The sequence below is a fragment of the Photorhabdus namnaonensis genome, from assembly GCF_001684335.1.
GTDB lineage: Bacteria > Pseudomonadota > Gammaproteobacteria > Enterobacterales > Enterobacteriaceae > Photorhabdus > Photorhabdus namnaonensis.
Window position 1 is genome coordinate 1 of sequence record NZ_LOIC01000020.1, and the last position, 57,671, is coordinate 57,671.

Genomic DNA, 57,671 nt, shown 5'->3' on the forward strand with positions numbered 1-57,671 from the left:
TTGTCTTTATCCGCATCCACCGTCACGCTGGCGACATAATAGCTGGCGCTGAACTCCGTAAAACTGACTTTTCCATTCGCGTTCACCGCCGTCTGCTGGGTAGCCGTTTTCGCCGATACCAGCACATCTTTCACCACCGCCGTGCTGGTTAAGGTCGCCGTCACCTGCCCCTGCGCGTTACTCACCGGATTGCTCTGTTTCGTCAGTTTTAATCCGTCAGTCTTTGGATTGGTCTGCCAGTCAATGTCGACCGGTTTATCCGCTACCGGCTTGCCATGCGCATCCACCACCGTCGCCGTGAAGGTATAAGTGTCAGCGCCGTTGTTGTAGTGCGCCTTGTCTTTATCCACATCCACCGTCACGCTAGAAACTCGATAGCTGCTGCTGGACTCAGTAAAGCTGACTTTTTTATCCGTCGTAACACGTTCACCATTAATACTGACGCTGACTTGTATATCGGATAATGGCGTTGTACTGGTTAATGTTGCAGTCTGTTGCCCATTTTTATCTGTTGCCTCTGAATCAGGCTTTAATTTCAATCCAGGATCTTTTTTATCTGTATCCCAAATCAATTTAGCATTTTCGATCGGTGTTTTTTTGTCAGCGCCAAGTAAAGTAGCGGTGTAGACATATTTCGCATTTCCATCAGCAATTAAAGGGTCGGTGGTATTAACATTCAAAGAAATATTACGTTGTAATACATGAGCTTGTATCTGCACTCCCCACTGCTCATCTTTACTTGTACCTGTTATGGTATAGTCATTTTTTCCATCAGGCTGATATTCCGGTAACTTAATGGTATAACCATGAGTACTTGCTATATTTACAATTCCGCCATTTTTCTGGAATAATTCAGGCATTTCCCAGGCAATATCTTTTAATGAAGTATCAGATTGAATTTGTATTGGTTTAATTTCACCACCGTAACCACTGATTTCTAATACAGGGACCAGTAACCTAAAACGTTGCGGTTTTTTCAGATAATTCAAAATAATATTATTATTTCTCTCAACTAAATCGTAACGATTTCCAGCTAAACTTCGTAGTGAAGAAACATTTTCTGGTGAAAGCTGTTCTGATAACGGAACACCAAATCGGTAGTTCACATTAAACGAAAATATGCCATCACTCTTTCCCTCTTTTCCTAATTTATAGTCAACTCCCGCTGTGATCAGTGGAATCGGGGTATAATTTACCCCAATAGTTGCTGCATAGGGATCTTTTTGCCTATTGTCCTTGCCGAATAACGCAACATTATCACCAAAATATTGTTCATATTTTATTTTGGCGCCAATTGACGGCATTGCAGGTAAATACATGTCGGCGATAAGGTCATAGCCATTGGCAGGGCGTTCATAATAATTGGCTAAATCACGAGAATTATGCCAATCGCTCAGGCGAAAATATGCGTTAGCAGACATTTTTAGGTAGTTAGTCCACAGTTCACCACCCAGACTGAATCGGCTGTTATTGCCGGTTAAATCATTATCGTAAAAAGTGTTCGCCCCATACATCCAGTTATTTACGAATAAACGGGTTCCAACACCTAAATTCACAGTGTCACGACTATCTTTATGACGATATCCATATTGGCTATAAACAAGCCAGTGGTCTTTATCATCATAGAAAGGCACGAGTAAGTCTACGGAACTTTCGTCCAAGCGCCCATGATGATCAACATTTAAATTAATTTTCGCTGTACCAAACTGTGATAACCATTTCTGGGTGCTATTGGTTATCTGACTATTTAACTTGTTGACAACATAATCTTGCGCTAATTTTTTCGGATCTTTCTTTAGTAATCCAAGGAATTCAGGGCCACGAGAGAGGATTAAAGGCGGGAGATTTTGATTATCATCTTTAGGATCACTTTCATGTAACTGGGGTATTTTTGGTTTTTCACCGCTATCGTTTTTTCCTATTACGCTTCTCTTTGATAAAAAACCACTACATCGCCTCTGCTCCAATCGCTTTTTCTCTTTCTGAGTAACGTTTTCGTGTAGTTTCTTATTAGCCTGATTATGTTTCACGGCGGATTCCGGGTAATCCTGACAATTTTCAACACCAATCAAAGAATTTCCTGATTCAGGTAACGCAGTATAACTTTTCAGTGGCATAAACGCGGCAAATAGAAAACAGGCTATTAGCACACGTTTATTTATCTTATAACTTAAACTTATTGCGTTACGAAAAATACGATTGATGTTCATCAGTAATACCATAAAGTTCCCACCGTTATATTCATTTATAGCCACTGACCACATTAAATGACTTTTTATGGCCTTGTATAATGAAAATAAATTATCAGCCGATAACTATTAGTAATCACTTGGCAAAACTATCGTAAATTCTTGTCCAATCCGGTATTAAGTCTCTATACAATTTTCATCAAAACATAAGAAAGAACCCGTTGCATAAGTCGTTCAACGGGTTTTATGTTTATTTGTGATTATGAGTTAGCTCTCAATTATTATGATTTTCCCGGCAGTTGAACTCGAACATTAATCACTCGTCCATCGGGAATATCGCATAGCTCACCCTCATTGTAATAAACGACCTCCCCGCCATCGTTAATACTCTTAACACGTCTATTTTGAGCAAATATCGGCGCGTCTCTATTTTGACGATGATAACACTCAATGGTTATATCTCCACTAGGCATATCTACTGATTCATTAACCCAAATCAGATTTAACCCGTTACTGTCTGCCGGAACAATGGTACCACCATGAATTCCCCATGCTCCATCTTTAGCAAAACCGTTGCAGCCGCTGATGCGATATTTCCCTGTCTCTATCCGCTCGACAGTCATACCCTCCGCTTCACGCGTTAGTTCGTAAGTTCCGTCTGGATGAATACTTACTATGGGGCTGGATACTTTAAGATTGCCGTTAGTGTCAGCGATACAGTTATTATTAAGAATGGCAATAGGATTACCGTTATATTGCAATTTATCGCCGCCAATTGTCAGTCTGCCGTATCTTTTTTCATTGCAAATATCAAAATCCGATGAGCCGTCACCTGGAACTCCAATGTAGGCGGTTCTTTTTCCTCCCTCAATAAACTGAAAATATGCGTGTCTACCCGCGTCATATGTTATATTAAAAACACCGCCGGCCCCCTTTAAATTTGCCGACACTGCTTCAATCTGACCTACCGGAGAAACAGAAAAAACCCGATTGTTATTGATATATGCGGCTAGCTCTCCACCAATTGTTAATTTGCTAGATTTCTTTTCATTACAAATATCAAAGTCCGATGAGCCGTCACCCGGAAATCCAACGTAGGCCGTTCTTTTTGCTTCCTCAATAAACTGAAAATAAGCATGTCTACCGGTGTCATGTATTACATTAAAAACACCCGCGTTCCCCCTTATATTCGCTGACGCGGCTTCAATCTGACCCGCAGGAGAAACAGAGAAAACCCGTCTACCATTAATATCTATAGAATATCCATAGGTATCTACACTACCACCACGCACAATACCGGCTTTAGCATAATTGTCATACCAATTGTAAAGTGTATACGAGACTATTGTACCCGCCGGTCTTCCACCAGATTCAGAAGCTAACACAACCGCATTACGTTCGTTTGGAATTGTCTCGACTTGTTTAAACCTAGCATTCCCATTTATATTCGCTGACGCGGCTTCAATCTGACCCGCGGGAGAAACAGAAAAAACCCGTCTGCCATTAATATCTATCGTATATCCGTAGGTATCAACGCTACCGCCACGCACAATCCCTGTTTTAATATAATTGTCATACCAGTTGTAAAGTGTAAAACCGACTATCTCATTTGCCGGTTTAGCGCCCTGTAAAGAAACTAACATCGTCGCGTTACGTTCAGTAGGCAGCGTTTCAACCTGTTTAAACCTAAAATATTGTGGATAATTCCCCCCATTAGCCGATACCGCGTTTTTCGCCAATTCCACGGTTTCCGATAAGCCGAGGTTTTTCACAAACGCGTTTTTATCAGGAATATCTGCGCCATTTTGATTTTTTGCCAATCGGTTATTCGCATTATCATTTACATCAGAAACTAGCTTCTGAGTGACGGCGAGAGTATTACTATTACCTATTTTATCTGTGAGCTGAGTAACACCTTTTTGTGTTAATGAAGCATTTGGTACTTGTATCGCGATTTTTTGTTCTAACGCGCTATTTAACTGGACAATAAGTTTAGCTACATCCCCATCATCCAGAACATCATTGTCGGAATATGTCGCAATAAAATTAGCCACAACAGATGTTATTGTCGACGACTGACGTAATACTTTGTTTAATAAATGAGTGGTAATATTTTCCGGGGGAAATCCTGTCTTTAAACTCGTGCTCTCTTCGTATCCTGCTTGACTCACTACATTGGCATTATTACTAATGGAAAAAGCTTTAAAATCATTCTTGAGTTTCATATATTTTCCTCAAATTAAATAATATCAATTTATAATCAATCAGTTATTTCAATTATATTCTAGCTTAGAAGAAGAATAATGAAACATTCTTAAAACTTAGGCTGACAACTATTTTTTATAATTACTGCTTACAATTTCATATCCTAAAAATAATTTATTGTTCGATAACCATCAGTAATCACTTAAAGGAAAGAGTCATCAAACTGAACTTTGTACTCGTCGCACCCGACAGGTAAACTAGCCCTCTTTTTGTTTTAGGCCAAAAGTGAAGAAAAATAGTGAGTAACATAAAATTAATCGTCGGTCTGGCTAATCCCGGTGCTGAATATGCCCAAACCAGACACAATGCCGGAGCCTGGTATGTTGACCTGCTCGCTCAAAGCCACAATCAATCACTGAAAGAAGAGAGTAAATTTTTCGGTTACACCGCCCGGATCAATATCTGCGGTCATGATGTTCGTCTGTTAGTTCCGACGACATTTATGAATCTTAGCGGTAAATCTGTCACCGCCCTCGCCTCTTTCTACCGCATTCAACCGGATGAAATTCTGGTGGCCCATGATGAACTCGATTTACCGCCAGGAGTGGCAAAAATGAAACTGGGCGGCAGTCATGGCGGCCATAATGGCTTGAAAGATATTCAGAATAAATTTGGCAATAATCCTAACTTTCACCGCTTACGTATCGGTATCGGCCATCCCGGCGACAAAAATAAAGTGATTGGCTTTGTGCTAGGCAAACCACCAGCCAGTGAACAAAAGCTAATCGATGATGCCATTGATGAGGCGCTGCGTTGTACGGATATCCTGATGAAACAAGATATGAATAAGGCAATCAATCGTTTACATAGCTTCAAAGCCAGCGCTTAATGACATGAAGTCGATAAATCTTGTCTGTAAGATCGTGATAACCCGCCATTCCGTGTATAATGGCGCCAATTTTTTTGACTCATCGAACAGGCTAACACAGCCTTTTGATTTATAAGTAATTTAAGGTGAAAATCATGGGATTCAAATGCGGTATCGTTGGCCTGCCTAACGTCGGAAAATCAACCTTATTCAACGCGCTGACTAAAGCAGGTATCGAAGCGGCAAACTTCCCGTTCTGCACCATTGAACCCAATACCGGTGTCGTTCCTATGCCAGATCCACGGCTTGAACAACTGGCGGAAATTGTGAAACCTCAGCGAATCCTACCGACCACAATGGAATTCGTCGATATTGCGGGTCTGGTAAAAGGCGCGTCAAAAGGTGAAGGTTTGGGCAACCAGTTTCTGACCAACATTCGTGAAACGGAAGCTATCGGCCATGTTGTGCGCTGCTTTGTCAACGACAATATCATTCACGTTTCCGGTCAAGTTGATCCTGCTTCTGATATTGAGATCATCAATACCGAACTGGCCCTTTCCGATCTGGACACCTGCGAACGAGCCATTCATCGTGTCCAGAAAAGAGCCAAAGGCGGCGATAAAGATGCCAAAGCAGAATTGGCAGTACTGGAAAAATGTCTGCCTCATCTGGAACAAGCGGGTATGTTGCGGGCGTTGGATCTCAGCACCGAAGAGAAAGCAGCTATCCGCTATCTGAGTTTTCTGACGCTGAAACCCACCATGTACATCGCTAACGTCAACGAAGAAGGTTTTGAAAATAACCCACATTTGGATGCGGTTCGTGCGATCGCAGAAAAAGAGGGCTCGGTGGTCGTTCCGGTTTGTGCCGCGGTAGAATCGGATATCGCGGAGCTGGAAGATGATGAACGCGAAGAGTTTATGGCTGAACTTGGCCTGGAAGAACCCGGTTTAAATCGCGTTATCCGCGCGGGTTATCAGTTACTGAGTCTGCAAACTTACTTCACTGCCGGAGTGAAAGAGGTTCGGGCATGGACCATCCCGGTTGGCGCCACCGCACCACAAGCAGCCGGTAAGATCCATACTGATTTCGAAAAAGGTTTTATCCGCGCACAAACCATCTCTTTTGAAGATTTCATCACTTATAAAGGTGAACAAGGTGCAAAAGAGGCCGGTAAAATGCGTTCAGAAGGTAAGGATTATGTCGTTAAAGATGGCGATGTGATGAACTTCTTGTTTAATGTCTAATTGACTTTTCATCTCTCACTGCATCGCAAGATATCTCTGAGACTGATTAAAACTCTTAAAATCCACGCAATTGCGTGGATTTTTGTTTTCATATAGAAGCTGGTTTTGGTGTAAAAACGGCTAATCCGAGCCAGTTGATTTTTTATAAAAATAATTACTTTATGTGACTATTTACAGGCTTTTCTATTAGGCGTAGTATCTGATTCCTGATGTCTTTCTATACGATAGTTATCCGGTGTAAGTCCGTTTCCTTATTAAACTACGTTGTTTCGGGTGGTTCTTCTCTATCTAGTCAAAATTCAAACAAGCCGATGAACAATCATTTTTAATTTATCTAATTAAGGAGCCCATCAATACTTAAATCTTTATAAAACAATCTTTTAGTTCCTTTAGTACTCACAAAGAGGAAAGACCATGAAAAGTCACAAGAGGTTATCGTTATTCACGCTTTTACTGCTTACTGCCAGCCCGGTAGCACTTGCGGTGCAAAACAATTGGCCCGGCACGAAAGCAGAGCAACCAACCCCCAAAATCAAAGGGATGCCCGAAGCCCTGGCAAAAAATTTGGCTAACTTTGATGATCTTGATTTCCGTGTCTATACACACCAAAGATGGTGGGATCTACATAAGAGCCATGCCATGAACATTATTGTTCACTACCCTGATGGTCATACTACGAAGGGTATTCGACAGCATCTTGACGATCTGAAGTATATGTGGACATTTGCCCCTGATAACCGAATCACGGAGCACCCGGTACGGTTTGGTACTGCTGATGCGGAATGGACCGCTGTGACGGGATTTACAGATGGAACATTTACGAAACCTATGGTTCTCCCGGACGGTAAGGTTATTAAACCTACAGGTAAGGCGTATCACCTCCCTATGGCGACAATCGGACACTGGAACAAACAAGGGGTTATGGATGAAGAGTATCTATTCTGGGACGATTCTGTGCTGATGAAACAGGTAGGTATTAGTAATTGATCCAACAATTTCGTACGGACTTGCTTAAGAGCGAGTCCGTAAATGTTGCAATGTTATTTCCCTGCCGTCAGATCAATAAAACTACCTGTAATATACGAAGCTTCATCCAATAATAACTAAGTACTAAATAATCACTAATATTCAACAATATAAATAAAAAATCACGATTCAACATCTAATTTATTCTTCATATCTCATAAACTAATTAAAACTCTTAACTCACTTATTTTGAAAAAAAATATCGGCGCATCTCTATTTTGACGATACTTTAAATTACTTTTATAATTGATAAAAATAAAAAATTTCTCACACAACAAATCCACATTACATTCTTTAGACAGTGCTACTCACTTAGCAATAGAATAAATAAGACAAACTATACAACAAAAAATTCAACAAAAAATTTAATATAATTGATCGTAATTTTCACTTGTAATTATTTTCACCTAATAAATATGAATCAAAACAAATTGAAAAATAACTAATAATAAAATGCATTATTATAAAATAAAAAATAAATAGCAGAATAGTATAATGTAAGATTATTCAATAAAAACCGCACAAATTTTATTGAAATAGACTTTACATATTGCATTTTTATACTATTATTAAAAGATTGTTATTGATATAAAATAAATTATCGTTTCTGAATCTGGAAATTATGTTGAGTAAGAAATAAAAATCAATTACTTATCTAATAAATCCATATAAGGAAAACAACTATGAGAGATATATTCACAAATTTTGATCATAAATTTAAAGATGTTCAAGAGTGGATAGAATACATTAAATACAGAGGAGAAAAATATTCTAAAACACAGCCATATTCAGATAATATCTTTACTCACTTCTCAGAAATTGAGAATCTTTCTGATATACAAAGTCCAGCCAGTGTAGCAACGACAAATGCATACACACTCTTCGCAAAGAAATCAGCTACATCAAATAAATATCCAGTCAGTGTCACTGAGGGGCTGCAAACTATCATCAACTTATGTCGAGTCGCATCAGGCTATGATCCATTGGAACCAGAAGGTGATGGCAATGCGCAGAAATTCATAGCATTCACCGAAGAAATAGAAAAGGTTCCTTTTCTCTCTTTACTATGGGCAGACAAAAGTACGGTCACTCAACAAAGCCATGACACAGATGTCTTGATCGATTCTTTTATTAAAGTCTTTCAAGGATTATCTCCTCAAGATAAAATTACCCTCAAGATTTATTTGAAAAAGTTGATTGATACCGCTTTATCATATGCCGATCAGAAGGAAAAAGAATCCAACCTGGTACAATATGTTCTGGCTAAAACCCCAAATGGAGTGTCACTCTTACTCTATTCTTCTGTATTGACAATAAAGAAAGTAGATAACAAAGGTACGATTAAATTTACATCTCATTATAATCTTTGCCAGGCAGAATATAATCTCAGCCAGAAAATATGGGAAATGACAAGATCAGTATTGGAGAAAGAAGATAAGATAACCATAGAATATTTAATCAATTGTATGACAACCAAAACGAAAGCATAAACTGAAAACTTTCTATAAGTAGATTAATTGATTTATATCAATGACATCATTACCAATATGTTCTGAGATTATTCTCATTATAGTTATTCAATAAAACTATTAAGCTCAATAAAAATACAATATATGAAAATATCACATAAATAACCATTTATCCGTGCGGAATAAGTTAAATTACATACCCTTAATATTTGATAGTGAAAAATATCCATTTATGGATATACTTAGTTTGCGAAAAATATATTTAACATTCGTTAACAAAAATTTAAAACAAAAATTACCAAGCTAAAAAAGTAGTAATATTAAGTACATGATTATCGATTTATCTCACTGTTAATAATAGGGTTAAATATTGTTCCCTATTTTCAACAGTACCCTAACATTCAATCCCTAACTTAATAAATCTATTAAGGATAAAAATCATGGAACATATCTTAAATAATCCTGATTATGCAGTTAAAAAAGCCCAAGAATGGATAGAACATATTGAAAAAGGAGGAACAAGGCTCCTTAACGATTGGGAACGCTCAGGCAATATTATTATGGATTCTCCTGATGCTGGCGATTATTCCGATGTACAGAGTCCGGCTAATGGCGCAGCTACAGGAGATTATACACAGCTTGCAAAAGACTCTTCCACATCATCTAAAAATCCGTTAAGCATTACCGAAGGCTTGCAAACTGTTATTAATATGTGCCGTGCGGTCTCAGGCTATAATCCTTTAGATCCTCAAGGCCAGGGTAATAAAAAGAATTTCTTCTCATTCACAGAAGAGTTATCTGGCGTTCCATTCCTTTCTTTGCTGTCAACAAGCGTACAAAATGTTATTCAAAAAAGTCATGACGCAGATGTTTTGATCAACTCTTTCCTGGAAAACTTCTTAGGATTATCCAGTCAAGAGAAAGAGCAGATGAAAACCCCTCTGAGACAATTAGCTATCGCAGCATTATCCTATGCGGGCAGGAGACAAACTCAATCCAATTTCGTACAAAGTGTTCTTGCCACATCACCAAGAGGTGGCGTGTCATTCTTCTTATATTGGTCTGAGTTTTCAATCGTCGCTTACGAAGATGATAAAGGTCTTATCGAATTCAAATCTCATTACTTCCTGCCACAAGCAGAATATAACCTAAGATACGAATCATGGGTAAATGTAAGACCCGCGTTCGAGAAAGCACAGAAGGTATCATTAGAAGATTGGATTGACAGTATGACCACTCGGAGAAAGAAAGGAAGTAATGTAAGAGCGTTTTGTATAGAATAATACGGTGAAATAATCCCAAAATGGTGTCTGCAAAAAAGGTCGTGGACACCATAAAGTTCATTGAAGCAGCGATAAACCACAGAGTAATTATTCCCGGTATCAAGCATAGTGTCTCAGTATCAGAATCCCTCACGTTCTTGTACTGACGACTGTTCGCGTTCTGTCATAAAATCGGCTGTAACACCAGAACCATCAAACCAGCTATTCCAAGATTCACCAACCACATCTACCTGTCTCACACCTTCGGGAAAACCACAACTTTGAATGGTCGGACCGCTTACTTGAGAATGGTTATTTTTAAACGCCGTTGTTTTCTCCATAAAATTCTCCTCCTTAATAGAGATTAATACAGCCTGAAATCAGGCTATTTCAGCCAATAATGTATGACAAATATTACCTAAAGTCTGCATAGCACGTTCCATTTCCTGATCCCAATCAAAAGAGGCATTCAGACGAAAAGCATGATTAAACTGTTCGCTAGTGCAAAACATACTGCCCGGTGCAATGCTGATCCCTTCTGCCAATGCCAGTTGATAAAGCCGCTGTGCATTGAACAGAGGCTCAAATTCCAACCAGAGAAAATAGCCACCTTTAGGGCGATTCACTTTTACCGACGTCGGCATATAGTCACTAATCGCTCGTAGCATCAGGTGTTGACGTTGCTCCAATATGCGACGAAGGCGGCGTAAGTGGTTGTCATATCCCCCCTCCGCAAGATAATCAGCAATTGCCAATTGCGTCGGCATGCTGGCAGAAACGGTACTCATCATTTGTAGCTGTTGGATTTTCCTGGCATGTTTTCCTGCCGCAACCCAACCTACCCGAAATCCCGGCGCCAGACATTTGGAAAACGAGGAGCAATGCATAAAGTTGTTTTCACTGTCCAACCCTTTCGCAGGTACAGGCCGTTGCTGCTCGAAATAGAGTTCACCATACACATCATCTTCAATAAGCACCACCTGATTACTGTTCAGGATATTCACCAGCCGTAATTTACTGTCAGCGGACATCGTTCCCCCTAGCGGGTTCTGAAAGTGAGTCATTAACCAACAAGCTTTTATCGGGTATTTCTGAATCACCTCCTCCAGCGCATCCAAATCAATACCGTTTTGTGGATCAGTTTTGATGGCTACCGCTTTCAAACGCAAACGTTCAATGGCCTGTAAAGCACCGTAAAAAGCCGGTGATTCAATCACCACCCAATCGCCCGGTTCCGTCACCGACTGTAAACTGAAGCTCAGCGATTCCATCGCGCCAGCGGTAATGACAATTTCATCAGGAGAGACATGAATACCATGCATGGCATAACGGCGTGATATGTTACGGCGTAACTTATCATTTCCCGGCGGTAAATTGGCTAAAGCGCTATGTGGCGCTATTCGCCTGGCAGCGGCCGCTAACGCTTTGGAAAGTTTAGGCTGAATCAATAAGGATGGGTCCGGAAAGGCTGAACCAAACGGAATAATCGCAGGATCTTTACACGCCTGTAATACATCAAAAATAGAAGCGCTTATTTCCACGCTTTCACTTAAATGTAATCGCTTTCCCCCTTTTGCGGCGGCAAAGAGTTGTAAACGTTTAGCAACGTAATAACCCGATTGAGGACGAGAAACGATCCATCCCTGACTCTCTAATAATTGATAAGATTGAACAACGGTCATCAAACTCAAACCTGATAACTTCACTGATTCTCTCAGTGAAGGTAATCTATCTCCCACCAGCCAGGTGCCATCTTCGATATGTTGAAGAATTTGCCTGGCAAATTGTTCATAACGCTTCATCAATTCAGACCTCTCCGCAAACTGTTATAGTTAATATACAGAAAACTGTCACTATTATAGTTATTTTTTTCATGCTTTACTTACCCGTATACATTTCCTGCCTTTATTCAAACTAAAAATAAGAGGTCACTATGTTTGGTTTAAGCGCCTTGGAACTGGCCAGAATTCAATTCGCGTTTACCGTCTCGTTTCACATTATCTTTCCGGCGATTACCATCGGGTTGGCCAGTTTTTTAGCCGTATTGGAAGGATTATGGCTGAAAACGCGGAATACCGATTACAAAGCGCTATATCATTTTTGGTCGAAAATTTTTGCTGTTAACTTCGGCATGGGCGTGGTTTCCGGTCTGGTGATGGCTTACCAGTTCGGCACCAACTGGAGTTTTTTCTCTGATTTTGCCGGTTCGATCACCGGCCCATTACTGACTTACGAAGTATTGACCGCGTTCTTTCTTGAAGCGGGCTTTCTCGGCGTGATGTTATTTGGCTGGAATCGTGTAGGTGAAAAATTACATTTCTTCGCCACCCTTATGGTTGCGCTAGGTACTCTGATATCCACTTTTTGGATATTGGCCTCCAATAGTTGGATGCAAACCCCGCAAGGCCACGAAATTGTCAATCATCAGGTCGTCCCCGTTGACTGGTTGGCCGTGATATTTAATCCCTCCTTTCCATATCGCCTGGCTCATATGTCTACTGCGGCCTTCCTCGCCTCAGCATTCTTTGTTGCAGCTTCAGCGGCATGGCATTTATTAAAAGGCAATGACTCGACAGCAATGAAAAAAATGCTATCCATGTCGATGTGGATGATCCTGATTATTGCGCCTTTACAGGCATTGATTGGGGATGCTCACGGTCTTAACACACTCAAGCATCAACCCGCCAAAGTCGCGGCAATGGAAGGCCACTGGGAAAATCTTCCCGGCGAAGCGACTCCGCTGATCCTGTTTGGTATCCCGGATATGGAACGGGAAGAGACGCGTTATGCCGTCGAAATCCCTTATCTCGCCAGTCTGATTCTGACTCACAGTATAGATAAGCAAGTTCCAGCTCTTAAGGAGTTTCCACCGGAAGACAGACCAAACGCGCTTATGGTTTTCTGGTCATTTAGAGTGATGGTCGGCCTCGGTATGTTGATGATAATTGCCGGCTTTTGGGGGCTTTGGTTGCGCTATAAAAGACGACTTTACCAGTCAAAAGCCTTCCTGCGTTTCATATTCTTGATGGCGCCTTCCGGCCTGATCGCCATTCTTGCCGGTTGGTTTACTACCGAAATCGGCCGTCAACCGTGGGTCGTTTATGGTTTGCTACGCACCAAAGATGCGGTATCCGCACACGGTGAAATCCATATGAGCATCAGTTTGTTGCTTTTCATCGCGGTTTACAGCTCAGTATTTGGTGTGGGTTACGCCTACATGATGAAACTTATCCGCAAGGGGCCCAAAAAGGAGTTAGAAAATGGGTATTGATCTGCCGTTAATCTGGTTCATCATCATTGTGTTCAGCATCATGATGTACATTGTCATGGATGGTTTTGATCTTGGCATTGGGTTGCTCTATCCCACGATTAAAAGCGATAGGGATCGTGATTTAATGATGAACAGCGTCGCGCCGGTGTGGGATGGCAACGAAACCTGGCTGGTGCTTGGAGGCGCGGGTTTATTCGGTGCTTTCCCTTTGGCTTATGCCGTTATACTTGATGCGTTAACAATTCCCCTGACATTAATGTTATTCGGCCTGATCTTTCGTGGCGTCGCCTTTGAATTTCGTTTCAAAAGCGCGCCTGAGCATCGTCATATCTGGGACAAAGCTTTTATCGGCGGCTCTGTGATGGCGACGTTTGTTCAAGGCGTGGTGGTGGGCGCCTTTATTCAAGGATTCCCGGTGGAAAACCGAGCTTACGCCGGCGGCTATTTTGATTGGTTCTCACCCTTCCCCTTATTTTGTGGTTTTGGGCTGGTAGTTGCTTACGCCTTGTTAGGCTGCGGCTGGCTAATTATGAAAACCGAAGGTCACTTACAACAAGAGATGTACCGTATCGCCCGTCCGCTCATTTTTCTGATGCTGACAGTTATCGCCATTATCAGTTTATGGACGCCATTCATCCATCCGGCAATCGCTGAACGTTGGTTCAGTCTGCCTAACCTGTTATTCTTCCTCCCTGTGCCACTATTAGTGGTCTGGGCGGGCTGGAAACTACTACATTCAATCAAACGCCAAACTCATTACACACCGTTTCTATCAGCGCTATTATTAGTTTTCCTTGGTTACAGTGGATTAGGCATCAGTATCTGGCCTAACTTGATCCCACCGACCATCAGCTATGAAGCTGCGGCAGCGCCACAACAAAGTTTAGGTTTTATGCTGGTCGGCGCCCTACTTATCATCCCAGTGATCCTGGTTTACACCTACTGGAGCTACTACGTTTTTAGAGGGAAAGTTAATCATGAACAAGGCTACCACTAATCAAAACACGCCACGCCCTTCTGTATGGAAACGGATAGGCTGGATGGCAATGATCTGGTTATGCAGTGTGCTGGCTCTTTTTGCTGTTTCCACACTATTTCGCCTGTTAATGACAGCAGCCGGTATGAAATTGAAGTAATTATTAACACTATTTAATAAATTGAGCTAAAGTTTTCATCAGTATTGCAGAACGGAATCTTAGCCTGATGAAAACAAGTTCAAATAACACCATCTTCAAAAATCAAAAACTGTTTGTAATCAACTCTATTATAAATTTATTTTTACTTTTTATACTATTGTTGATTAATAAACCGTCGATTCCAGATTTGATTTTACCGTTATTGATAATGTTAAGTATTACAAATGTCTACTTCCTGATAAAAGTGGTACATAACTCTGTTCCTGTTAAAGAATGGCAACATGCAAGATACAAAGCAGAAATTAACGCCCTGAAACAAAAAAATGGCTATTTAGATTTTCTCTGTCAAAGCCATTTCAAACTACAAAATTGTAAGCTGCTACCTGAAAAGCTACAGGAGATTTTTTCCCACCTCAATCGCTTGATCCCTTTCTGTGAAGCCAAAATCATCTTTTATCCATCACAACAAGAATATTCCTTCCGTAATCCTCATCAATGCCCCTATTTCGATATGCCGCTTATTACGAGATGGAATTTAGATGACAATATTGATAACTATGGGACACTCTGGATAAAAACACACAGAAATAGTGATCTTACTCCCGCTGAAAAAAGTCTGGTTCAAGATGTGGTAACTTTAATGACAAATAAACTATTACGGGAAAATCAGCTCCAATGCCAACACCAGAGTGTGCTGGCCGCAGAGAGAGCCGCTATTTCCCGTGAACTCCACGATTCCATTGCTCAATCCCTCTCTTTCCTTAAGATTCAAGTTAATTGCCTATATATCGGCAGTGATAATTTACCCAAGCAAAGTTTAACCTCGCTAAATATGATTAAAGATGAGTTGAATATTGCCTATCGCCAACTAAGAGAATTACTGGCAACTTTCAGGAATGAACAACCTCAATGTAATCTACAAGAATCTTTACAGGACTTGATTAATGAATTTAACCACCGTTTAGGCTTTAACATTGAATTCAATTACCGCCTGACCCATCAGCACATTCCTGACAGTTACAGCAAACATTTGATACAAATCATTAGGGAATGTTTAAACAACTGTTATAAGCACGCCGATGCCAATTGGATCAGTGTCCGCATTTACCCTATTGATGACAAAATTATTACAGTTGTTAGTGATAACGGTCAGGGTATCAATCTGGACTCCGCTAATAAAAACAAATTTGGCATGGCTATTATGCAAGATAGAGTTTCTATCCTGGGTGGACAATTACAGATAAAGAATCGAAAACATGGCGGTACAGAGGTAGAAATTCAATTTTCACTGGATTAAAAAAGGCGGATAAATCCCATTATCGACAGCAACGCAATTTGTTGAATGATAATAATTATCATTTTCGCCAATTGCTGTTACACTAAAAGCCTATCCCAATAGGCGTAATTGTTGCAGGCAGTTTGAACACGGACAGCGCGGAAAAACCGGAGCGTACACGTAGTACGTGAGGATTTTGAGCACTGCCCAGGTTCAAAATGACAAATAAAATAGCCCTATTGAGATAGGCAGTAACTTTGGCTTTATCAGACAATAACCTTCGGTAAATTTTTCAGAGGAATTTTACGTGACTAATAGCATAATTGAAGAAAAGAATATTTACCGTCCTGCACCACCGAGGCTTGTTCAGGTAAAAAACATTTTCGATGTGACACCGAATATGCGTAGCATTACTTTTACCAGCGAGTGCCTGGATAGTTATCCCACGGAATGTGAAGGCGGGCACCTAAAGATATTCTTACCGCTTCCGGGGCAAACCAAACCGGTATTACCGGCTTTATCCCCAGAAGGCCCAATATGGCCCCCCAATGAACTGCGCCCAATTGTCCGTACTTACTCCGTTCGCGCTATCCGCACCGAACAAAAAGAGATCGATATTGAGTTCGCATTACACCACAATGGCGGCCCGGCAGTGGAATTTGCTTATGGCGCTAAAATCGGTGACTGGATCGGTATCACTAACCCCGGCGGCCCAGATCCATTACTGCCAAAAGTCAGCCACTACTATATGGCTGGCGATCCAAGTTCCCTGCCTGCTATTGCCGCGCTCTTGGAAACAGTAAAACCAGATGCGACCGGGCAGATCATTATTCGTATCGAAAGTGAGCAAGATATTCAGGAATTAAAAAAACCGGCTGGAATAGCGGTTCACTGGATCACCGGTGATGTTGAAATAGCTGACAAAATCGTATCTGAATTTAAATCCTGGTCATTACCAACGGAAGATGTCACTTTCTGGCTTGCCGGTGAAGATAAGCTGGTAAAAGAACTTCGTCGCTATGTTCGCCGAGAAAAAGGCTATGAACGCCACCAACTATATGCCATTCCTTACTGGAGACATGGCTTTGATGAGGAAGGTTATCATGACCTGCGTCATGAAGTAATGGATAGCGACGATTAAGAACCTTATATATTTATATTCGCCCCTCACTTACTGAAATTAGAAGGTGAGGGAATCAACGATACGGATATTATCCGCAACATCACTTAAAACGAAGTTTTTAAAATCGAAGAAATGCGATTGACGATAATTCAATTTCTCTTGAGTTTGTAACATTTTGTTACAAATTTATTTTTTCGTAAATTAAAAAAATGAAAATTTTCTCTTGCTATTCGCGACGGGCATGTTCACCCACGATTTCACGCAGTACCGCCAATTCAGCTTCCAGTCAAGCCACGCGGTCAACTGCTGCGGGGAATAAAATATAAAAATTCATGATGGATGCTTGATGAGATGTAACTTATAAGAGACAATAAGTATAAGTCATTGTGATGAGGGCAGCTGAATGCCTTATACAACACTACGTTATCAGGACGGTAACAAGAAAGTTCCTTATACTGAATGGATAAGAAAACTTAGAAAAAAAGATCCCCGCGCTGCCGCTAAGGTTGACACTCAAGTATCCCGCGCATGTGCCGGAAATTTCGGGGATCACAAATTTGAAAGGGATGGTGTCTGGGCATTACGAATTGATTACGGGCAAGGCTACCGCGTTTATTATTCGATGGAAGATGGACAAATAATTCTCTTACTCATCGGAGGCAACAAAGGCTCACAACAAACGGATATAGACAAAGCCGTTAATTACCTTAAAGATTTTCATGTGAGGATAAAAAATGACAGATAAAATCAAAATGAAAGTAGCCTGCGAAGCAGGTGACTCTAATATCCCAGCTTCAATCGATCACGATACTGCAATGATTGAAGAGTTGCGCGCTGATCCTGCATACGCTGAAATCTATTTACAGACGGCGTTAGAAGACATTTACGAGCCGGGCGGCGTTGGTGCGTTCCTTATTGCATTACGCCAGATCATTGAGGCTCGTGGCGGCGTTGGTGAGATAGCCAAAAAATCCGGTCTTGCCCGACAGCATATTTACCGCGCGTTATCCGCTAATGGCAACCCGACATTGAGCACTATTACTGAAATAACACGTGCAGCGGGAGTTAGATTAACCCCGGTCCACTATTCCTAATATGGTGCTGGTTTATTAGCGCCGATTTGTGGGTGTTCATTCCTCAGCCCCACAAATCGGCCTAGTACTACAGCCGTAGATGTTGTGTAATAATACGCCAAGTTTTCACGCCAACATAGCGAAAGATTCGATGCAAATACCGTTGACCCTGTGGACACAGGAGCTGCATACATTACACGCCCGTTTAGCTCCCCTATTCAAGCGCTCCGAACCACATTACTGGAAAATAAAGTAGCGCCACTAAAATCATATCACCCGTTTATCCATATCCAGAATTAAACAATAAAGGTAAAGGATTTAAAATAGGCGGAATAATCAAGGATTACGCCGTGAGGCGCTGTTACAAAAGCCCTCAACGGCGTATTTCCACAATTTATTCACAATAAGCCAATAACGTTTTCTGGCACAATTGAGAACGAACGCAATCCTCTTGATTAAAATGGATAACACTGACGATTTCATCATCTGAAAATCTTTTCAGTGCATCACGCAATCCTGATACGACTCCAACCGGCAAATCGCATTGACTTATATCACCATTTACAATCACAGTAACATTTTCCCCAAGCCGGGTCAGAAACATTTTCATTTGATTAACAGTGACATTCTGGGCTTCATCCAGAATCACAAATGCGTTTTCAAATGTTCTACCTCGCATATAGGCAAAAGGCGCAATTTCCACTTTGCCAATTTCAGGCCGTAAGCAATATTGCAGAAATGATGCTCCCATGCGTTTTAATAAAACGTCATAAACCGGCCGGAAATAAGGTGCAAATTTTTCAGCCATATCTCCGGGCAAAAAACCAAGATCTTCATCCGCCTGTAATACAGGGCGGGTGACGATGATCCTATCAATTTCCTTATTAATCAATGCATCCGCAGCCATTGCCGCACTGATAAACGTCTTACCGCAGCCCGCCTCCCCACTGGCAATAATCAATTTTTTATAGTTTATTGCGCGCATATAACGTCGTTGCGTTTCAGTCCGTGGCAAAATTTCCGAAGTATCCCGGTTATCACGTGCCATACCAATGGCTTCTACGCCACCGAGTTGTACCAGAGAGGTTACATTATCATCCTGATAACATTGATGATGACGCAAATCCCTTTTCATCATCCGTTTTGCCTCTCGACGTGATTTAATCACTGCTTTCTGTCTACTCATAGCAGTATCACCTTATCGTTGTTTTCACCCATACGGTGTCATATCACCGATATAATAACTACATTATTTCAAATAGATAGGCGCCTCTTTTTCGCTTATTTAGCTCCATAGAAAAACGGTGGTAGAATCGTCACATATATTAATGACTTTGATACTCCCACAGGTTCGCATATCATCGGAATATCAATCATTAACGTTACTCACCATTATTTCTATTTAGTGAAAACTAACGAATCATTATGACAGTATAATGACAATTCCTAAGTTATGGCAAACAAGCCAGGAACTGTTGATTAAAAATCATCGACAGTATCGCTTATTTATTTTTGCGATAAATTTAATTCATTGAATAATATGATTTAATATTTGCAGTGATAAGTATTTATTAATATAAGCTAATGACTTAACACCATAATTGATACATTCCGTTACCATCCGACAAAGAAGTCACTATCTAAAAGCGCTCTTCCCCACCAGATGGCAACAATATTATTATTGATGACAACAGAGTAAATAGTTAATTATCTGTTTTGTTAAGTACCCTTACAGTTTCCAGCCAATCGAAAACCCGCATTTTTTGCTTCAGTTTCTGTTTTAAAATAGACCGCGTTCTTCTCCTGAATCACCTTATAACCTGAACAATGAGAAAAATGATAGATTTTGCTGTTGTTATTTCCTTTAATTAATCCTGTAGAGGATGCATCAGGTAACACCCGCTGTCTCTGGCTATCTGTTTGACTATTTCTTTGCCCTGTTTTCTGCTCGTTTTTAGGAATGCCGGCAGCGAAGTTTTTATGCCACAATTGCCATTTCTGTTCACCGGTAACAAAAGGGTTATGATGCCCCATAATACCGGCAATTCGATTATCTCTCTCCCGTTCCCATTTACTCGGTGGATATTGCCGATCCCAAGCGATAAATAATTGCTGTTGTTGGCGGGACATGGAAAGATTGTAACGATCATGCATATAAAAATTAATCCGAGCGACCTGCCCTTTTACTTCATTTCTAGGCTCGAATGTGCGAGATTTAAAATCGACCTTACTGGTACAACGACCATAATCATTCGGCACATTTTTCGGTAACATTCCATAACTGAAATTACTACGATCGCCATTAACCTCGCCAATTGATGGGGCCAAATTATGCATATCGGATTCCATTGCCCTGAAAACAGGATCGGAAGAGACACAATTCTTCCTCCCCCCATTTTGCCAACATTGTCGCTGATGACCAAAAACCCAGGCAGGAACAATATGTTCCCATTCAATTCGTTCAGCACGATTCTGTTGTGATCTGACTTGATAGCCACACGAAGAAAGAATTGCACGCCCACCGCTCTTACCTGTCCATTGCCAATCGCAACCACAATAAAATGTCCCTTCCCCTGACTTAAATTGATCATGGTAGATGCGTTTACGCAATTCAACTTTAGCTTGTTCAAAGGTCGCCGGAGCGGCAAAAGAAGATAAAGGCGCAATTAAACTGAAACACCCAATATGAATTGTCCAAAAAATAACTTTACGTTTCAATGATAAACCCTACTTATGCAAAAATATCATTCTGATTCTACTCTTTTATGTTGCCTCATAATCGACCTATAAGACAAACATTGTTTCTTTGCATTTCTTCTTAGCGTTTATTTTAAAATGAAGAACTACTCAATAGACAGGTTGAAATATCACGAGATGCCCAAATAAGATACAGGGCCGATATACGGCCCCGTGTTATTACAATTTATTACCAGAAGCGCCAACACTCTCCATTTCTTCTTGTAATTTTTTTCGGTTTAAGTTCCAGAGTGAATCTTCTGGCATTTGGACCCGAATATCTAAGCGGCAAGAATTAGGAATATCACAGGGTTCCCCATCTTGATAGAAGATCTTGTCGCCATTGTCATCAATAGATTTGAGTCGCCAATTTTGAAATCTCTCCGGTAAATGCGCATGTTGGCGATGGAAAGTTTCAATGATAATAGAGCCGTCAGGTTGAACGTGATCATCAACAAAAATCAGCTCGAGATTATTGTTATCGCGAGGAATGGAAATGCCCCCATGAATACCCCAAGCACCATCAGCGTTATAGCCCAGAATATTTAATACACGATATATGCCGGTTCCCTCTTTTATTACTTCTGCACCTTCGGATTCATCATTAGTCGAGAATGTGCCATCAGGGGAGATTTCTATTATCGGGGAGGCTACCTTGAGGTTTCCGTTGGCGTCTGGTTTAGCATTAATATCGTCCCAGAATTTACGGGTAATTTTGTAATCTAAATTTATATGATCTGTACGATATGTATCTCTTCCATGAACAAAAATTAGCCTATGACTCCATACTTGATCTATCCCTTCACTTGATGAGCCATTTATATTGCTAAATCTTAGCTGAACTCCAAAACGATCAGATGGCAACCCATATTGAGTGAGGAACGGCGCATTCGGCCTAAATCCGGCACAACCGTTGTATAGATTTTCCCGACCATCCAAACGATCAAGATTCATTGAATGCATTGCATCATTAATTGATACTGCACCCACATTCCCCGCAGTCAGATTGATATCCCCAGTCAACGCCTTACCGTTTATTTTCCGGCTATCAGGTACTCTGGTATTAATATTTCCAAGTAATGAATTAACTATTTCCTTAATCAACTTTTGCGTCACTGCCAATGTATCACTATCACCAATTACATCGGTAAGTTGAACAATACCTTTTTGTGTTAATGAGGCACTGGGAATTTTTGCTGTGATTTTTTGTTCTAATGCTCGATTTAATTGTGCAGTAAGTTTAGCTATATCACCATCATCCAGAATATCATCACCAGATTGTGCCGCAATAAAATTAGCCACGACAGATGCTATAGTTGACGATTGGCGCAATACTTTATTTAACAAATGAGTGGGAACATCATTTGGTGGAAACCCACTCAATAAATCCTTACTCTCTTCATATCTCTCTTGACTCACTACATTAGCATTATTACTAATAGAAAACGCTTTAAAATCATTTTTATTCATATACTTTCCCCAAATTAAATAATGTTTATTTATAGTCAAAAACATTCAACATCTTAAAATATCCTTATTAACCTCCTCCCACTTTTAGCGAAAATAAATTTAAAATCGATAACCAAATCAATTTTACGAATCAGAGTTCATTTTTATATGGACTTTTATACGAATTTATTTAATCAAAGCACTGATTAAAAACCAGTGCTTTGTTAATATTTGAGGATTATAAAACTTTAATTATATTATTCTTTTGTCTGTTCAGGCCAATCAATATATGGCGCCGATGAAGCATCAACCCGACGCAGTAATACCAAATACTTTTTCCAATCTAACAATAGCGCTTTTTCCGCTTCCGATGCCATTTCAGTTTCAACTGCATATTGCAATACAGTGATGGCATCTTCAGCTTGCCGACGGAAAATAGCACGTTGTTGTTCTGCCTGTTCAATTTGACTCACTTTTTGAGCTTCAAAGTCTGTTACCCATTTTTCACCATCCCATTGATCAAAATCGGTGGACGGTTGCTCTAATGTTAATGTTTCTGGTAATTCGCCCAGTGCAGTCACTTCTTCCTGTGCGCCCGCTTGCGTGTTGTAAGCTATTTTTCCACGATGATCAGGGACAATTTCCCAATAACCTCCGTCCTCACTGCGACGCACAGCCATATCATCAGAATCGGGCAGGTCTGGTGCGTCTAAATAAGAGTGCGCTGACACACCTACACCTTCCGCAACATATTCGAAATCAGAACCAGAGAATTCTCTCGAATAGGGATTAACATGATAAACTTTTATCCAGCCGGCTTGAATTGCTAACCCGTCTTCACCTAATACAGCGGTTTCAGTATCTAAGATATTTTCTTGTGTCATCATTATTCTGCCTTTACGATATTATTCTGCTTTTACGATATAGTTAAATGCGATATTGCGGGGGCGGGTTTCATGGCCGCTTGTATTGTTAGCAATTGATGTAACCGTAGCGCTATCAAGTACATCACGCCCCAACGGGAACTGGTATCTATCGAAAGGTCCTTGATAACTAGAAAGAAATCTATCATCAGGAAGACCTTTCGTTAGTTGTATTCTTTTTGTGTTGTCAGCTTGTGTACTTAAAATAACGCGACCGCTATCAACACCACGCCCGTCATCCCAGCCACGAATAAACTCGCCTCTTAAATCAGGTAATCTACCGTCAGGATAAGCTTCTGCTAACTTCGGATACTGTGACCGACTAAAAGCGGAGCCATTACAAGTGAAATAACCGGCAGGTGGATGAGGCAACGGCCAGGGAATAGGCGAACCAACGGGGGTGCTGGAAATACTTGAAACTTTTTGCTCTAAAGCTTTATCTAAAGCCCTATTGAATCGCACAGTAAGTTTAGCTATATCACCATCATCCAAAACATCCTCACCAGATTGTGTCGCAATAAAATTAGCCACGACAGATGCTATTGTTGAGGATTGGCGTAATACCTTATTCAATACATGAGTAGAAACATTCTCGGGAGGAAATCCCGTCTTTAAATTCTGACTTTCTTCATATTTTTCTTGGCTGACCACATTAGCATTATCACTAACAGAAAAGGCTTTAAAATCATTTTTCTGGCTCATATACTCCTCTTAAATTCAATAATATCACTCAGTAATCAATATATTAAATAATCGTACAGATAGCCTCTATCAATTGACGATAATTATAGTCTAGTTCAGGAAAAGAATAATGAAATTTATTTTATAACTTATAGGGTTAATTATTTTTATATAATTGGCAGTAATAAATCATCCAACACATTGCAATAAAATACATCCGAATTATTTACCATTGATAACTGCAAATCTTCATGATAATGTTTCCTGCCTTTATTAAAACAGATGAAAAAATAACAATGACAAAAAAGACCACACTACAGCGTGGCCTTAAGCAAGGTAACTCACCAGTAAAAATTATTGTTTTTCAGCGAAAAATAGCCTGTAAATTCCCCCGCCAACAATCCCACCAATAATTGGCATCACCCAGAAAAACCATAACTGCTCTAAAGCCCAGGTATTCTGGAATATCGCAACAGCCGTGCTTCGTGCTGGATTGACTGATGTGTTGGTAATAGGAATGCTAATCAAATTAATTAAAACCAACGCCAAACCGATTGCTAATGGTGCAAAACCCGGAGGCGCTCGTCTATCTGTCACGCCAATAATGACAATTAAGAAAATAGCCGTTAAAACAATTTCAGCCACAATAGCGGATTGAAGTGAGAATCCACCCGGTGAATGCTCACCAAAACCATTTGATGCAAAGCCACTCGCAGTTGCATCAAAACCCACCTGCCCACTGGCAATAACATACAGCACCGCCGCAGCAAGAATACCACCGATAACTTGAGAAATAATGTAAGGAATAATTTCTACTGCCTTGAAACGACCACCAGCCCAAAGACCAATTGTTACAGCGGGGTTAAAATGCCCGCCAGAAATATGCCCAACAGCATATATCATCGTTAATACGGTTAAACCAAATGCCAAAGATACACCGACAAAACCAATCCCTAATTCAGGAAATGCAGCAGAGAATACAACACTACCACATCCCCCAAAAACCAGAACAAAAGTTCCAAGCAATTCAGCTGCTAATTTTCTTAACATGTTTTGTCCTCATCCAGTTATCAAAACGAGTCACCTTGCTGAAATTAACTATAGCCAATAAATTAAAATCATGCTTATTTTTACTATAACCGTATAAGCCACTGATTCTTGTGATATCTTTGCCTGATATTCACTTCAAACCGTGATTTAAAGCAACATCTATCCTGTACAGATCAACTTTTCGGTGAAAAATGGATAACTTAAAATCAATTATCGCCAAAATAAGTTCAATATTCTGTTTTAACAATAGAAAAATCCGATGCAAAATATCTGCACCGGATTATCACGTCAGTATTGAATAACATAATACCTATTAAGCAACGAGTACTATGTGAAAACTGTTTTTTTCACTGCTGAACAAGTCATTCATCTGACTACCAAAACTGAAATATTTGCATATCCGACAATCCCTGAAGCGTTTGAACCTAATAAATGGGTGGAAATATTAGGTCGCCGGGAACCAATAACAATTAAATCTGCTTTAATCTCATCTGCTGTCGATAATACTTTATCCCTCGGTGATCCAAAGGCTACGGAGAAAGAAACTCGCTCTTTTGGCAATCCTATTCTCTCAGCCACTTTTGCCAATTCCTCTTCTGATCTTGCAATAGACTTCTTGGCAAAAGAGTTGAGCAAGTCATATTGGTAACTATAACTAATTGAAAATCTTGATATATCAGGAACGGCATGGAAAAGATGTATATTAGCATCAGATAACTTCGCCAAATACTCTGCATGTGCAATCGCTTTATCGGTCAATTCATCTTCTGAAATATCTACCGGTACTAAAATCGTTTTGTACATATGCACTCCTATATTTATATACCAAACTTAACTACTTCAATGAGTATGTAAAATATTCCATTATTTGTTGTGAGTTGTTTAACTAAATCAAATAAATTACGGTATAGCTCTATTTTCAATCACTCAGAGTCAAGATGCCACTTATGCAATATTCGATGAATGAAAGGCGTTACAACAAGTCCCAAGGTAATAAAGAACACACTTTCCAAAAATACCCCATATATCGCAATAAAATATTTACCGGATAAACTAACAGGAGCGGGATCTAAACCCTGCGATCCCAGCATAGATAAAGCGTTAAGCAAAGATCCAGAAAAGGTATGCCCTTCTATCAGGTAAAATCCCAAGACACCTGGAATTATTCCAATAAAGAAAAACGTTGCAGCAATAAGGTAAAAACGTACCACTCGCAGTAAGAAATGGTCCAGACGAATCAGTTTATCAGTAAATTTTTCCATAATCATTGCATCCTCAACAATTCTACGAAACCTTATGCAATCTCAATGAAAAGCAAATTTAATAAAAATAGAGCAACACAGCGTTAACTAGAAAATATCTAGCAAGCCATCCGAAGATGGCTAGCCAATCTCCCCCATTACGTTTCAATTACCTTATCTGATAACCAAAACAGATGTTGTCGAATATTTAACAACACCAGATGCATTAGATCCTAGCAAATGCGTTGTAATATTGGGCCTTCTAGAGCCAATAACAATAAGATCAGCATTAATTTCTGTCGCTGCCGCTGTTATCTCATCTCTTGGCGACCCAAATGCAATGGAATAGGATAACCTGTCATCAGGAAAATCGATGGTATCAAGTAACGTTTTCAAATCATCTTCGGCTTTAATTGTCGCTTTATCCTTAATTTCATCATATCCCAACGAATATGCATTAACAATTGCTGATGAAATTGGCAGTACATGAAGAATATGGAGCCTCGCACCTGTTTTTTTCGCCAAAGACAGTGCATGCTTAACAGCTTTACTCGTTAGTTCATCTTCTGAAATATCTACCGGTACTAAAATAGTTTTGTACATACGCACGCTCCTATATTTACATACCAAACCAGACTACTACATTTAGTATACTCCATATCCTGTTAATTACTATGAGTTATTCAACCATATAGATGCAATGATAAAAATCAATAAAATCACTTATATTTCATATCGATATAAAAACATCACCAATGCCGCTCACATAAAATCAACATTTACAAAAGTCAAAACCCATCATTGTCATAATGATGAATCTATTACTGTTTGTCATCAATGACGATTACATTATTTATCTGCAAGAGAAAAAGTTAATTGATACCTTTTTTCAATATATCATTCTGTATATAACGATAAAATAATAATTATAAATTTTTCACAAATTATTCTCCTTTCCACACCTTTCTCTATAACCAGACAATTAATATCGTTTTTAATTTATTTACATTATATCTTTAGTTTCATGAATTTATACTAATTTAATGCATTATAATAATATTTTTTCCCGAAAAAATATTATGAAAAAACGTTGGTCATTTCAGCACATAGCAAAAGTGGGATTTACAGGGGCAATAACATTAACCCCTGAGACCTATCTCACTGCCGATATAACGCTTTTATTTGCTGAACCGTATTTTCAAATATCTTAGCCTGTTTTTCATCTCCCATTTCTGCAATAACACGTTCCAAATTCAGTACAACTTTCCCTGCATGAGCTTGCCCCATAGTTTTAAGAATGGAAGCCAACAGAACTTTCAAACATGTCACCTCTGTTGCCAGAGTTTCAGTATCGGATGAAGGAATTAAAACGATTTTATTCATAGTCGTTACCCATTTACGTATTAATTACGTTATGAAAATAATAATTATACCACATAATTCATCCCCTATTTTTATACATTTTCCAAATAGATCTACGCCAAAAATCGTTAAATTATTGTTAAAACCATTTATTTTATAAATATTTATTTAGTTATTAATTTCATCATAATCAGAATACGCAGAATGTTCCCATTACAAATAAACAGTATTTATCATCGTATAAAATAATTCTCTTTTGTCTTTGGAAGAGATAAGTATAATCTTCACATTCCTGATGAACTTTTAGGATAATTTATCTATTCTATTGTTTTATATAATCTTTACTAAAAGTCAAAAAATAGACAATTGAAGTTAACTCTTTTGAAACAAATTCAATACACAAGCAATGTCAATGAAGCTCATGTATGAGCATAGAGCCAGTTGGAGATACTTTTTTGATAAATGTTTTGTTAGTCGATGATCACGAGCTGATCAGGGTTGGTGTAAAGCGTATTCTTGATGACGTAAAAGGGATAACAGTAACAGGAGAAGCTAACTGTGGTGAAGAAGCGATAAAGTGGTGCCGGGCTAATAAAGTAGATATCGTGTTAATGGATATGAGCATGCCAGGCATGGGCGGCCTGGAGGCAACAAAAAGAATCCTGCGTTATTGTCCCGATGTCCGAGTCATCATGTTGACTATCTATACTGAAAATCCTTTGCCAATGAAGGTGATGCAGGCCGGCGCCAGAGGATATCTCAGTAAGGCTTCTACTCCTCAGGACATGATTAATGCAATCCGCGCGGTTAATGCCGGCCAGCGCTATATCGCTCCCGATATTGCTCAACAAATGGCCCTTAGCCAAATTAGTCCACAGAAAGACAATCCATTAAGTTGTCTGTCTGATCGTGAATTACAGATTATGCTGATGATCACGAAAGGACAAAAAGTGAGTGATATCTCCGAACAACTTAATCTTAGCCCAAAAACCGTCAATAGCTATCGCTACCGAATGTTTAGTAAACTCAATATCAGCGGCGATGTAGAATTAACACATATGGCAATACGTTATGGGCTATTCGACACAGAGAGTCTATTAAATAGTGACGGAACAATTTGATTCAAAAACATTTTTACAAACAGTAACCAGTCAGCCTGGTGTTTATCGTATGTATGACACTTCAGGCGCGGTTATTTATGTTGGTAAAGCCAAAGATTTAAAAAAACGGCTTGCCAGTTACTTTCGCGCGCAGGTCGCCAGTCGTAAAACCGAATCTCTGGTTAAAAATATTGTTCAAATAGATGTTACTGTCACGCATACCGAAACAGAAGCACTGCTATTGGAGCATAATTACATTAAGCTCTATCAGCCCAGATATAACGTTTTACTGCGAGATGACAAATCCTACCCTTACATTTTTCTCAGCGCGGATAAACACCCACGGCTGGCAATGCATCGGGGAGCTAAACATTCTAAAGGTGAATATTTCGGCCCGTTTCCAAATACTCATGCAGTACGAGAATCATTAATCTTACTGCAAAAACTTTTTCCTATCCGACAATGTGAGGATAGTGTCTACCGCAATCGCTCGCGGCCATGCCTGCAATATCAAATTGGCCGCTGCCTTGGGCCTTGCGTTAACGGGCTGGTAAGTGAAGAAGAGTATCAGCAACAAGTTGATTATATTCGTCTGTTCCTTTCAGGCAAAGATCAGCAAGTTTTAATCAAATTAATTAACCAAATGGAACAAGCCAGCCAGCAACTGAAATTTGAAGATGCTGCAAGATACCGTGATCAAATCCAGGCTGTTCGTCAGGTCACTGAAAGACAATTTGTTTCAGGAACAGACGATGACCTGGATGTTATCAGTGCCGCCTTTGAAGCGGGTATGGCTTGTCTACACGTACTGTTTATACGTCAAGGCAAAGTACTGGGCAGCCGGAGTTACTACCCTAAAGTCCCGACAGAGACAAAGCTTGATGAGATTGTACAAACATTCCTTGGCCAATTTTATTTACAGGGCAGCCAAAATCGGACTTTGCCCTCAGAAATTTTGCTGGATTTTACTCTGCCGGAAAAAGATATTTTGTCTGATTCTTTATCTGAAATATCCGGGCGGAAAATTCATATTCAAACCCGCCCTCGTGGAGACAAAGCCCGTTATCTGAAACTTGCTCGCACAAATGCAACCACCGCCCTAACTACCCGCTTATCGCAACAATCAACCATTCATCAAAGATTAGACTCTCTCGCCAAATTGGTTAAGCTGGCAAAAATTCAGAGAATGGAATGTTTTGATATTAGTCACACTATGGGGGAACAAACTGTTGCATCCTGTGTCGTTTTTGATAGCAATGGCCCACTACGTTCCGAATATCGGCGCTATAATATCAGTGGTATTACTCCCGGTGATGATTACGCTGCCATGAATCAAGTATTACGCCGTCGATATGGAAAAACATTAGATGAATCAAAAATTCCCGACATTATTTTCATCGATGGAGGTAAAGGGCAATTAGCTCAGGCAATAGCTGTCTTTCAGTCTCTTGATGTTGAATGGGATAAAACGCGCCCTCAATTGATAGGTATTGCCAAAGGCAGTGATCGCAAAGCTGGGCTTGAAACACTATTTTTCGCGACGGAGGATAAAGGTATCGCATTACCGCCGGACTCTCCCGCCCTGCATGTAATTCAGCATATTCGTGACGAATCACATAATCATGCAATAACCGGGCACCGCCAACGCAGAGCTAAAGTTAGAAACACCAGTACACTGGAATCTATTGAAGGAGTAGGCCCCAAACGCCGACAAATGTTACTGAAATATATGGGAGGTTTACAGCCTTTACGCAACGCAAGTGTCGAAGAGATCGCAAAAGTACCGACTATTTCCTATGCATTAGCAGAAAAAATTTATAATGCATTGAAACACTAAGTACATTGATGCACCATACTTATAAATTCCACTATAGCCAGATAGTTAAGAAGCACTATGCAATTAAATATACCAACATGGCTCACTCTATTTCGTATCGCCCTGATCCCATTTTTTGTCCTGGCATTCTATTTGCCATTTACATGGGCGCCGATGGTTTGTGCCATAATTTTTATTGTCGCCGCGGCGACAGACTGGTTTGACGGCTTTCTCGCCCGCCTTTGGAAACAGACAACCCGCTTTGGCGCATTTCTTGATCCTGTCGCGGACAAAATCATGGTTGCTGCCGCATTAGTCTTAGTTTCCGAGCATTATCATACGTGGTGGATAACCCTCCCCGCGGCGACCATGATAGCGCGTGAAATTATCATCTCTTCTCTCAGAGAATGGATGGCCGAATTAGGCAAACGCAGTAGTATTGCCGTTTCTTGGATGGGTAAGGTAAAAACGACAGCGCAGATGGCGGCGTTAGTTGCTTTATTATGGCGCCCTAATTTTGAATTCGAATTGGGCGGATTCATATTACTTTATATTGCCACGGTGATGACATTTTGGTCAATGTTTCAATATGTAAACGCCGCCTGGTCTGACTTGCGCGAAGCTTGATCGAAATGACGTAAAAACCATCGAACAAACACAGCGTAACAATAATTGTGTTGACTCGATACGTGAAGTAAGTAGAATGCAACGCATCGAACGGCACATGAGATTTACGAAAACAAATAAGTAAATCAGCCAGTTCAAAGCGGTGCGGGAATAGCTCAGTTGGTAGAGCACAACCTTGCCAAGGTTGGGGTCGCGAGTTCGAGTCTCGTTTCCCGCTCCAAGTTACCGGTCAGAATTATGACAAGTAACTAAAGATGGAAAGGCGCGTTGGCAGAGTGGCCATGCAGCGGATTGCAAATCCGTCAACCTCGGTTCGACTCCGGGACGCGCCTCCAGATTCAGCCCAGGTGGTGAAATCGGTAGACACAAGGGATTTAAAATCCCTCGGCTGTAAGGCTGTGCGGGTTCAAGTCCCGCCCTGGGCACCAAATAAAAACTTGCTGTAAAACAGTGAGTTAGGGAAAAGAAAAGGCCACCGCAAGGTGGCTTTTTTGTTTTGTGCGATGGCCTGAGAATGGTGAAGTGGCGGCAAAATAGCGGCACTGTAATAAATATACATTATCTATTTCAGGCAATCTCTCCCCTCTCGAAGCATCATCAGAAAAATCTTTTTCACATAAAAAAAGTTAAGTAATGATTGCTACATTACTGTGAAACCTATTTACTGGCAGAGTTAGCAGAAAATTATTATCTTTTTATGTAGTTCATCAGCTTTTGTAGGAACAATTTTTTTATTTCAGGTTGATTTGATTTAGCCCATGACGGATTTTCCAAATCGGTTGGAAGTAAGTACAAACGATCATCGTCATCAACAACTTTAGCATTAAGTTTTTCGGCTATCTGTAACATCTTACAATATAAGGCTGTATCGGGGTGTTTTGTATATATGTTCCCATCAGACCAATTCAGCCAAGGTTCTTCATAGACGCTCTTCCCTGTCCATCTAGCATGAAACTGACCATTTCTTTCATCAATGAATAATTCGTCATCCTCAGCCACTAATGCGAGCCACTCATCGCTACTAATCTGGCAATCTTCATTCATTGAGAAGCATTCAGCTCTTGTTATATGAAGCTCCCACCCCATAATTACTCCTTAATTATCTGAAAAATACGGTAGTAAAAGGCCACCGTAAGGTGGCTCAGACCGCTGACAAACTACATTTAAAATAACGAGGGTTGTTTCTTTTTTCGTGATAGAAGTCACTATTCACTATACCCTTTCACTATATTTTTTATTTCGGCTGTTCTGGCCATTCAATATCGGAAACCAGAGAAATATTTACTCTATTGAGCATTATCCTGTATTTTTTCCATTCCAACAGAACAGCTTTCTCTACTTCGGTAGCGATATCTAAATCAACAGCATCTTGCAGTAATGCAATGGATTCATTCGCGTGTCGCAGCAAAGTCATACGCTGCCGCTCCGCTTGTTCAATCTGATCTGCTTTTAGAGCTACATTATCAGTGACCCATTGTGTGCCATCCCACTTATCAAAATCGGTGGTAGGTTGCTTAAAGGTCAGAGTTTCAAGTAATTCACCCAATTCAGTGATTTTCTGTTGAGTTAGTGTTAACGTGTCGTAAGCGATTTTTCCGCGATAATCAGGTACTATTTCCCAACGCTTACCATCTTCACTGCGGCAAACAGCCAGGTCATCAGAATCAGGAAAGTCTGGTGCATCTAAATAAGAATTCGCTGACAAACTGACACCGAGCATAACATATTCAATATCAACGCCAGTAAATTCTCTTGTTATTTGATTCGCGTGATAAACTTTCATCCAACCGGCTTGAATCGCTAACCCGCCTTCACCGAATATGGCTGTTTCGTGTTCTAAGGAATATTTTTGTTCTGCCGTTATGCTGTATGCTGCTGCTCTCACTATGTAGTTAAATGCTATGTTGCGGGGCCTTGATACCCCTATAAATGCAGAATTCGCAATCCAGTCTGCCTGAGCTTTACAATATACAGCTTTTACCGAAGTATTGTTATTTTGAGGAATATCCCACTGCAATTTTGTACGCTCATTACGTGAAGGAGTAATAATAAAATTACTCGCCCGATCAACATTCTGTACCAAATAAGCCCCTTCCTGCCATGACAATATTGAACGAGATGGGTCCACATTTCGACCACTATCCCAGCCACGGATAAACTCTCCCCTTAAATCGGGCAATCTGCCGTCAGGATAAGCTTCTGCTAACTTTGGGTACTGCAATTTATTGAAAAATGCACCGTTACAAACGAGATAGTTGATAGGCGGATAGGGTAACGGCCACGGAATAGGGGAACCCACAGGTATATTAATTTCTTCACGTAACGAACTTATTATTTCCTGAGCAAACTTTTGTGTAACAGCCAATGTATCACTATTGCCAATCACATTTGTAAGCTGGACAATACCTTTCTGTATTAATGAAGCATCGGGAACCTTTGTTACTATTTTCTGTTCCAGTGCTTTATTTAACTGAGCCGTGAGTTTCTCTATATTCCCATCATCCAAAACATCATTGCCAGATTGTGTGGCAATAAAATTAGCGACTACAGAGGATATTGTGGAAGACTGACGTAATGCCTTATTTAGCATATCAGTGGTAATACCATCTCGTGGGAACCCTGTCTGCAAATTCTGACTTTCTTCATATTTTTCTTGGCTAATTACATTAGCATTATTGCCAATAGAAAAAGCTTTAAAATCATTTTTTTGACTCATGCACTTACTCCTTAAGTAAAATAATATTTTTTATAATCAACATATTTAATTACTGTAAAAACAATCCGACTGTAATTTATTAAAATTAAAGTCTAGTTCAGAAAGAAAAGCAATACAGCATTCCTATTTATTAGGAGACTGACCGTTTTTATATAATTGTAAGCAATAAATAATTAAATATCTTAGAGTCAAAAATATATCCAAACCATTTATATTTAATATCTGGAAACTATTTTGTTCTTATTCTTTCTATCTTTTCCTGCAATTTCTTTTATTTTAAATTCCAAACTGAATATTCCTGCATTTGGACACGAACATCTAAACGACAGTATTCTGGAATATCACAGGAATCCCTATGTTTATAAAACACACATTCATTGTTCTCATCGCTACACTTGAGCCGCCAGTTCTGAAAACCAGTCGGTAAGTGAGAACGTTAGATTTCTAAGCTGCCTGTGCGGCAGTACACGGCACGCGGTGCATAGCTAGCATGTCGTCGCGTTTCTAAGCTGCCTGTGCGGCAGTACACTGCATTATCTTGATGCCAAAAATTTTCCTGATTTTCTAAGCTGCCTGTGCGGCAGTACACCCATCACCATTTCGTATAGTTCTGACTCATCCTTTCTAAGCTGCCTGTGCGGCAGTACACATCCGAAGATGTCGAGATAAAGCATGGAAGCATTTCTAAGCTGCCTGTGCGGCAGTACACCGTTAGATTTGCACTGGCTACAGGCTTAAGAATTTCTAAGCTGCCTGTGCGGCAGTACACTCACAAATTACAGTTGTTGGTGATGGATTTCCTTTCTAAGCTGCCTGTGCGGCAGTACACTGCTATTGTCCTGAATAGCCGGACCGGGCTAATTTCTAAGCTGCCTGTGCGGCAGTACACTGTTGCATATTAACCCCAATCTACTGAATGTTAAAGAGTAACCATTATAAAAAATAAAAAACCCTTTTTTACAGAGCAAATAATATTTATTTAAAAATCAATAAATTAAACTTTGCCGTTAAAAAAGGGTCAAAACTTCCTCCATTTAAGTGGAACACCATCCCCTTCTATTTCTGATTTAAACGGTATTTTTGTTCAGCCATTATGCTGCTCTCACTATGTAATTAAATGCTATATTGCGGGGGCGGTTCTCTGAGGCCACAGGAACAACACTTGATGCGGCGAACCCAAAACCGTATGCAGTGTATACAGCATCCCGGGTAAAATGATCCACTGATTTAGGATTACCATCTACACCCACTCCAAGAGTTTCACTAGCATAAAAAGCCCCTTTTGTTGCCAGATGATAGTTTGATGCTATTGCCCCAGGAAATGAACCCTCAATATTTCTGATAGCATCCCCCTGGTGAGTTAAAACTCCACGACCACTATCAATACCTCGACCATCATCCCATCCACGGATAAATTCGCCTCTTAAATCAGGTAATCTACCATCAGGATAAGCTTCCGCTAACTTCGGATACTGTAATCTATTAAATGCTGAGCCATTACAAGTAAAATAACCGAATGGTGGGTGAGGTAACGGCCACGGAATAGGAGAACCGACAGGAATTTCATTAGCTGTTTTAATCCGGTTATCTATCTCTTCACGGGTATATTTATGTAATGAATTTATTACTTCCTGAACAAGCTTTTGTGTAACCGCCAATGTATCGCTATTGCCAATCACATTTGTAAGCTGGACAATACCTTTTTGAGTTAATGAAGCGCTGGGAATGTCCGCTGTAATTTTCTGTTCTAACGCTTTATTTAATTGAACGGTGAGTTTGGCTATATTTCCATCGTCCAGAACATCATTGCCAGATCCTGCTGCAATAAAGTCAGCCACGACAGATGATACCGTTGATGCCTGACGTAATACCTTATTTAACAAATGAGTGGGTACATTATCTGGTGAAAATCCAGTCTGCAAACTCTGATTTATCTCATATTTCTCTTGACTGACTACATTCGCATTATCACTAATAGAAAAAGCCTTAAAATCATTCTTGTGACTCATACACCTTCCTTAAATTAAATAATGTTATTTCACAATCAACACATTAAATTATTATAAAGACACTCCATTACAATTCACGCCAATTAAAGTCTAGTTCAGAAAAAAAGTAATGCACTGTTCTTATTACTTATAAGGTTAACCATTTTTGTATAATTGACTGCAACAAGTAGATCAATATTCTATTTGATGTTCTACACTGGATATTTTATATCTAAATACGAACACCTAAGCGGTAATATCCAGCATTAAAAACCGCATCCAGAAGTTTATTCATCAATACTCACTCAGTATCACCATTGACACTTTTAACTACTGATAATTTAAAAATATTCCTAGATTTGATTAATATGGTTTGAGTAGAAGCAATACCAAATTTACTATCTTTCCAGCGGTGAATAATTCCTGCCACTTAGTCCCGTTAACTTTTAGGCATCACAACGGAAAAACCAATATCAGATAGCGGTGGACTCCACTAAAATGATTTGTAACCCATTGTGACAATCAAGAAAATCTACAATCACCCGGATATACGTCTCACTGCCAACCCAGTAATTCCCCTATTCTTTCTCTTTTTTCTGCAAGATGGTTTGACTGGATTTACGCTGTTTGCACTTGACAGTGACTTTTTTGGGACTCACTTCAAACTAAAAACCTGCCAGAGATAGTATGAAGCATAGAAATTGTATGATGGCTGGTCTGTATTTTATCAGCGCCAATCCACATATTCTACGTTTCCCCAACTAATCTATTTGGCTGAATTTGACATTTTTAATATAATCCATATCTGAAAAATGACACAACTAATCAGTACAAAGTATTAACAGAAAAATGAACAAAATATCACCACAAAAAAAAGAGCTAAACCATTTAAAGGCATGTTTACTCAGTGAAGTTATCTGTTCACGAACATCATTCTCATGGCTCAAAGCAGTCCATCGAGCCCTTAAATGTCCAGATCGCAGGTTCTATATCTGGTGGAGAATTGCTAATTATTTATACAGGACAAATAAAGCCAAGAAAATCTCTATTCATATAAATAGAAATCTAAGGAATAAATATGGATGTGATTTAGGATTAGGGTCCTATATAGGGAAAAATTTTCGTATATCTCATTATGTTGGCATTGTTATTTCTCGCACATGCATTATCGGTGATAATTTTCATATTTTACAAAATACAACTATTGGCGTTCTTAATGAAGATGTTGATGGAGCAATAAGGATAGGAAATAATGTAAAAATAGGTGCAAACTGTTGTATTATAAGTGATAATATAACAATTGGGGATAATGTCTACATAGGTGCAATGTCATTTATTAATAAAGATATCCCGGCTAATTGCATTGTGTATACTCCTAAAGCTCGAAATGAGATAAAGATAAAAACAGTAAAAAACAATTAACAAAATGTTACACTTTAGAATAAAAAGGGAATTACAATATGTTTTCTAAATACAAATATCTCTTAAAATTGGGCATGCTCTGTAAGCAGAATATAACAAAGTCAATATACAGAAATATAGCCAGCAAAAGAATGAAACACAACATGAACTTTTGGCCTCACATAAAGATCTCAAGAAACATTAATGGTAAAATCAACTCAGTTTCGTTCAATAAGAAAAATATAAGTATCAATGAATTCCCAAAAAAATCAGAAAAACCATTAATCATTATTGCATCTGGGCCGTCAGTATCTACCATCAAAACAGATTTTTTTGATGATACTAAATTTGATATTATGGGTGTTAACGGTTCATATGAATTATCACCAAAGGTGAAATTCAAATATCATGTGATAATTGACAGAACATTCATTCTAAATAGGAAGAACATTGTTTTAAATATATTAAAAGACAATGAATTGATATTCTTCACAACAATGGATTGCCTCAACGACATCTTAATTGATTACGGTTATCTTGAATTGAAATGTAAGGTAATTATTATTGAGAATATTGATCAACCCGTTTATAAAGAGGAAAAAGAACTTTCTGAAATAAAGAGTGATGAAATAATAATACAGAATGGTGTGGCATTCTCATTGAACTTAAATCTCGGATTCTATAACGGAACAACAGTTGCATATTCTGCTCTACAAATAGCGTTATTTTTGGGCTATAAAAAAATATATTTCGCAGGTTTAGATATGAATAATTTTTCAAAACCAAGATTTTATGAAACTCAAAATGACAAACTCGATACCAAATTAAATAATAATTTACACGATTTCATCATTCCTTGTTTCAACCTAGCTCATGAAATAGCAATAAGCAAAGGAGTGGAGATTTATAATCTATCGAAAAATAGCGCTATAAATTCATTCGAAAAGTTGGATTATAAGGAAATTTAAGTAATTAAATTTATGATAAAGCTTGCGTAGCTTCATGTAAAATGCGAAAAGCCTCAATTAAAACTCAAGCTCATTTATACTCTACCTCCCCCTTGAGGTAGAGTATTTACCAATCTCAATATGAGGCCAATATTTCCAGTCTTATCACTCGATAGAAATTCCTTGCTTTTATAACTCTAAACTACACCTAGAACTTCAAGAAGTTAAACTGCCTGTACGGCAGTTCACTCTTTATTTCTGAACTAAACGATCCTTTAACAATTTCTAAGCTGCCTGTACGGCAGTACACACTTGCGACAACAAACACACGGCGACGTCGTTTTTCTAAGCTGCCTGTACGGCAGTACACTCCCGTCAAGGGCACTTTTTTGCCCGAATCCGTTTCTAAGCTGCCTGTACGGCAGTACACAAGTGGGATTATTGAAACGAGGAACGGTTTTATTTCTAAGCTGCCTGTACGGCAGTACACATTGGTTTTCAATATACATAACTGATCAGGATTTTCTAAGCTGCCTGTACGGCAGTACACTGTTACATATTAACCCCAACCTACTGAATGTTAAAGTGTAATCATTATAAAAAATAAAAAACCCTTTTTTACGGGGAAAACAATATTTGTTTAAAAATCAATGAATTAAAATTGGTTACTAAAAAAGGGTCAAAAATTAGGTCAAGAGAGGCTCAAGTTTTTAAGTTACCACTGACGCAACTTTCTTAGCTGACGATTACGTTTCAATAAATCTTCTACCTTATCTCATTCATCACTCAACAAAATTGATTTTTTCCCATTCGGAGATATGGGGATATAAGGTAATAACGGCTGTAAGATCTGAATTTTACCTTATACAGATGCTCTCTGTAACAATATATCCTTCATATCGGCCTGATCTTTCAGTAGTTACTATGGAAAAAAGTAAGTATTACCGACTATCATTGACCATTCAGAAAAATATCTGAATTAAATAATTTCTATAAAAAATAATATTTAAAAATACATTTTCATTTATTTAAGATTTACTTGTTAAAGAATAAATAATTTAATTATTAGTATACTTTTCCTTTAAAAACAAATTATTTACCTATGCCATAGAATAAATCTATTTTAAGTAAAATTATTACTTAAATTATTTAGATAATCTCTTAAGTAATCAGCAAGGATTTACTATGCAAAATATAAGAAGTAAACTAAACAGCATCACTTTAATCTTAAGCTATATGAAGAATAAAAATAGAGTCATTTAAAAACATAAATTATATTTAATAATATTAGAATATGAATAACAATACCTCCACCAAGATAAAACATACGTTGAAAAGATGCCAAGTCATCTTACTAAAAACTCACTCATTCGGAGGCTATCACAAGAAAAATAACCACCCTTTTCTACACCTTATCAATATTGATCATTTAGGGTCGCTAAGTATTATAAACCAATCATCAGCTATATAGGCCTTAATCATGAAGAAAATTAATGGAACATATATTTCACCACAAATAATAAACACAATGGAAGCAAGCAATGAGCCGTGGGGAATCAAAGATAAAAATTCACGCTTTATTTATGGTAACCTGGCCTTAAAATCTATTCAAAACATTCCAACGTCATTTAATTATGAAGGACTTTTTGATGGCGAACTTCCCTGGAGTGGATCGGAGTTTGCAAAAGAATTCATTGATCATGATAAAATTGTAATGACAAAAGGCAAAAGAGTTTGCTCACTCGAAACTTATACATATGGAAAGGAAAAAATCTTATCGTCTTACTTCCAAGAAAAATTACCACTGTATAACGATGCAAAGGAGTGCATAGGCATATTTTTTCATGGATGGAAAGCTAAAGATTTTTCATTAATTAACCTATATCAATATTATAATGATCTACCCACATCTATTATATTCCAGCCACCAACAGATACTTTTACCCAACGTGAATGGGATATTATTTTCTTCTTTTTACAAAATTACACCAGGAAACAGATTGGAAAGATATTAAATATTGCTTATCGTACGGTTGAATGCCATATGACCAATATATATCACAAGATAGGTGTTGACTCCAGTAAACAACTGGAAGAATATTGTCTCATCAATAACTTTAAACGCTATGTACCCGAGAAATTTTTACTATCTTAATAACGCCATTTACTATTTTCAACCATAAAGAACATGATTACATAGTCTATCGCTGCCGGTATGATACAATCCCAACATCAATGGGTAATGATATTATCTCAAATTATACCGGCAGTATTTTCATATATAAAAATATTAATTAAATAAACAGTTTAATGATTATTTGATTTTTAGGAAGAATAATCATTTACTGTTACATTTCCTCATATTTAAAGTTTATCTCTTAAATAAAAATAAAATTCACTAACAGAAAGAACTAACCATTTATCTCTATTATAGAATACAATCATTTTAAATATCATAAACAAATAATTACCTGAATAATTAAATTGCATGATGATAACTATAAAATTCAATCAAAACAATACCATTGTTAAACTAATTTACCTGTGTAAGAAAGTAATAATCTTTTGGGAAAAGTGATTATTTACCCCTCCCGATTCTCTACCAATATCACAATTTTTCTAAAAATTACAATATATTGATATTTTTAACTGATAAATTACCCTCATCCATTGCAGAAAATACCTTTAATTATATTAAGAAGACTCCCAAAAATGAAATCTACAATAGCACACATAACTAAACCATTCTCGTAATAAAGATAGCTATGATAATTATTTTATGAAAAAGCCTGTCATTGCTGGTAATAAAGTATTAAACTGGCAATATGATTCAAATATATTACAACTTAAACATAAATCAGATAAAAAGGAATAATAAGATGAATAATCACATGACTATATCATCTCAAATTATTAACACGCTGTCCGCAAGTAATGAGCCTTGGGGAATCAAAGATAAAAACTCATGCTTTATCTACGGTAATATGGCATTAAAATCTCTTCAAAATTTTTCAAATTCATTTGAATTTGAGGGGTTTTATGAAACTGAACTTCCTTGGGATAGCGCTAAATTCGCGGAAGAATTTATTAATCATGATAAGAAAGTAATAGAAAAACAGCAGAGAATATGTTCAATCGAAACTCATATATTTGGCAGAGAGCAAATCCTATCGTCTTACTTTTTCGAGAAATCACCTTTTTATCATAAAGATGGAGATTGCATCGGAGTCATATACCACGGCTGGGAAGCGCAAAATTATTCATTAGCCTATTTACATCAATACCATGATAAACTACCCGCTTCAATTATGCTCCAGCCACCAACCGATCTTTTTACTCAACGTGAATGGGATATCATTTTCCTCTTTTTACAGAAAAGTACCAGAAAACAGATTGGACAGATACTAAACCTAGCTTATCGCACTGTTGAATCCTATATGACTCGAATATACCGTAAGATAGGTATTAATTCTAGCCAACAACTGGAAGAGTATTGCCAAACCAATAATTTTAATCACTATATACCGGAAAAGTTCTTATTGTCTTAGATTACGTATTTATTTTCGCTTTTTACATGCTGTTCTTATCCATTATTAATGGAGAAAATAGCCAGCTCTGTTGGGATATTTTTATTTAAAAATATGATAGTTATATTCAATAATTTTTTAAGGTTATATATAAACCCAACAGGGCTACCCCTACCTTATTACCATTCAGCGAACAAATACATAGGATAGATATTCATAATAATGATTTATAAAAGATAAAGAATTCTATTTTATTTATACAAATGCTGAACCTACTAAAGACAATAAGTTACCTAAAAAATTTAATATTATTAAGTATACAGAAAAATAATTACCTACATTAGTTAATCATTTCTTACGCCAAAGAAATCGATCACAATCAAACTAATATGGATTTTATTACCAGCTTCCTTACAGATAAATAATTTATTAATTACATGTCAATACTAATTGCCATTATTCATAGCTATAATTTCGTATACAATAGAATAAAACATTACCGTTAAGTATATTTACTTAATTAAAAATGGGGATAATCAGAATATAATCACGAAAATCCTTCTCTTCTGACATCGGCAGCAATTCAATATCACTACCCACTTTATCCAAACCACTTTCCGGGCTGACGTGGTAGCCCAGAACCATCATCCTGCCGCTTTTTTCATCTCTGTTCCAGCGAAAACGAACACGAGTCGACGCTTTACCGAACCGTTCCGCATCTCACTAAGATAATATCGATTTAAGTAATCCTCTTCGTCCTCATTCAATCCTGATGAATAAAACACGGACTGTTAACGGATTCGGTGCCGCCACGGCGGTAGCAGCGGCTTCGATCTTATTTTTGCCACCGCTAAACCACCATTTACACCACGGTAATTTTTTATCCTACAGTTTATCCAGATTGAGCAGGCATTTGTTACCCTGCGGAGGCTATTCGGGCTTTAACACTGTTACTGACGTGAAAGATGACGAAACCTGATATATCCCGATCCTACCAAAGTTACTTGTCGGTTCAGTCTCCATACCGGCATCGGTTCAGACTTTGCCCCGATAGCGCCATCTATTCACATCTCTATTGACTAATCGCATAAAACGTGGGATTAATCGAAATTCTTACCATATTATTACCACTTAAGAATTAATTAATGATCAATAATGCAACAAATTTGAGTTAAAAAATATAGGAATATTATGAAATTGATGAAAATCAGGTCAATTTCTTGCCTCCAGCATTACTTCGCCGGTACCGTCAAAGCAGAAAATCATTGATAAAAACTGCGGGAAATGGAGTAAGAGCGTGACTGTGACAAACATCTAAGTGGAACTTGAAATACAACTTTATATCTTGAGCTATACCATTTTAAGTAAGCTTTTTATTTAATTATTCTTCAAAAATTTAATTTTAAAGAATTTAGCTAACCTTAATTTTATTTAAGAATAGCTATTGTCAACAGCAGGCAAATTCAGACGCGGTTTATAGGCTGAAAATTTTATATAGTTGATTATTCTGACAATTCCACAATATATTTTACCGGATTACTATGACCAGTATATGCCGTTTAGAAAGCGTTCTTTAATTGATCGAATATTATTCCGATTAAATGCCATTTTTTCGCCGTTATTCTGCCATAAAAATAACACCTTCTTTTTCATTCTATTATCGATCATCGTTATAACAATCGCTCCCTCATACTTCGGTTAATGACAGAAAGATTTTGATCTACATCACTTAATTACTTATGACTTAAAAACCTTATTCATTAATTTTACTGTTTAGTAATCAAACTAAAATGTTTCTATAAAAAATAGTATTTTACGTTATATTTATTAATGTCAAAAGTCCCATTATTTAACAATAAAAGGTTTAATTAATAAATATATGTATTTTGACGAGCAGGTTATTATATTCTATTATATTACCAAAGCATTTTAAGCATAATTAGTTAATAAACATGTCAGATAAAGACTGAAATAATCTCTCAGGAGTCACTAATGCAACATATAAAAAACAGACCTGATAATATCACTCCACAATTAATTCATATGTGGGAAAACAGTAATGAACCTTGGGGAGCCAAAGATCTCCAATCAAGATTCATTTATGCCAACTCCGCCTTTTATCAACTACTCAATTTGCCGGAAGACTTGGATATTAGCGGGCTTTCAACAGGTGAATTACCCTCACCTATTGCAGAATATGAAAAAGAATGCCGCCGTCAGGATCAAAAAGTTATTCAAACAATGCAACGCGTTAGTTCACTGGAAACGCATCCATTTGAAGAACATAAGATTAAACAAATCTATCTTTGTAATAAATACCCACTTTGTGATGAAGATGGCAATTGTATTGGGATCATTTTTCATATGTGCAAAACCCAAAACTTTTCTACTGCTTACTACCATGAAAAAACGCCTCCGGCAACGTTGGAATTTATCGCCCCTAATGACAAATTGACGCAAACTGAATGGGAAGTTCTCTTTCTGACTCTGCGCTCATTAGATGAAGATAAAATCGGTGAAGAGTTAATGATAAGTACCGAAGATGTGGTGAATCATATTCAATCAATTTACCAAAAATTCAATTTACCACTACATACAGAATTGAAAGATTTCTGTAGAGAAAATAAACTTGATCTTTATATTCCAGCCAGATTCGTCACTATTGGTAGTATGGAGTTAAGTTGATTATAAGATTAAACATCAAGAGTCTAATTTTAAAACTAGAAAGAGAAAAGGAGTGATAATATGGACAACAAATTAATTATTTCACCTCAAATTATTAATACAATGGAACAGAGTAATTCTCCTTGGGCAATAAAGGATAAAAATTCATGTTTTATTTATGCCAATCAGGCATGTAAACACGTTCAAAACATTTCAAGCTCTTTTGACTACGAGGGAGTTTACGACGATGAACTTCCTTGGGGTGGGGCCGAATTTGCCAAAGAATACATCGTTCATGATCAAAAGGTGATGGAAAAAGAAGAAAGAATATGTTTGCTTTTAACACATAAATTTGGAAAAGAGCAACTTCTTTCGTCTTATTTTTTTGAAAAATATCCTCTTTACCATGAAGACGGAAGTTGTATAGGAACGATATTTCATGGTTGGCAAGCCCAAGATTTCTCATTCACTCGCCTATTTCATGGAAAACTTCCGGCGTCTATATTATTTCAACCACCGACCAATCTCTTTACTCAACGGGAATGGGATGTTATTTTTCTCCTATTACAAAAATATACTAGTAAGCAAATCGGTAGAATGTTAAACCTTTCCTACCGTACCGTTGAAACCCATATTTCACGTATATATAAACGGATTAGTGTTCACTCTAGTCGTCAATTAGAGGAATATTGTCGCACCAATGATTATGATCTCTATGTACCAGAAAGATTTGTGCATCGAGAAAGCAGAATGTTTCTTTAACGCTTAGATTACAAAGGAGATTTTACTGATATGAAAAAGAGCTATGCAATATCACCCCAGATTATTAATACAATAGAAATGAGCAATGAACCGTGGGGAATACAGGATAGCTCTTCGAACTTTATCTACGGCGACTCTGATACAAAAAATTCATTCGTAATTTCATACAACCATTTAATTATAAAGGGTTTTATGATCATGAACTACCCAAAGGTCTGGAATAGTCGTGAGTTAAATTGATTATAAGATTAAACAGCAAAAACCTGATTTTAAGGCTAGAGAAAAAAGGAGTAATAATATGGACAATAAATTAATTATTTCACCTCAAATCATTAATATAATGGAACAAAGTAATGACCCTTGGGGAATAAAAGATGAGAATTCATGCTTTGTTTATGCCAATCAGGCATGTAAACATATTCTCAATATTTCATGTTCTTTTGACTTTGAAGGACTCTATGATCATGAACTACCTTGGATCGGGGCCGAATTTGCCAAAGAATACATCGCTCATGATCAAAAGGTGATGGAAAAAGAAGAAAGAGTATGCTCCCTTGAAACTAATACATATGGGAAAAAACAAATTCTGTCATCTTACTTTTTTGAAAAGTCACCTATTTACCATGATAGTAACTGCATGGGAATTATATATCATGGTTGGCAAGCTCAGGATTTCTCATTCACCCGACTATTTCGTGGAAAACTGCCAGCATCTATTATATTCCAACCACCTACTGATCTTTTTACTCAACGTGAATGGGATGTTATTTTCCTGTTGTTACACAAATATACTAATAAGCAAATCGGTAAGATGTTAAATATTTCCTATCGTACTGTTGAAACCCATATTTCACATATATATAAACGGATTGGTGTCCACTCCAGTTACCAATTAGAAGAATATTGTCGTACGAATGATTATGATCTCTATGTACCAGAAAGGTTTGTGCATCCAGAAATCAGAATATTTTCTTAATTCTTAGATTAGAGGAGTTATCACTAATATGAAGAAGAACTATACAATATCACCTCAGATTATTAACACAATAGAAGTGAGTAATAAACCGTGGGGAATACAGGATAGCTCTTCAAACTCTATCTACGGTAATTCAGTCACAAAAGAACTTACTCGTGGTTTTAAACAACCATTTGATTATAAAGAGTTTTATGATCATTCATTATCCCAAGCTATGGGATAGTCATGAGTTGAATTGATGATAAGATCAAACATCGAAAATCCAATTTTAAGGCCAGAAAAATAGGAATAATAACATGGAAAATGAATTAATTATTTCGCCTCAAGTGATTAATACCATGCAACAAAGCAATGAGCCTTGGGCAATCAAAGACAAAAACTCATGTTGGATTTTTGGCAATTTGGCATTTAGACAAATCCAAAATCTCCCAGATTTATTTGATTATGAAGGGAAATATGACAATGAACTCCCCTGGAATGGTGCTGAATTCGCAAAAGAATTCGTTATTCACGATAAAAATGTTATGAAACAAGAGAAAAGAATATGCTCACTTGAAACACATACATATGGAAAAGATAAATTTCTATCATCTTATTTTTCGGAAAAATATCCAATTTATAATGATGAGAACGAATGTATCGGTATCTTTCTCCATGCATGGAAAGCCCAAGATTTCTCATTCACCCGGCTATTTCATGGAAAACTTCCGGCGTCTATATTATTTCAACCACCGACCGATCTTTTTACTCAACGGGAATGGGATGTTATTTTCCTCCTGTTGCAAAAATATACCAGTAAGCAAATCGGTAGAATGTTAAATCTTTCCTACCGTACTATTGAAACCCATATATCACGCATATATAAACGGATTGGTGTTCACTCTAGTCGTCAATTGGAAGAATATTGTCGCACCAATGATTATGATCTCTATGTACCAGAAAGATTTGTGCATCCAGAAAGCAGAATGTTTCTTTGACGCCTAGATTACAAAGGAGATTTTACTGATATGAAAAAGAGCTATGCAATATCACCCCAGATTATTAATACAATAGAAATGAGCAATGAACTGTGGGGAATACAGGATAGTTCTTCAAACTTTATCTACTGTAATTCAGCGACAAAAAAACTTATTCATAACTCTAAACAACTAATTGATTACGAAGAGTTTTATGGTCATGCATTACCCTAGGTTATGGCGTAGTCGTGAGTTAAATTGATTTATAAGATCAAAAATCTAATTTTAAAGCTAGAGCAAAAAGGAGTAATAACATGGATAATAAATTAATTATTTCATCTCAAATCATCAATACAATGGAGCAAAGTAATGATCCTTGGGGAATAAAAGACAAGAATTCATGCTTTATTTACGGTAATTCAGCTACAAAACAGTTCATTCATGACTTTAAAAAATCATTTGATTATGAAGGACTTTATGATGATGAACTAGACTGGGATGGAGCTGAATTTGCAAAAGAATTTATTGCTCATGATAAAAGTGTAATGGAAAGAGGAGGAAGGGTATGTTCTCTTGAAACACATTTGTTTGGCAAAGACAAATTTCTGTCATCTTATTTTTGTGAAAAAACCCCTATTTACCATGATAACGGGGATTGTATAGGAACTATATATCATATGTGGAAAGCTCAGGATTTCTCATTCACCCGGCTATTTCATGGAAAACTGCCAGCGTCTATTATGTTCCAACCACCGACTGATCTTTTTACTAAACGGGAATGGGATGTTATTTTTCTCCTATTACAAAAATATACTAGTAAGCAAATCGGTAGAATGTTAAACCTTTCCTACCGTACCGTTGAAACCCATATTTCACGTATATATAAACGGATTAGTATTCACTCTAGTCGTCAATTAGAAGAATATTGTCGCACCAATGATTATGATCTCTATGTACCAGAAAGGTTTGTGCATCGAGAAAGTAGAATGTTTCTTTAACATTTAGATTACAAAGGAGCTTTTACTGACATGAAGAAGAGCTATGCAATATCATTTCAAATTATTAACACAATAAAAGTGAATAATAAACCGTGGGGAATACAGGATAGCTCTTCGAAATTTATTTACGGAGACTCGGTTACAAAGAATTTATTCACACTTTTATACAACCATTTGATCATAAAGGGTTTTATGATCATAAACCACCCTAAGATCTGGGATAATCGTGAGTTAAATTGATTATAAGATTAAACAGCAAAAACCTAATTTTAAGGTTAGAGAAAAAAGGAGTAATAACATGGATAATAAATTAATTATTTCACCTCAAATTATTAATACAATAGATCAAAGTAATGCCCCTTGGGCAATAAAGGATAAAAACTCATGCCACATTTATGTCAATCAAGCATGTAAACGTATTCTCAATATTCCATGTTCTTTTGACTTTGAAGGGCTTTATGATCATGAATTACCCTGGGATGGAGCCGAATTCGCCAAAGAGTACATCGCTCATGATCAAAAAGTGATGGAGAAAGAAGAAAGAGTATGTTTGTTCTTAACACATACTTTTGGAAAAGAACAAATTCTTTCATCTTATTTTTTTGAAAAATACCCTCTTTATCATGAAGACGGAAGCTGTATAGGAACGATATATCATGGTTGGCAAGCTCAGGATTTCTCATTCACCCGGCTATTTCATGGAAAATTGCCAGCCAATATTATGTTCCAACCACCAACCAATCTCTTTACCCAACGGGAATGGGATGTTATTTTCCTCATGTTACAAAAATATACCAGTAAACAAATTGGCAGAATATTGAATCTTTCCTACCGTACGGTTGAAACCCATATTTCGCGTATATATAAACGGATTGGTGTTCACTCTAGTCGTCAATTGGAAGAATACTGTCGTACAAATGATTATGACCTCTATGTACCAGAAAGATTTGTGCATCGGGAAAGCAGAATGTTTCTTTAACCATTAGATTAAAAGGAGTTCTACTAATATGAAAAAGAACTATGTTATATCACCTCAGGTTATTAATACAATGGAGCAAAGTAATGAACCCTGGGGAATAAAAGATAAAAATTCATGCTTTATTTATGCTAATCAAGCTAATTATCGCGTTCAAAATATTTCACGTTCTTTTGATTATGAGGGCCTTTATGATTACGATCTTCCCTGGGATGGAGCCGAATTTGCTGAAGAATACATGGCCAATGATAAAATAGTGATGGAAAAAGAAGAACGAATATGTTCACTTGTAACACATAAATTTTTTAAAGAACAAATTCTGTCATCTTACTTCTTTGAAAAATACCCTCTCTATCATGAAGACGGAAGTTGTATAGGAACAATATATCATGGTTGGCAAGCTCAGGATTTCTCATTCACCCGGCTATTTCGTGGAAAACTGCCAGCAAATATTATATTCCAGCCACCAACCGATCTCTTTACTCAACGGGAATGGGATGTTATTTTCCTTTTTTTACAAAAATATAACAGCAAGCAAATCAGTAGAATGTTAAATATTTCCTACCGTACTGTTGAAACCCATATTTCACGTATATATAAACGCATTGGTGTTCACTCCAGTTATCAATTGGAAGAATTTTGTCGCACCAATGATTATGATCTCTATGTGCCAAAAAGATTTGTGCATCCAGAAACCAGAATGTTTCCTTAACCATTAGACTAAAAGGGGCTCTCACTAATATGAAGAATAACTATATAATCTCCTCTCAGGTTATTAATACGATGGAACAAAGTAATGAACCGTGGGGAATCAAGGATAAAAATTCATGCTTTATTTACGCTAATCAGGCATGCAAACGTCTTCAAAATATTTCAAGTTCTTTTGACTATGAAGGGGTTTATGAATATGAGTTACCTTGGGATGGAGCCGAATTTTCCAAAGAATACATCGCTCATGATCAAAAAGTAATGGAACAAGAAAAAAGAATATGTTCACTCGAAACACATTTATTCGGAAAAGAACAAATTCTGTCATCCTACTTTCTTGCAAAATATCCGTTCTATCATGAAGATGGTAGCTGTATAGGGGTTATATATCATGGCTGGCAAGCTCAGGATTTTTCATTCACCCGGTTATTTCGTGGAAAACTGCCGGCATCTATTATGTTCCAGCCACCGACCGATCTCTTTACACAACGGGAATGGGATGTTATTTTCCTTTTTTTACAAAAATATAACAGCAAGCAAATCAGTAGAATGTTAAATATTTCCTACCGTACGGTTGAAAACCATATTTCTCGTATATACAAACGGATTGGTGTCCACTCTGGTTATCAATTGGAAGAATATTGCCGCACCAATGACTATGATCTCTATGTACCAGAAAGATTTGTGCACCCAGAAAGCAGAATGTTTCCTTAACCATTAAATTAATAGGAGTTCTACTAATATGAAGAAGAACTATGTCATATCACCTCAGGTTATTAATACAATGGAGCAAAGTAACGAGCCCTGGGGAATAAAGGATGAAAACACACGCTATATTTATGTCAATCAGGCATGTAAGCGTCTTCAAAATATTTCAAGTTCTTTTGACTATGAGGGGCTTTATGAGCATGAGTTGCCCTGGGATGGAGCCGAATTTGCCAAAGAATACATGGCCCATGATAAAAAAGTGGTGGAACAGGAAAAAAGAATATGTTCACTTGAGACACATATACATGGAAAAGAACAAATTCTATCATCCTACTTTTTTGCAAAATATCCTCTTTATCATGAAGATGGGAGCTGTATGGGCATTATATATCATGGTTGGCAGGCTCAGGATTTTTCATTTACCCGGTTATTTCGAGGAAAATTGCCGGCATCTATTATGTTCCAACCACCGACCGATCTCTTTACTCAACGGGAATGGGATGTTATTTTCCTTTTTTTACAAAAATATAACAGCAAGCAAATCGGTAGAATGTTAAACATTTCCTACCGTACCGTTGAAAACCATATTTCGCGTATATATAAACGGGTTGGTGTCCACTCTAGTTACCAATTGGAAGAATATTGCCGTACCAATGATTATGATCTCTATGTACCAGAAAGATTTGTGCACCCAGAAAGCATAATGTTTCCTTAACTATTAGATTAAAAGGAGTTCTATTAATATGAAGAAGAACTATGTAATATCACCTCAGGGTTATTAATACAATAGAAGTGAGCAATGAGCAGAGGGGAATATAGGATAGTTCTTCGAACTTTATCTACGACAATTCAGCCACAAAAAAATTTATTCGTAAATTAAAATAATCATTTGATTATAAAGGGCTCCATGAGCATTAACTACCCTAAGGTTTGGGATAATAGTGAGTTAAGTTGACTATAAGATCAAAAATCTAATTTTAAGGCTAGAAAAATAGGAGTAATAACATGGACTATAAATTAATTATTTCACCTCAAGTTATTAACACAATTGAGAAAAGTAATAAACCCTGGGGAATAAAAGATAAAAATTCACGCTTTATTTATGCTAATCAAGCATGTAAACATGTTCAAAATATTTCAAGCTCTTTTGACTATGAAGGGCTTTATGATTATGACCTTCCCTGGGATGGAGCCGAATTTGCTAAAGAATACATAGCTCACGATAGAATGGTGATGGAAAAAGAAGAAAGGGTGTGTTCACTTATAACACATGTACATGGAAAAGAAAAAATTCTTTCATCTTATTTTTTTGAAAAATATCCTTTTTATTATGAAGATGGAAGCTGTATAGGAACAATATATCATGGCTGGCAAGCTCAGGATTTTTCATTTACCCGGTTATTTCGTGGAAAACTGCCGGCATCCATTATGTTTCAGCCACCGACCGATCTCTTTACTCAACGAGAATGGGATGTTATTTTCTTTATGTTGCAAAAATATACTAGTAAACAAACCGGTAGGATGTTAAATATTTCCCACCGTACAGTTGAAACCCATATTTCACGAATATATGAAAGAATTGGTGTTAACTCTAGTTACCAATTGGAAGAGTATTGTCGTACAAATAGTTATGATCTCTATATGCCAAAAAGTTTTGTCCACCCAAAAAGCAGAATGTTTCTTTAACCTTTAGATTAGGAGGAGTTGTTACTAATATGAAGAAAAGCAATGCAATATCACCTCAAGTTATCAATACAATGGCGATAAGCAATGAACCGTGGGGAATAAAGGATAGTTCTTCAAACTTTATCTACGATAATTTAACTAAAAAAATATTTATTCGTAATTTTAAATAACCATTTGATTATAAAGAATTTTATAATCACGCATTACCCCAACTTATGGGATGGTTATGAGTTGATTATAAGAGCAAACATCAAAAACATAATTTTAAGGCTAGAGAAAAGAGGAGTGATAACATGGATATTATGTGTCATGGTTGGCAAGCTCAGGATTTCTCATTTACCCGGCTATTTCATGGAAAATTGCCAACATCTATTATGTTCCAGTCACTGACTGATCTCTTTGATCAACGGGAATGGGATGTTATTCTCCTGATGTCATACAAGTATATTAGTAAACAAATTGGTAGAATGTTAAGTATTTCCTACCGTACAGTTGAAACCCATATCTCGCGTATAAATAAGCAGATTGGTGTTCACTCTAGTTACCAATTCAAAGAATATTGCCGTATGAGTGATTATGCTTTCTACATGCCCAAAATTTTTGTCTATCCAAAAAGTAGAATGTTTCTAACCTTTAGATTAAAAGGAGTTCTTACTAAGATGAATAAGCTCTATACAGTATCAACTCAGATTATTAATACGATGGAGCAAAGCAATGAACCCTGGGGAATAAAGGATAAAAACTCCTGCTTCATTTATGGTAACCTGGCATTAAAATCTATTAAGAATTTTTCAAATTCATTTGAATTTGAGGGACTTTATGATCATGAACTACCTTGGGCTGGGGCCGAATTTTCCAAAGAGCGCGTAGCTCATGATAGAAAAGTAATGGAAAAAGAAGAAAGAATATGTTCTCTTGAAACACATCTATTTGGTAAAGACAAATTCCCGTCATCCTATTTTTGTGAAAAAACACCTATTTATCATGAAGATGGTAGCTGTATGGGAACTATATTTCATGGTTGGCAAGCCAAGGAGTATTCATTGACCTACCTATATCAATATTATGATAAACTACCACCATCCATTCTACTCCAACCACCTTCCGATCTTTTTACTCAACGGGAGTGGGATATTCTCTTTCTCTTCTTACAGAAGCAATCGGGAAAGCAGATCGGGGAAATATTGAGTATCGCCTATCGTGAAGTTGAAGGTCATATGGCAAGGATACATCATAAAATCGGGACTCACTCCGGTCAACAGTTGGAAGAATATTGTCGTGCCAACAACTTTAATCATTACATCCCAGAAAGGTTTTTATTGTCTTAGATTACGTATTATTTCCCAGTTACCACAGACTACCTTTGTTAATTATTTATTGATAAAATAGACAACCCTATGGAAATATGCTTTGCTTTCAATAATATATTTCTATTCAATAACTTAGAAAAGCAATAATTCTCTTAAAGGATATTTATGAATAAATCAGGATTAAAACAAGTCCCTTTGGTTACACCTCAATTTACACATATATGGGACAAAAGCCCTGATCCTTGGTTTGTAAAAGATAAGGAATCGCGTTTTATTTATGCAAATACCAAATTTATTAAAATCATTCGGTTACCAGAAAACTTTAATATTATTGGGCATGCCGTTGATGAATTACCAACACCAGTTAATGGTTTTGCCCATTATTTTAAAGAACATGATCGCAGAGTCTTAGAATGTATGCAACGAGTATGCTCTGTCGGCACTTATCCTCAAGGTAATGGTCGACCGCCTAAATCCTATTTTTGCGAGAAATATCCACTGATGGGGGAAGATAATCAATGTATCGGCATTATTTCCCATGCCAGAGAAATAGAACACTTTACAGTGTCCCATTATATTAAGAATCATACCCCAATATCCGCCTGTCCCAGGCCACCTAATGATTTACTAAACGAGAAAGAGTGGGTGGTTATTTTCCTATTTTGCTGCGGTATGAATAATAATGATACGGCCATTGAAATGAATGTTTCATGCCATTCGGTGGAAAAACATTTTGAAAGTATTTACGAAAAATTATCAGTCAACTCACTGACAGAGTTACGAGCACTTTGCAAAGAGAACGGTTATGACCTCTATATGCCACCACGGTATTTTCTATCTATAGGCCATTTTATATTATAAGTGATTTATTTTACTATTAACTGTTACTTACCTCATTTATTAATTTTGTTAATGATTAGGAATACAATTAATGATATCGCCGACTTTTACATTAATTCAGGGTTTATAAGCCTTGATATCGATTTCCCCATACTCAGAAAATATTGCACATATTTTGGATGGCAGACGATATATACCGCCGATTGCGGCGGATGTTACTGCATCCAGAATAATCCCCTGTCTATGTTTTAGCCTTTTATTACAACAAGGAGACGGCCTGTGCACAACTTTGACTTAGAAGCCTTATCACCGTCTCCGCACCACTTCGATTGGGATTTATCCTTATCATCCGTTTTTCCAACATGGGATCAGACTGACGGAATGTACCGGACAACCGGTAAAACAGCGGCGGGATGTCAAATTTTGATTCAGCGCCTACCGGATAAGGCAGCGCGCCAAGCTTATGAGCGACATGGAGTACCCGTTCGGCAATCTCATCATAAAACTCCACCAGCAGTACTTTCGATTGCGCATTGGCGATAAGCGCCCGTTTTACCTGTGGAATAACTCCCTGATTAAGCCGGACCACTAATGTTTCATTCACCTGAGCCTGTACAGCATGCATCACCGGGGCAAATACCAATCCACGCAATACCTCCAATGCCTGAAATCCCTGTACCTGACTGCCGCCGGAATACATATTACGCCGGATGCGCTCTATTGCCGCTTGCTGGCCGACTACGACACCGACACCTTGCGGGCCAAACAGTTTAAAGCTGGAGAAGGCCGATAATGTAGCCCCCCATTCACAACCGATATGTTCCACTTTCATGGCTGCATAGTTATCGTCAACCAGAACCGGTAGTGATGCAGCATTCATCAGCGATATGATTTCTTCCAATTCATACGCATCATCAATTTTCTGTCGCGTGTGTTGTACCAACCCCGCCACCGGCGAATGTTGCAAAATCGCAGCCCGTATCTGTTCAGATTGATTGAAATCAGCCCGTACCAGACGCAAACCCATTTGCTCGGCAGTAACCGCTGTCGAAGGATATAACGGCGCATCATGAACCAGCAGGCTATCGCCAGCGTTAAGTAATGCCGCTAACCCACAACGTATTGCGCCGGTTCCCGCCCCTTGCACTAACACAGCCGCTTCGGCGGCAAAAAAATCTGCGATAACCTGTTCAACACGTTGTGTCACTTGTGGCCGATTCAATCCCGGCGCCAGCCCTAAATCTCCGGTGGTGAGAAAATCCGCACCGGGAAAATGACAGCAAATAATATCAACTAAACGAAACTGTTTGTGCTGCGCCTGTTCCATGCTCAGACTAGGTAATGGATATGTGTTCAATATCTATTCTCTCGTGTTCTTTCGCACTTCCCCCCTTTATTTTTATCATCACAAAATAAAGGGGAAATTAATTCAATTAACCGATGCCCACCAGATAGATAATGTTAGCTAGTACACCCACCACAATCGTTGCAATAGGCCCAATCGCCATTTCAACCAAAGGACGTTTAGCCGTGCGGTTGAGTAAATAAATGCCCGCCACCACCATGAAGCCCATTCCCGGCAGAATGGCGTTGGAAGCTATCATTCCCCCCACCAATAAGGCAACTTCCAACATGCGGGTAATAACGGTACGAATATGTTCACCACAAGCTTTAACTCCAGGATATTTATCCAACCAGATGGCAATTCTCGCCAGTAGTTTGATTTCCATAAACATAATCACACTGCCAGCAATGAAGGCAATCCACAGATTATTGGTAACTAATCCCGCGACAAATACAAATTTCATGCCGACTGGGCTATAAACTCCAGTAGCAATGGCGGTCATACCAACCAACGGCACAAAGCTGATCGCTCTGGCAAGCGCCACCAGCATAGCGTTAGCCCCTTCCCCCTGCGCCATCAGTTGCAGTGATACAGGCCCTTCCGCCAGCAAACTAAGCGACATCGAAGCCGCTACCGCAGTCAATCCCCCACTGAATACCAGCAACCAGATGTTATTTTGAATACGCTGTATCCGCGTGGAAAATAATCCAACCAGCGTCTCGTTCGCTCCCTTGGTCGAAGCAGATCCCTCGCCAGCTTTGGGTGCGCGCTGTTTCATAGCAAAATAGAACATTACTATCATCGAAATCAGTAGGGCTATCCCGTTAGGGTCCAACTGCACCGGTTTGCTCAATGCGCCGCCAAAACTCAATGATCCTACCGCTTTCGTCGCGATATACCCCACCAATGTCGCAATCAGCACCCATATTCCTTTGCCATATCCATATTGATAGGCCACCACAATCGCAGGAAACAGTGCAAAGCAGGCCACGATAGGATCGCCGACTTTACTCAGGTTGCCCATGAAATTAACCGGTAAATGGGCAAAGATATCGACAACAGATCGTAAACCGGTCATCAGGGCAACGGCATATAGCGCCCCCAAGATAGCGGAAAGTATGAAACCTTTTTTGCTGTTTGCACACCAGGTACCAATAACATCGGTTCCCAATAATAAACTATGCACCAAAATAATCGGGGCGGTCAGCGAGAACGGAATACCAAAGCCGATAACCAGACCAAAACTTAGGGCGAAACTGGTGGCAGCCAGGGTCTTACGATTCATACGCCCTTCCAGATGTTCCGGCATTAAAGGACGTAGCCCATCATGAAATACCGCAATACCACGGTTAGCCATCATGGCAGATATCCCACCGATCACCGCCAACAAACCGGCCTTAAATGGATCAATTTCCATTAAACGGGTGAAAAATTCATATTCCATTTTCCTGTCCTCATGAAGAAAAAATAGCCCCGATAACAACTGGAATAACCGCGTCTATATCCTGACCAGTAAAACCAAATGCGATTTTCCCCGCGTTAACATGGGCAATAATTTCTTCATCAGGCAGGATCTTGCCTGGCATACTGATGGTCGCGCATTTATCAATACCAACAATAGCAATTACCATTGCCAAAGCGCCTCCACCTGTATTACAGGCCCCCAAATAGTAATCCGCATTACCACTTTTAAGCGCTATCGCGGCATCTATGTCGCCCATCACGGTAATGGATGAAACTTTATCCCCGGCCAGACGGCGTAAAGTTTCAGCAATTTTTTCTTTCTCAATTTGTCCTCCAATTACAAATCTCATCTGTTTTTCCTTTAGTTGAAAAATAGCATTGGGTTATCACGTAACATCAAATTAATATCGGTTTGCGTTAATCCGGCCTCTTTTAACATCGGCACAAAGGTGGTGATCAAATAGGCAAAACCATTGCCGCCATTAGCTCTTAAGTGAGAACGACGGGTAATATCCATCGATAACATGACGCGGTTAAGTAAGCCACGTTGGGCCAGGGTCTTTAACATG

54 protein-coding genes, 3 tRNA genes, 3 pseudogenes and 2 CRISPR repeat arrays (1 of these 62 running past the window's edge) are annotated in these 57,671 nt (G+C 38.2%); of the genes and pseudogenes, 37 read left to right on the top strand and 23 right to left on the bottom strand.

Annotated features, from left to right (window positions below):
- Positions 1-2,210 (bottom strand): inverse autotransporter beta domain-containing protein (locus Phpb_RS04650; protein ID WP_240492399.1); only part of this gene is annotated, 2,210 nt, incomplete at its 3' end.
- 260 nt (positions 2,211-2,470) lie between these two features.
- Positions 2,471-4,414: a phage tail protein gene (locus Phpb_RS04655; RefSeq protein WP_065389389.1), complete on the bottom strand. Its 1,944-nt coding sequence runs from the start codon at positions 4,412-4,414 to the stop codon at positions 2,471-2,473.
- Between the two features lie 278 nt (positions 4,415-4,692).
- Between Phpb_RS04655 and pth the strand changes: the two genes are divergently transcribed.
- The 5 genes from pth to Phpb_RS04680 all read left to right on the top strand — a co-directional run bounded on the left by pth (position 4,693) and on the right by Phpb_RS04680 (position 10,287).
- Complete coding sequence (pth, locus tag Phpb_RS04660; RefSeq protein WP_065389390.1) at positions 4,693-5,283, top strand: aminoacyl-tRNA hydrolase; 591 nt, start codon at positions 4,693-4,695, stop codon at positions 5,281-5,283.
- A gap of 134 nt (positions 5,284-5,417) precedes the next feature.
- A complete protein-coding gene (ychF, locus tag Phpb_RS04665) occupies positions 5,418-6,509 on the top strand; it encodes a redox-regulated ATPase YchF (RefSeq protein WP_065389391.1) in 1,092 nt (363 codons plus the stop codon).
- A 414-nt stretch (positions 6,510-6,923) separates the two neighbouring features.
- Positions 6,924-7,496: a nuclear transport factor 2 family protein gene (locus Phpb_RS04670; protein WP_065389392.1), complete on the top strand. Its 573-nt coding sequence runs from the start codon at positions 6,924-6,926 to the stop codon at positions 7,494-7,496.
- Positions 7,497-8,218: 722 nt separating this feature from the next.
- Positions 8,219-9,025, top strand: a complete 807-nt coding sequence (locus Phpb_RS04675) for a hypothetical protein (RefSeq protein WP_065389393.1) — start codon at positions 8,219-8,221, stop codon at positions 9,023-9,025.
- 419 nt (positions 9,026-9,444) lie between these two features.
- Positions 9,445-10,287, top strand: a complete 843-nt coding sequence (locus tag Phpb_RS04680) for a hypothetical protein (RefSeq protein WP_046395196.1) — start codon at positions 9,445-9,447, stop codon at positions 10,285-10,287.
- Positions 10,288-10,406: 119 nt separating this feature from the next.
- On the opposite strand, the gene Phpb_RS04685 is transcribed toward Phpb_RS04680, so the two are convergent.
- Positions 10,407-10,607 carry an AbrB/MazE/SpoVT family DNA-binding domain-containing protein gene (locus tag Phpb_RS04685; protein WP_065389394.1) on the bottom strand — a complete coding sequence of 67 codons (201 nt, stop codon included), beginning with the start codon at positions 10,605-10,607 and terminating at the stop codon, positions 10,407-10,409.
- 39 nt (positions 10,608-10,646) lie between these two features.
- Positions 10,647-12,068, bottom strand: a complete 1,422-nt coding sequence (locus Phpb_RS04690) for an aminotransferase-like domain-containing protein (protein ID WP_065389395.1) — start codon at positions 12,066-12,068, stop codon at positions 10,647-10,649.
- 131 nt (positions 12,069-12,199) lie between these two features.
- On the opposite strand from Phpb_RS04690, the gene Phpb_RS04695 reads away from it, so the two are divergent.
- The 7 genes from Phpb_RS04695 to Phpb_RS04720 all read left to right on the top strand — a co-directional run bounded on the left by Phpb_RS04695 (position 12,200) and on the right by Phpb_RS04720 (position 18,166).
- On the top strand, positions 12,200-13,537 hold the full coding sequence (locus Phpb_RS04695) for a cytochrome ubiquinol oxidase subunit I (RefSeq protein ID WP_065389396.1): 1,338 nt from the start codon (positions 12,200-12,202) through the stop codon (positions 13,535-13,537).
- The gene (gene cydB / locus Phpb_RS04700) at positions 13,527-14,534 is read left to right on the top strand and encodes a cytochrome d ubiquinol oxidase subunit II (RefSeq protein ID WP_065389397.1); all 1,008 of its coding nucleotides are present in this window, start codon (positions 13,527-13,529) and stop codon (positions 14,532-14,534) included. The genes Phpb_RS04695 and cydB overlap by 11 nt, the downstream gene beginning before the upstream one ends.
- The gene (locus Phpb_RS23525; protein WP_075489392.1) at positions 14,515-14,673 is read left to right on the top strand and encodes a DUF2474 domain-containing protein; all 159 of its coding nucleotides are present in this window, start codon (positions 14,515-14,517) and stop codon (positions 14,671-14,673) included. Before cydB ends, Phpb_RS23525 begins: the two co-directional genes overlap by 20 nt.
- A gap of 208 nt (positions 14,674-14,881) precedes the next feature.
- Complete coding sequence (locus Phpb_RS04705) at positions 14,882-15,970, top strand: histidine kinase (RefSeq protein WP_240492401.1); 1,089 nt, start codon at positions 14,882-14,884, stop codon at positions 15,968-15,970.
- Positions 15,971-16,256: 286 nt separating this feature from the next.
- Entirely contained in the window at positions 16,257-17,090 is an 834-nt protein-coding gene (locus tag Phpb_RS04710; RefSeq protein WP_065389399.1) for a siderophore-interacting protein, read from the top strand.
- 385 nt (positions 17,091-17,475) lie between these two features.
- Complete coding sequence (locus Phpb_RS04715; protein ID WP_065389400.1) at positions 17,476-17,817, top strand: type II toxin-antitoxin system RelE/ParE family toxin; 342 nt, start codon at positions 17,476-17,478, stop codon at positions 17,815-17,817.
- Positions 17,818-17,824: 7 nt separating this feature from the next.
- Positions 17,825-18,166 carry an addiction module antidote protein gene (locus Phpb_RS04720; protein WP_088776107.1) on the top strand — a complete coding sequence of 114 codons (342 nt, stop codon included), beginning with the start codon at positions 17,825-17,827 and terminating at the stop codon, positions 18,164-18,166.
- Between the two features lie 373 nt (positions 18,167-18,539).
- Here the strand turns inward: Phpb_RS04720 and phoH are convergent, their stop codons facing one another.
- The 10 genes from phoH to Phpb_RS04770 form a co-directional block, all read right to left on the bottom strand.
- Entirely contained in the window at positions 18,540-19,331 is a 792-nt protein-coding gene (gene phoH / locus Phpb_RS04725) for a phosphate starvation-inducible protein PhoH (protein ID WP_065389401.1), read from the bottom strand.
- 533 nt (positions 19,332-19,864) lie between these two features.
- Positions 19,865-20,863: an endonuclease gene (locus Phpb_RS04730; protein WP_065389402.1), complete on the bottom strand. Its 999-nt coding sequence runs from the start codon at positions 20,861-20,863 to the stop codon at positions 19,865-19,867.
- A gap of 198 nt (positions 20,864-21,061) precedes the next feature.
- Positions 21,062-22,351, bottom strand: a complete 1,290-nt coding sequence (locus Phpb_RS04735; RefSeq protein WP_065389485.1) for a phage tail protein — start codon at positions 22,349-22,351, stop codon at positions 21,062-21,064.
- A 236-nt stretch (positions 22,352-22,587) separates the two neighbouring features.
- A complete protein-coding gene (locus Phpb_RS04740; RefSeq protein WP_082302534.1) occupies positions 22,588-23,214 on the bottom strand; it encodes a tail fiber assembly protein in 627 nt (208 codons plus the stop codon).
- A gap of 21 nt (positions 23,215-23,235) precedes the next feature.
- The gene (locus Phpb_RS04745) at positions 23,236-23,955 is read right to left on the bottom strand and encodes a phage tail protein (RefSeq protein ID WP_065389404.1); all 720 of its coding nucleotides are present in this window, start codon (positions 23,953-23,955) and stop codon (positions 23,236-23,238) included.
- Between the two features lie 333 nt (positions 23,956-24,288).
- Positions 24,289-24,984 carry an aquaporin Z gene (gene aqpZ / locus Phpb_RS04750; RefSeq protein WP_065389405.1) on the bottom strand — a complete coding sequence of 232 codons (696 nt, stop codon included), beginning with the start codon at positions 24,982-24,984 and terminating at the stop codon, positions 24,289-24,291.
- A gap of 366 nt (positions 24,985-25,350) precedes the next feature.
- Entirely contained in the window at positions 25,351-25,788 is a 438-nt protein-coding gene (locus Phpb_RS04755) for a universal stress protein (protein ID WP_065389406.1), read from the bottom strand.
- Positions 25,789-25,907: 119 nt separating this feature from the next.
- Positions 25,908-26,246, bottom strand: a complete 339-nt coding sequence (locus Phpb_RS04760) for a hypothetical protein (RefSeq protein ID WP_065389407.1) — start codon at positions 26,244-26,246, stop codon at positions 25,908-25,910.
- Between the two features lie 153 nt (positions 26,247-26,399).
- Entirely contained in the window at positions 26,400-26,828 is a 429-nt protein-coding gene (locus Phpb_RS04765) for a universal stress protein (RefSeq protein WP_036775411.1), read from the bottom strand.
- Positions 26,829-27,383: 555 nt separating this feature from the next.
- On the bottom strand, positions 27,384-27,608 hold the full coding sequence (locus Phpb_RS04770) for a DUF2594 family protein (RefSeq protein WP_065389408.1): 225 nt from the start codon (positions 27,606-27,608) through the stop codon (positions 27,384-27,386).
- Positions 27,609-28,042: 434 nt separating this feature from the next.
- Between Phpb_RS04770 and uvrY the strand changes: the two genes are divergently transcribed.
- From uvrY to Phpb_RS04800, 6 genes are all read left to right on the top strand, one after another.
- Entirely contained in the window at positions 28,043-28,708 is a 666-nt protein-coding gene (uvrY, locus tag Phpb_RS04775; protein WP_065389486.1) for a UvrY/SirA/GacA family response regulator transcription factor, read from the top strand.
- Positions 28,692-30,524: an excinuclease ABC subunit UvrC gene (gene uvrC, locus Phpb_RS04780; protein ID WP_065389409.1), complete on the top strand. Its 1,833-nt coding sequence runs from the start codon at positions 28,692-28,694 to the stop codon at positions 30,522-30,524. Before uvrY ends, uvrC begins: the two co-directional genes overlap by 17 nt.
- A gap of 57 nt (positions 30,525-30,581) precedes the next feature.
- Positions 30,582-31,130, top strand: a complete 549-nt coding sequence (gene pgsA / locus Phpb_RS04785; RefSeq protein WP_065389410.1) for a CDP-diacylglycerol--glycerol-3-phosphate 3-phosphatidyltransferase — start codon at positions 30,582-30,584, stop codon at positions 31,128-31,130.
- Positions 31,131-31,274: 144 nt separating this feature from the next.
- A tRNA-Gly gene (locus tag Phpb_RS04790) sits at positions 31,275-31,350 on the top strand.
- A gap of 41 nt (positions 31,351-31,391) precedes the next feature.
- Positions 31,392-31,465, top strand: a tRNA-Cys gene (locus Phpb_RS04795).
- Between the two features lie 6 nt (positions 31,466-31,471).
- Positions 31,472-31,558: transfer RNA gene (locus Phpb_RS04800), tRNA-Leu, on the top strand.
- 259 nt (positions 31,559-31,817) lie between these two features.
- Here the strand turns inward: Phpb_RS04800 and Phpb_RS04805 are convergent.
- From Phpb_RS04805 to Phpb_RS04820, 4 genes and pseudogenes are all read right to left on the bottom strand, one after another.
- Entirely contained in the window at positions 31,818-32,216 is a 399-nt protein-coding gene (locus Phpb_RS04805; protein WP_036807686.1) for a hypothetical protein, read from the bottom strand.
- A gap of 148 nt (positions 32,217-32,364) precedes the next feature.
- A complete protein-coding gene (locus Phpb_RS04810) occupies positions 32,365-32,994 on the bottom strand; it encodes a tail fiber assembly protein (RefSeq protein WP_065389487.1) in 630 nt (209 codons plus the stop codon).
- Between the two features lie 222 nt (positions 32,995-33,216).
- Positions 33,217-33,846: pseudogene (locus tag Phpb_RS04815) on the bottom strand (phage tail protein); the annotation flags it as partial.
- A gap of 441 nt (positions 33,847-34,287) precedes the next feature.
- Positions 34,288-34,735: a CRISPR direct-repeat array (repeat unit 28 nt; unit sequence TTTCTAAGCTGCCTGTGCGGCAGTACAC).
- Between the two features lie 202 nt (positions 34,736-34,937).
- Complete coding sequence (locus tag Phpb_RS04820; RefSeq protein ID WP_065389411.1) at positions 34,938-35,855, bottom strand: phage tail protein; 918 nt, start codon at positions 35,853-35,855, stop codon at positions 34,938-34,940.
- Positions 35,856-36,683: 828 nt separating this feature from the next.
- On the opposite strand from Phpb_RS04820, the gene Phpb_RS04825 reads away from it, so the two are divergent.
- The 4 genes from Phpb_RS04825 (at position 36,684) to Phpb_RS04840 (ending at position 41,730) form a co-directional block, all read left to right on the top strand.
- Positions 36,684-37,256, top strand: a complete 573-nt coding sequence (locus Phpb_RS04825; protein WP_065389412.1) for a serine acetyltransferase — start codon at positions 36,684-36,686, stop codon at positions 37,254-37,256.
- Between the two features lie 38 nt (positions 37,257-37,294).
- Positions 37,295-38,203 carry a hypothetical protein gene (locus tag Phpb_RS04830; RefSeq protein WP_082302529.1) on the top strand — a complete coding sequence of 303 codons (909 nt, stop codon included), beginning with the start codon at positions 37,295-37,297 and terminating at the stop codon, positions 38,201-38,203.
- Positions 38,204-38,464: 261 nt separating this feature from the next.
- Positions 38,465-38,732: a CRISPR direct-repeat array (repeat unit 28 nt; unit sequence TTTCTAAGCTGCCTGTACGGCAGTACAC).
- 930 nt (positions 38,733-39,662) lie between these two features.
- Entirely contained in the window at positions 39,663-40,337 is a 675-nt protein-coding gene (locus Phpb_RS04835) for a PAS and helix-turn-helix domain-containing protein (RefSeq protein WP_065389413.1), read from the top strand.
- Positions 40,338-41,061: 724 nt separating this feature from the next.
- The gene (locus tag Phpb_RS04840; protein WP_065389414.1) at positions 41,062-41,730 is read left to right on the top strand and encodes a helix-turn-helix transcriptional regulator; all 669 of its coding nucleotides are present in this window, start codon (positions 41,062-41,064) and stop codon (positions 41,728-41,730) included.
- A gap of 495 nt (positions 41,731-42,225) precedes the next feature.
- Here Phpb_RS04840 and Phpb_RS27500 read toward each other — a convergent pair.
- Positions 42,226-42,405: pseudogene (locus tag Phpb_RS27500) on the bottom strand (S-type pyocin domain-containing protein); the annotation flags it as partial.
- A 1,296-nt stretch (positions 42,406-43,701) separates the two neighbouring features.
- On the opposite strand from Phpb_RS27500, the gene Phpb_RS04845 reads away from it, so the two are divergent.
- The 15 genes and pseudogenes from Phpb_RS04845 to Phpb_RS04920 all read left to right on the top strand — a co-directional run bounded on the left by Phpb_RS04845 (position 43,702) and on the right by Phpb_RS04920 (position 54,314).
- Positions 43,702-44,394, top strand: a complete 693-nt coding sequence (locus Phpb_RS04845) for a PAS domain-containing protein (protein WP_065389415.1) — start codon at positions 43,702-43,704, stop codon at positions 44,392-44,394.
- Positions 44,395-44,454: 60 nt separating this feature from the next.
- Entirely contained in the window at positions 44,455-45,135 is a 681-nt protein-coding gene (locus tag Phpb_RS04850) for a helix-turn-helix transcriptional regulator (protein ID WP_065389416.1), read from the top strand.
- A gap of 298 nt (positions 45,136-45,433) precedes the next feature.
- A complete protein-coding gene (locus Phpb_RS04860) occupies positions 45,434-46,111 on the top strand; it encodes a PAS and helix-turn-helix domain-containing protein (protein WP_065389418.1) in 678 nt (225 codons plus the stop codon).
- 28 nt (positions 46,112-46,139) lie between these two features.
- A complete protein-coding gene (locus tag Phpb_RS04865) occupies positions 46,140-46,334 on the top strand; it encodes a hypothetical protein (RefSeq protein WP_065389419.1) in 195 nt (64 codons plus the stop codon).
- A gap of 73 nt (positions 46,335-46,407) precedes the next feature.
- On the top strand, positions 46,408-47,088 hold the full coding sequence (locus Phpb_RS04870) for a helix-turn-helix transcriptional regulator (protein WP_065389420.1): 681 nt from the start codon (positions 46,408-46,410) through the stop codon (positions 47,086-47,088).
- A gap of 293 nt (positions 47,089-47,381) precedes the next feature.
- On the top strand, positions 47,382-48,065 hold the full coding sequence (locus Phpb_RS04880) for a helix-turn-helix transcriptional regulator (protein ID WP_065389422.1): 684 nt from the start codon (positions 47,382-47,384) through the stop codon (positions 48,063-48,065).
- 298 nt (positions 48,066-48,363) lie between these two features.
- Positions 48,364-49,044, top strand: coding sequence for a helix-turn-helix transcriptional regulator (locus tag Phpb_RS04890; protein WP_065389424.1), 681 nt, complete (start codon positions 48,364-48,366; stop codon positions 49,042-49,044).
- Between the two features lie 28 nt (positions 49,045-49,072).
- Positions 49,073-49,753 (top strand): helix-turn-helix transcriptional regulator, encoded by a 681-nt coding sequence (locus Phpb_RS04895; RefSeq protein ID WP_065389425.1) that lies wholly within the window; start codon positions 49,073-49,075, stop codon positions 49,751-49,753.
- A gap of 29 nt (positions 49,754-49,782) precedes the next feature.
- Complete coding sequence (locus Phpb_RS04900; RefSeq protein WP_065389426.1) at positions 49,783-50,463, top strand: helix-turn-helix transcriptional regulator; 681 nt, start codon at positions 49,783-49,785, stop codon at positions 50,461-50,463.
- 28 nt (positions 50,464-50,491) lie between these two features.
- Positions 50,492-51,172, top strand: coding sequence for a helix-turn-helix transcriptional regulator (locus tag Phpb_RS04905; protein WP_065389427.1), 681 nt, complete (start codon positions 50,492-50,494; stop codon positions 51,170-51,172).
- A gap of 290 nt (positions 51,173-51,462) precedes the next feature.
- On the top strand, positions 51,463-52,143 hold the full coding sequence (locus Phpb_RS04910) for a helix-turn-helix transcriptional regulator (RefSeq protein ID WP_065389428.1): 681 nt from the start codon (positions 51,463-51,465) through the stop codon (positions 52,141-52,143).
- A 29-nt stretch (positions 52,144-52,172) separates the two neighbouring features.
- On the top strand, positions 52,173-52,313 hold the full coding sequence (locus Phpb_RS27350) for a hypothetical protein (RefSeq protein WP_160296993.1): 141 nt from the start codon (positions 52,173-52,175) through the stop codon (positions 52,311-52,313).
- A 204-nt stretch (positions 52,314-52,517) separates the two neighbouring features.
- Positions 52,518-52,679, top strand: a pseudogene (locus Phpb_RS27355) (LuxR C-terminal-related transcriptional regulator); the annotation flags it as partial.
- Positions 52,680-52,802: 123 nt separating this feature from the next.
- Positions 52,803-53,471, top strand: coding sequence for a LuxR C-terminal-related transcriptional regulator (locus Phpb_RS04915; RefSeq protein ID WP_065389489.1), 669 nt, complete (start codon positions 52,803-52,805; stop codon positions 53,469-53,471).
- 147 nt (positions 53,472-53,618) lie between these two features.
- Complete coding sequence (locus Phpb_RS04920; RefSeq protein WP_065389429.1) at positions 53,619-54,314, top strand: helix-turn-helix transcriptional regulator; 696 nt, start codon at positions 53,619-53,621, stop codon at positions 54,312-54,314.
- 238 nt (positions 54,315-54,552) lie between these two features.
- Here Phpb_RS04920 and Phpb_RS04925 read toward each other — a convergent pair whose 3' ends face one another.
- The 4 genes from Phpb_RS04925 to Phpb_RS04940 form a co-directional block, all read right to left on the bottom strand.
- Entirely contained in the window at positions 54,553-55,650 is a 1,098-nt protein-coding gene (locus tag Phpb_RS04925; protein ID WP_065389430.1) for an aminotransferase class V-fold PLP-dependent enzyme, read from the bottom strand.
- Between the two features lie 76 nt (positions 55,651-55,726).
- The gene (locus Phpb_RS04930) at positions 55,727-57,082 is read right to left on the bottom strand and encodes a YhfT family protein (protein ID WP_065389431.1); all 1,356 of its coding nucleotides are present in this window, start codon (positions 57,080-57,082) and stop codon (positions 55,727-55,729) included.
- Positions 57,083-57,092: 10 nt separating this feature from the next.
- On the bottom strand, positions 57,093-57,452 hold the full coding sequence (locus Phpb_RS04935) for a DUF2620 domain-containing protein (protein ID WP_036807627.1): 360 nt from the start codon (positions 57,450-57,452) through the stop codon (positions 57,093-57,095).
- A gap of 11 nt (positions 57,453-57,463) precedes the next feature.
- Positions 57,464-57,671, bottom strand: the final stretch of a protein-coding gene (locus Phpb_RS04940) for a phosphotriesterase-related protein (RefSeq protein WP_065389490.1). The gene runs 683 nt beyond the window's last position; the window shows 208 of its 891 coding nt (coding positions 684-891); its start codon lies off the right edge, out of view; it ends in the stop codon at positions 57,464-57,466.

Excerpts from the sequence above, each read along its gene's own strand:
- Phpb_RS04655 (WP_065389389.1), bottom strand. The coding sequence starts at position 4,414 with ATGAAACTCAAGAATGATTTTAAAGCTTTTTCCATTAGTAATAATGCC.
- ychF (WP_065389391.1), top strand. The coding sequence starts at position 5,418 with ATGGGATTCAAATGCGGTATCGTTGGCCTGCCTAACGTCGGAAAATCA.
- Phpb_RS04670 (WP_065389392.1), top strand. The coding sequence starts at position 6,924 with ATGAAAAGTCACAAGAGGTTATCGTTATTCACGCTTTTACTGCTTACT.
- Phpb_RS04675 (WP_065389393.1), top strand. The coding sequence starts at position 8,219 with ATGAGAGATATATTCACAAATTTTGATCATAAATTTAAAGATGTTCAA.
- Phpb_RS04680 (WP_046395196.1), top strand. The coding sequence starts at position 9,445 with ATGGAACATATCTTAAATAATCCTGATTATGCAGTTAAAAAAGCCCAA.
- Phpb_RS04685 (WP_065389394.1), bottom strand. The coding sequence starts at position 10,607 with ATGGAGAAAACAACGGCGTTTAAAAATAACCATTCTCAAGTAAGCGGT.
- Phpb_RS04690 (WP_065389395.1), bottom strand. The coding sequence starts at position 12,068 with ATGAAGCGTTATGAACAATTTGCCAGGCAAATTCTTCAACATATCGAA.
- Phpb_RS04695 (WP_065389396.1), top strand. The coding sequence starts at position 12,200 with ATGTTTGGTTTAAGCGCCTTGGAACTGGCCAGAATTCAATTCGCGTTT.
- cydB (WP_065389397.1), top strand. The coding sequence starts at position 13,527 with ATGGGTATTGATCTGCCGTTAATCTGGTTCATCATCATTGTGTTCAGC.
- Phpb_RS23525 (WP_075489392.1), top strand. The coding sequence starts at position 14,515 with ATGAACAAGGCTACCACTAATCAAAACACGCCACGCCCTTCTGTATGG.
- Phpb_RS04705 (WP_240492401.1), top strand. The coding sequence starts at position 14,882 with ATGTTAAGTATTACAAATGTCTACTTCCTGATAAAAGTGGTACATAAC.
- Phpb_RS04715 (WP_065389400.1), top strand. The coding sequence starts at position 17,476 with ATGCCTTATACAACACTACGTTATCAGGACGGTAACAAGAAAGTTCCT.
- Phpb_RS04720 (WP_088776107.1), top strand. The coding sequence starts at position 17,825 with ATGAAAGTAGCCTGCGAAGCAGGTGACTCTAATATCCCAGCTTCAATC.
- phoH (WP_065389401.1), bottom strand. The coding sequence starts at position 19,331 with ATGAGTAGACAGAAAGCAGTGATTAAATCACGTCGAGAGGCAAAACGG.
- Phpb_RS04735 (WP_065389485.1), bottom strand. The coding sequence starts at position 22,351 with ATGAATAAAAATGATTTTAAAGCGTTTTCTATTAGTAATAATGCTAAT.
- Phpb_RS04740 (WP_082302534.1), bottom strand. The coding sequence starts at position 23,214 with ATGACACAAGAAAATATCTTAGATACTGAAACCGCTGTATTAGGTGAA.
- Phpb_RS04745 (WP_065389404.1), bottom strand. The coding sequence starts at position 23,955 with ATGAGCCAGAAAAATGATTTTAAAGCCTTTTCTGTTAGTGATAATGCT.
- aqpZ (WP_065389405.1), bottom strand. The coding sequence starts at position 24,984 with ATGTTAAGAAAATTAGCAGCTGAATTGCTTGGAACTTTTGTTCTGGTT.
- Phpb_RS04755 (WP_065389406.1), bottom strand. The coding sequence starts at position 25,788 with ATGTACAAAACGATTTTAGTACCGGTAGATATTTCAGAAGATGAATTG.
- Phpb_RS04760 (WP_065389407.1), bottom strand. The coding sequence starts at position 26,246 with ATGGAAAAATTTACTGATAAACTGATTCGTCTGGACCATTTCTTACTG.
- Phpb_RS04765 (WP_036775411.1), bottom strand. The coding sequence starts at position 26,828 with ATGTACAAAACTATTTTAGTACCGGTAGATATTTCAGAAGATGAACTA.
- Phpb_RS04770 (WP_065389408.1), bottom strand. The coding sequence starts at position 27,608 with ATGAATAAAATCGTTTTAATTCCTTCATCCGATACTGAAACTCTGGCA.
- pgsA (WP_065389410.1), top strand. The coding sequence starts at position 30,582 with ATGCAATTAAATATACCAACATGGCTCACTCTATTTCGTATCGCCCTG.
- Phpb_RS04805 (WP_036807686.1), bottom strand. The coding sequence starts at position 32,216 with ATGGGGTGGGAGCTTCATATAACAAGAGCTGAATGCTTCTCAATGAAT.
- Phpb_RS04820 (WP_065389411.1), bottom strand. The coding sequence starts at position 35,855 with ATGAGTCACAAGAATGATTTTAAGGCTTTTTCTATTAGTGATAATGCG.
- Phpb_RS04825 (WP_065389412.1), top strand. The coding sequence starts at position 36,684 with ATGAACAAAATATCACCACAAAAAAAAGAGCTAAACCATTTAAAGGCA.
- Phpb_RS04830 (WP_082302529.1), top strand. The coding sequence starts at position 37,295 with ATGTTTTCTAAATACAAATATCTCTTAAAATTGGGCATGCTCTGTAAG.
- Phpb_RS04835 (WP_065389413.1), top strand. The coding sequence starts at position 39,663 with ATGAAGAAAATTAATGGAACATATATTTCACCACAAATAATAAACACA.
- Phpb_RS04840 (WP_065389414.1), top strand. The coding sequence starts at position 41,062 with ATGAATAATCACATGACTATATCATCTCAAATTATTAACACGCTGTCC.
- Phpb_RS04845 (WP_065389415.1), top strand. The coding sequence starts at position 43,702 with ATGCAACATATAAAAAACAGACCTGATAATATCACTCCACAATTAATT.
- Phpb_RS04850 (WP_065389416.1), top strand. The coding sequence starts at position 44,455 with ATGGACAACAAATTAATTATTTCACCTCAAATTATTAATACAATGGAA.
- Phpb_RS04860 (WP_065389418.1), top strand. The coding sequence starts at position 45,434 with ATGGACAATAAATTAATTATTTCACCTCAAATCATTAATATAATGGAA.
- Phpb_RS04865 (WP_065389419.1), top strand. The coding sequence starts at position 46,140 with ATGAAGAAGAACTATACAATATCACCTCAGATTATTAACACAATAGAA.
- Phpb_RS04870 (WP_065389420.1), top strand. The coding sequence starts at position 46,408 with ATGGAAAATGAATTAATTATTTCGCCTCAAGTGATTAATACCATGCAA.
- Phpb_RS04880 (WP_065389422.1), top strand. The coding sequence starts at position 47,382 with ATGGATAATAAATTAATTATTTCATCTCAAATCATCAATACAATGGAG.
- Phpb_RS04890 (WP_065389424.1), top strand. The coding sequence starts at position 48,364 with ATGGATAATAAATTAATTATTTCACCTCAAATTATTAATACAATAGAT.
- Phpb_RS04895 (WP_065389425.1), top strand. The coding sequence starts at position 49,073 with ATGAAAAAGAACTATGTTATATCACCTCAGGTTATTAATACAATGGAG.
- Phpb_RS04900 (WP_065389426.1), top strand. The coding sequence starts at position 49,783 with ATGAAGAATAACTATATAATCTCCTCTCAGGTTATTAATACGATGGAA.
- Phpb_RS04905 (WP_065389427.1), top strand. The coding sequence starts at position 50,492 with ATGAAGAAGAACTATGTCATATCACCTCAGGTTATTAATACAATGGAG.
- Phpb_RS04910 (WP_065389428.1), top strand. The coding sequence starts at position 51,463 with ATGGACTATAAATTAATTATTTCACCTCAAGTTATTAACACAATTGAG.
- Phpb_RS27350 (WP_160296993.1), top strand. The coding sequence starts at position 52,173 with ATGAAGAAAAGCAATGCAATATCACCTCAAGTTATCAATACAATGGCG.
- Phpb_RS04915 (WP_065389489.1), top strand. The coding sequence starts at position 52,803 with ATGAATAAGCTCTATACAGTATCAACTCAGATTATTAATACGATGGAG.
- Phpb_RS04920 (WP_065389429.1), top strand. The coding sequence starts at position 53,619 with ATGAATAAATCAGGATTAAAACAAGTCCCTTTGGTTACACCTCAATTT.
- Phpb_RS04930 (WP_065389431.1), bottom strand. The coding sequence starts at position 57,082 with ATGGAATATGAATTTTTCACCCGTTTAATGGAAATTGATCCATTTAAG.
- Phpb_RS04935 (WP_036807627.1), bottom strand. The coding sequence starts at position 57,452 with ATGAGATTTGTAATTGGAGGACAAATTGAGAAAGAAAAAATTGCTGAA.